Source organism: Acinetobacter pittii, assembly GCF_034064985.1.
GTDB lineage: Bacteria > Pseudomonadota > Gammaproteobacteria > Pseudomonadales > Moraxellaceae > Acinetobacter > Acinetobacter pittii_H.
The window spans coordinates 3,739,252-3,796,922 of record NZ_CP139249.1 but is presented as its reverse complement, the minus strand read 5'-3'; the positions used below and the strand labels follow the sequence as shown (position 1 = coordinate 3,796,922).

The 57,671-nt window shown below is 38.2% G+C and carries 53 protein-coding genes and 2 pseudogenes (2 of these 55 only partly in view); 45 read left to right on the top strand and 10 right to left on the bottom strand.

The window, feature by feature from the left end:
- The 14 genes from SOI76_RS18210 to galE form a co-directional block, all read left to right on the top strand.
- On the top strand, window positions 1-447 hold the 3' portion of the coding sequence (locus SOI76_RS18210) for a nucleotidyltransferase family protein (RefSeq protein WP_002063376.1). 609 nt of this gene lie to the left of the window's left edge; only the last 447 of its 1,056 coding nucleotides appear in the window; its start codon lies off the left edge, out of view; its stop codon occupies window positions 445-447.
- A gap of 1 nt (window position 448) precedes the next feature.
- A complete protein-coding gene (locus SOI76_RS18205) occupies window positions 449-1,420 on the top strand; it encodes a Gfo/Idh/MocA family protein (RefSeq protein ID WP_104080413.1) in 972 nt (323 codons plus the stop codon).
- Window positions 1,421-1,430: 10 nt separating this feature from the next.
- A complete protein-coding gene (locus SOI76_RS18200) occupies window positions 1,431-2,117 on the top strand; it encodes a cytidylyltransferase domain-containing protein (RefSeq protein WP_033850890.1) in 687 nt (228 codons plus the stop codon).
- Window positions 2,118-2,120: 3 nt separating this feature from the next.
- Complete coding sequence (locus tag SOI76_RS18195; RefSeq protein ID WP_104080414.1) at window positions 2,121-2,891, top strand: oxidoreductase; 771 nt, start codon at window positions 2,121-2,123, stop codon at window positions 2,889-2,891.
- A 20-nt stretch (window positions 2,892-2,911) separates the two neighbouring features.
- Window positions 2,912-4,111, top strand: a complete 1,200-nt coding sequence (locus SOI76_RS18190; protein WP_104080415.1) for an oligosaccharide flippase family protein — start codon at window positions 2,912-2,914, stop codon at window positions 4,109-4,111.
- Window positions 4,101-5,042, top strand: a complete 942-nt coding sequence (locus SOI76_RS18185) for a glycosyltransferase family 52 (protein ID WP_104080416.1) — start codon at window positions 4,101-4,103, stop codon at window positions 5,040-5,042. The genes SOI76_RS18190 and SOI76_RS18185 overlap by 11 nt, the downstream gene beginning before the upstream one ends.
- Window positions 5,043-5,061: 19 nt before the next feature.
- Window positions 5,062-6,123: an EpsG family protein gene (locus tag SOI76_RS18180; RefSeq protein ID WP_104080417.1), complete on the top strand. Its 1,062-nt coding sequence runs from the start codon at window positions 5,062-5,064 to the stop codon at window positions 6,121-6,123.
- A 22-nt stretch (window positions 6,124-6,145) separates the two neighbouring features.
- Entirely contained in the window at window positions 6,146-7,222 is a 1,077-nt protein-coding gene (locus tag SOI76_RS18175; RefSeq protein WP_104080418.1) for a glycosyltransferase, read from the top strand.
- Entirely contained in the window at window positions 7,222-8,280 is a 1,059-nt protein-coding gene (locus SOI76_RS18170; protein ID WP_104080419.1) for a glycosyltransferase, read from the top strand. The genes SOI76_RS18175 and SOI76_RS18170 overlap by 1 nt, the downstream gene beginning before the upstream one ends.
- A gap of 378 nt (window positions 8,281-8,658) precedes the next feature.
- On the top strand, window positions 8,659-9,279 hold the full coding sequence (locus SOI76_RS18165) for a sugar transferase (protein ID WP_087090605.1): 621 nt from the start codon (window positions 8,659-8,661) through the stop codon (window positions 9,277-9,279).
- A gap of 24 nt (window positions 9,280-9,303) precedes the next feature.
- Window positions 9,304-10,179 (top strand): UTP--glucose-1-phosphate uridylyltransferase GalU, encoded by an 876-nt coding sequence (gene galU / locus SOI76_RS18160; RefSeq protein WP_104080420.1) that lies wholly within the window; start codon window positions 9,304-9,306, stop codon window positions 10,177-10,179.
- 117 nt (window positions 10,180-10,296) lie between these two features.
- A complete protein-coding gene (gene udg, locus SOI76_RS18155) occupies window positions 10,297-11,559 on the top strand; it encodes a nucleotide sugar dehydrogenase (RefSeq protein ID WP_104080421.1) in 1,263 nt (420 codons plus the stop codon).
- The gene (gene pgi / locus SOI76_RS18150; RefSeq protein WP_104080422.1) at window positions 11,556-13,226 is read left to right on the top strand and encodes a glucose-6-phosphate isomerase; all 1,671 of its coding nucleotides are present in this window, start codon (window positions 11,556-11,558) and stop codon (window positions 13,224-13,226) included. The genes udg and pgi overlap by 4 nt, the downstream gene beginning before the upstream one ends.
- The gene (gene galE, locus SOI76_RS18145; RefSeq protein ID WP_104080423.1) at window positions 13,219-14,238 is read left to right on the top strand and encodes a UDP-glucose 4-epimerase GalE; all 1,020 of its coding nucleotides are present in this window, start codon (window positions 13,219-13,221) and stop codon (window positions 14,236-14,238) included. The genes pgi and galE overlap by 8 nt, the downstream gene beginning before the upstream one ends.
- Before the next feature lie 80 nt (window positions 14,239-14,318).
- Here galE and SOI76_RS18140 read toward each other — a convergent pair whose 3' ends face one another.
- Both SOI76_RS18140 and manB read right to left on the bottom strand, forming a co-directional pair.
- Window positions 14,319-15,338: an acyltransferase family protein gene (locus SOI76_RS18140; RefSeq protein WP_104080424.1), complete on the bottom strand. Its 1,020-nt coding sequence runs from the start codon at window positions 15,336-15,338 to the stop codon at window positions 14,319-14,321.
- An 86-nt stretch (window positions 15,339-15,424) separates the two neighbouring features.
- A complete protein-coding gene (gene manB, locus SOI76_RS18135) occupies window positions 15,425-16,795 on the bottom strand; it encodes a phosphomannomutase CpsG (RefSeq protein ID WP_104080425.1) in 1,371 nt (456 codons plus the stop codon).
- Between the two features lie 374 nt (window positions 16,796-17,169).
- Between manB and lldP the strand changes: the two genes are divergently transcribed.
- The 4 genes from lldP to dld all read left to right on the top strand — a co-directional run bounded on the left by lldP (window position 17,170) and on the right by dld (window position 22,915).
- Window positions 17,170-18,837, top strand: a complete 1,668-nt coding sequence (gene lldP, locus SOI76_RS18130) for an L-lactate permease (RefSeq protein WP_011857993.1) — start codon at window positions 17,170-17,172, stop codon at window positions 18,835-18,837.
- Window positions 18,838-18,874: 37 nt separating this feature from the next.
- A complete protein-coding gene (gene lldR / locus SOI76_RS18125; protein WP_014208064.1) occupies window positions 18,875-19,609 on the top strand; it encodes a transcriptional regulator LldR in 735 nt (244 codons plus the stop codon).
- Window positions 19,606-20,751, top strand: coding sequence for an FMN-dependent L-lactate dehydrogenase LldD (lldD, locus tag SOI76_RS18120; RefSeq protein ID WP_104080426.1), 1,146 nt, complete (start codon window positions 19,606-19,608; stop codon window positions 20,749-20,751). Before lldR ends, lldD begins: the two co-directional genes overlap by 4 nt.
- Window positions 20,752-21,208: 457 nt before the next feature.
- Window positions 21,209-22,915 (top strand): D-lactate dehydrogenase, encoded by a 1,707-nt coding sequence (gene dld, locus SOI76_RS18115; protein WP_205668466.1) that lies wholly within the window; start codon window positions 21,209-21,211, stop codon window positions 22,913-22,915.
- A 48-nt stretch (window positions 22,916-22,963) separates the two neighbouring features.
- Here the strand turns inward: dld and tyrB are convergent, their stop codons facing one another.
- Complete coding sequence (gene tyrB, locus SOI76_RS18110; protein ID WP_104080428.1) at window positions 22,964-24,178, bottom strand: aromatic amino acid transaminase; 1,215 nt, start codon at window positions 24,176-24,178, stop codon at window positions 22,964-22,966.
- Between the two features lie 335 nt (window positions 24,179-24,513).
- A pseudogene (locus tag SOI76_RS18105) lies at window positions 24,514-24,648 on the bottom strand (hypothetical protein).
- Window positions 24,649-24,693: 45 nt separating this feature from the next.
- On the opposite strand from SOI76_RS18105, the gene ydhC reads away from it, so the two are divergent.
- The 8 genes from ydhC (at window position 24,694) to SOI76_RS18065 (ending at window position 33,877) form a co-directional block, all read left to right on the top strand.
- Complete coding sequence (ydhC, locus tag SOI76_RS18100; protein ID WP_001153627.1) at window positions 24,694-25,404, top strand: GntR family transcriptional regulator; 711 nt, start codon at window positions 24,694-24,696, stop codon at window positions 25,402-25,404.
- Window positions 25,397-26,281 carry a methylisocitrate lyase gene (gene prpB, locus SOI76_RS18095; protein ID WP_005071840.1) on the top strand — a complete coding sequence of 295 codons (885 nt, stop codon included), beginning with the start codon at window positions 25,397-25,399 and terminating at the stop codon, window positions 26,279-26,281. Before ydhC ends, prpB begins: the two co-directional genes overlap by 8 nt.
- Window positions 26,282-26,540: 259 nt before the next feature.
- Window positions 26,541-27,698, top strand: a complete 1,158-nt coding sequence (gene prpC, locus SOI76_RS18090) for a 2-methylcitrate synthase (RefSeq protein WP_032041215.1) — start codon at window positions 26,541-26,543, stop codon at window positions 27,696-27,698.
- On the top strand, window positions 27,698-30,304 hold the full coding sequence (gene acnD / locus SOI76_RS18085; protein WP_014208069.1) for a Fe/S-dependent 2-methylisocitrate dehydratase AcnD: 2,607 nt from the start codon (window positions 27,698-27,700) through the stop codon (window positions 30,302-30,304). Before prpC ends, acnD begins: the two co-directional genes overlap by 1 nt.
- Window positions 30,305-30,388: 84 nt before the next feature.
- Window positions 30,389-31,948 (top strand): DUF4365 domain-containing protein, encoded by a 1,560-nt coding sequence (locus SOI76_RS18080; RefSeq protein ID WP_104080429.1) that lies wholly within the window; start codon window positions 30,389-30,391, stop codon window positions 31,946-31,948.
- 327 nt (window positions 31,949-32,275) lie between these two features.
- The gene (locus tag SOI76_RS18075) at window positions 32,276-32,410 is read left to right on the top strand and encodes a zinc ribbon-containing protein (protein WP_001983336.1); all 135 of its coding nucleotides are present in this window, start codon (window positions 32,276-32,278) and stop codon (window positions 32,408-32,410) included.
- 123 nt (window positions 32,411-32,533) lie between these two features.
- On the top strand, window positions 32,534-33,109 hold the full coding sequence (locus tag SOI76_RS18070; protein WP_104080430.1) for a DUF4126 domain-containing protein: 576 nt from the start codon (window positions 32,534-32,536) through the stop codon (window positions 33,107-33,109).
- A gap of 267 nt (window positions 33,110-33,376) precedes the next feature.
- Window positions 33,377-33,877, top strand: a complete 501-nt coding sequence (locus tag SOI76_RS18065; RefSeq protein WP_104080431.1) for an NUDIX hydrolase — start codon at window positions 33,377-33,379, stop codon at window positions 33,875-33,877.
- 244 nt (window positions 33,878-34,121) lie between these two features.
- On the opposite strand, the gene SOI76_RS18060 is transcribed toward SOI76_RS18065, so the two are convergent.
- From SOI76_RS18060 to SOI76_RS18050, 3 genes are all read right to left on the bottom strand, one after another.
- Window positions 34,122-34,463, bottom strand: coding sequence for a hypothetical protein (locus tag SOI76_RS18060; RefSeq protein WP_104080432.1), 342 nt, complete (start codon window positions 34,461-34,463; stop codon window positions 34,122-34,124).
- A gap of 221 nt (window positions 34,464-34,684) precedes the next feature.
- On the bottom strand, window positions 34,685-34,969 hold the full coding sequence (locus tag SOI76_RS18055) for a hypothetical protein (RefSeq protein ID WP_104080433.1): 285 nt from the start codon (window positions 34,967-34,969) through the stop codon (window positions 34,685-34,687).
- Window positions 34,970-35,657: 688 nt separating this feature from the next.
- On the bottom strand, window positions 35,658-36,350 hold the full coding sequence (locus SOI76_RS18050) for a tetratricopeptide repeat protein (protein WP_104080434.1): 693 nt from the start codon (window positions 36,348-36,350) through the stop codon (window positions 35,658-35,660).
- 261 nt (window positions 36,351-36,611) lie between these two features.
- Here SOI76_RS18050 and SOI76_RS18045 point away from each other — a divergent pair, with 261 nt between their 5' ends.
- From SOI76_RS18045 to SOI76_RS18015, 7 genes and pseudogenes are all read left to right on the top strand, one after another.
- A complete protein-coding gene (locus SOI76_RS18045) occupies window positions 36,612-39,458 on the top strand; it encodes a type VI secretion system Vgr family protein (RefSeq protein WP_104080435.1) in 2,847 nt (948 codons plus the stop codon).
- Between the two features lie 2 nt (window positions 39,459-39,460).
- Window positions 39,461-40,459 (top strand): hypothetical protein, encoded by a 999-nt coding sequence (locus tag SOI76_RS18040; RefSeq protein WP_104080436.1) that lies wholly within the window; start codon window positions 39,461-39,463, stop codon window positions 40,457-40,459.
- Window positions 40,460-40,469: 10 nt separating this feature from the next.
- Window positions 40,470-41,759, top strand: a complete 1,290-nt coding sequence (locus SOI76_RS18035) for a type VI immunity family protein (RefSeq protein ID WP_104080437.1) — start codon at window positions 40,470-40,472, stop codon at window positions 41,757-41,759.
- Window positions 41,760-41,803: 44 nt separating this feature from the next.
- Window positions 41,804-41,947: a hypothetical protein gene (locus SOI76_RS18030; RefSeq protein ID WP_171293235.1), complete on the top strand. Its 144-nt coding sequence runs from the start codon at window positions 41,804-41,806 to the stop codon at window positions 41,945-41,947.
- 14 nt (window positions 41,948-41,961) lie between these two features.
- Entirely contained in the window at window positions 41,962-42,477 is a 516-nt protein-coding gene (locus SOI76_RS18025) for a hypothetical protein (protein ID WP_104080438.1), read from the top strand.
- A 52-nt stretch (window positions 42,478-42,529) separates the two neighbouring features.
- A pseudogene (locus SOI76_RS18020) lies at window positions 42,530-42,886 on the top strand (hypothetical protein).
- Between the two features lie 25 nt (window positions 42,887-42,911).
- Window positions 42,912-43,370 (top strand): hypothetical protein, encoded by a 459-nt coding sequence (locus tag SOI76_RS18015; protein ID WP_104080439.1) that lies wholly within the window; start codon window positions 42,912-42,914, stop codon window positions 43,368-43,370.
- A gap of 86 nt (window positions 43,371-43,456) precedes the next feature.
- Here SOI76_RS18015 and SOI76_RS18010 read toward each other — a convergent pair whose 3' ends face one another.
- The gene (locus tag SOI76_RS18010; protein WP_104080440.1) at window positions 43,457-44,158 is read right to left on the bottom strand and encodes an SDR family NAD(P)-dependent oxidoreductase; all 702 of its coding nucleotides are present in this window, start codon (window positions 44,156-44,158) and stop codon (window positions 43,457-43,459) included.
- Between the two features lie 249 nt (window positions 44,159-44,407).
- Here SOI76_RS18010 and SOI76_RS18005 point away from each other — a divergent pair, with 249 nt between their 5' ends.
- From SOI76_RS18005 to SOI76_RS17975, 7 genes are all read left to right on the top strand, one after another.
- Entirely contained in the window at window positions 44,408-44,992 is a 585-nt protein-coding gene (locus SOI76_RS18005; RefSeq protein WP_104080441.1) for a TetR/AcrR family transcriptional regulator, read from the top strand.
- Window positions 44,993-45,189: 197 nt separating this feature from the next.
- Window positions 45,190-46,389 (top strand): MFS transporter, encoded by a 1,200-nt coding sequence (locus SOI76_RS18000; protein WP_104080442.1) that lies wholly within the window; start codon window positions 45,190-45,192, stop codon window positions 46,387-46,389.
- A gap of 482 nt (window positions 46,390-46,871) precedes the next feature.
- On the top strand, window positions 46,872-47,375 hold the full coding sequence (locus tag SOI76_RS17995) for a DUF2867 domain-containing protein (protein ID WP_104080443.1): 504 nt from the start codon (window positions 46,872-46,874) through the stop codon (window positions 47,373-47,375).
- 80 nt (window positions 47,376-47,455) lie between these two features.
- The gene (locus SOI76_RS17990) at window positions 47,456-48,157 is read left to right on the top strand and encodes a DUF1003 domain-containing protein (protein ID WP_032005675.1); all 702 of its coding nucleotides are present in this window, start codon (window positions 47,456-47,458) and stop codon (window positions 48,155-48,157) included.
- A gap of 111 nt (window positions 48,158-48,268) precedes the next feature.
- A complete protein-coding gene (locus SOI76_RS17985; RefSeq protein ID WP_104080444.1) occupies window positions 48,269-48,934 on the top strand; it encodes an RluA family pseudouridine synthase in 666 nt (221 codons plus the stop codon).
- Between the two features lie 128 nt (window positions 48,935-49,062).
- On the top strand, window positions 49,063-49,440 hold the full coding sequence (locus SOI76_RS17980; RefSeq protein ID WP_032055699.1) for a ribonuclease E inhibitor RraB: 378 nt from the start codon (window positions 49,063-49,065) through the stop codon (window positions 49,438-49,440).
- Between the two features lie 28 nt (window positions 49,441-49,468).
- Window positions 49,469-49,846, top strand: coding sequence for a nuclear transport factor 2 family protein (locus SOI76_RS17975; protein ID WP_104080445.1), 378 nt, complete (start codon window positions 49,469-49,471; stop codon window positions 49,844-49,846).
- A gap of 43 nt (window positions 49,847-49,889) precedes the next feature.
- Here SOI76_RS17975 and SOI76_RS17970 read toward each other — a convergent pair whose 3' ends face one another.
- On the bottom strand, window positions 49,890-51,980 hold the full coding sequence (locus SOI76_RS17970; RefSeq protein ID WP_205668467.1) for a TonB-dependent receptor: 2,091 nt from the start codon (window positions 51,978-51,980) through the stop codon (window positions 49,890-49,892).
- Between the two features lie 75 nt (window positions 51,981-52,055).
- Between SOI76_RS17970 and SOI76_RS17965 the strand changes: the two genes are divergently transcribed.
- Window positions 52,056-53,201 (top strand): DUF1624 domain-containing protein, encoded by a 1,146-nt coding sequence (locus tag SOI76_RS17965; protein ID WP_104080446.1) that lies wholly within the window; start codon window positions 52,056-52,058, stop codon window positions 53,199-53,201.
- Window positions 53,202-53,241: 40 nt separating this feature from the next.
- Here the strand turns inward: SOI76_RS17965 and SOI76_RS17960 are convergent, their stop codons facing one another.
- Window positions 53,242-53,709: an Lrp/AsnC ligand binding domain-containing protein gene (locus SOI76_RS17960; protein ID WP_005804788.1), complete on the bottom strand. Its 468-nt coding sequence runs from the start codon at window positions 53,707-53,709 to the stop codon at window positions 53,242-53,244.
- Window positions 53,710-53,845: 136 nt separating this feature from the next.
- Here SOI76_RS17960 and dadA point away from each other — a divergent pair, with 136 nt between their 5' ends.
- The 4 genes from dadA to SOI76_RS17940 form a co-directional block, all read left to right on the top strand.
- On the top strand, window positions 53,846-55,111 hold the full coding sequence (gene dadA, locus SOI76_RS17955) for a D-amino acid dehydrogenase (RefSeq protein ID WP_032055707.1): 1,266 nt from the start codon (window positions 53,846-53,848) through the stop codon (window positions 55,109-55,111).
- 20 nt (window positions 55,112-55,131) lie between these two features.
- A complete protein-coding gene (gene alr / locus SOI76_RS17950) occupies window positions 55,132-56,235 on the top strand; it encodes an alanine racemase (protein WP_104080447.1) in 1,104 nt (367 codons plus the stop codon).
- 10 nt (window positions 56,236-56,245) lie between these two features.
- Window positions 56,246-56,605 (top strand): RidA family protein, encoded by a 360-nt coding sequence (locus tag SOI76_RS17945; RefSeq protein WP_000071347.1) that lies wholly within the window; start codon window positions 56,246-56,248, stop codon window positions 56,603-56,605.
- A 161-nt stretch (window positions 56,606-56,766) separates the two neighbouring features.
- Window positions 56,767-57,671, top strand: partial view of an amino acid permease gene (locus SOI76_RS17940; RefSeq protein ID WP_002118023.1) — the 5' portion only. Its footprint extends 535 nt past the window's final position; the window shows 905 of its 1,440 coding nt (coding positions 1-905); the start codon lies at window positions 56,767-56,769; its stop codon lies beyond the right edge, outside the window.

The window sequence follows — 57,671 nt, the reverse complement described above, 5'->3', positions numbered from 1 at the left end:
GGAACTGGCGGTGCATTGAGTTTATTGCCAGCATCAGATATTAAATTGCCATTCATTGTCATTAATGGTGATGTATTAACAAATATGAATTTTGAAAAATTATTGGATTTTCATGAGAAGCGTGAAGCTATTGCAACGATGTGTGTGCGAGAGTTCCAATATCAAATTCCTTATGGCGTAGTAAACTCCGAAGATAACGTAATACAAAGCATGACTGAAAAACCAAGTTATTTCTTTGATATTAATACAGGTATTTATGTCATTTCACCTGAATTGTTGGCTCAAGTTAATGCACAGTTTATTGGTATGCCAACTATCTTAGAACAGCAAATGGAAAAGAAAAATAAAGTCTTAAGTTATCCTTTACATGAATATTGGCTCGACATCGGTCATATGGAAGACTATAACCGTGCGCAAAAAGATATCCATATGTTGGGTTTAGAATAATATGAAAAATATTGCTGTTATTGGTTTAGGTAATATTGCTACCCGACATCGTCGTAATCTTAAAATGCTTTTTCCTGAAGCAAAATTAATCGTGATGTCTGCTAGTGGTCGTATTCCTAAAGAGCCGGTGTCTGATAGCGATCATATAGCAGAAAGTATTGATGAAATTATTCAGTTGCAAGTTCAGTTTGCAATAATTGCCTCACCAGCTCCTTTTCATGCCCAACATGCAATACCACTTATTAAAGCAGGTATCCCTGTATTAATAGAAAAACCAGTTTCAGTTACCCAGACAGATGCTCAAGCTTTAATTGATGCAGAAGCCCAGTATAAGACACCTGTAGCAGTAGGTTACTGTTTGCGCTATTTACCTTCAGCGCAGCAAGTACGACAAATGATACAAGAGGGTGTCATTGGAAACTTATATAATGCATTTATTGAAATTGGTCAGTATTTACCAGATTGGCGACCTACCAAGGATTATCGCGAAACAGTATCTGCTAAAACTGAATTGGGGGGAGGAGTCCTATTAGAGCTGAGTCACGAGTTAGATTATGCTCAATGGATTTTAGGTTCGCTTACTCCTAAATATGTCGTTTTACGTGCTTCAGAAGAGCTCGGTTTAGAAGTCGAGGATAATGCCGATCTTTTAATGAAAACAGCGAAAGGAGCTGTTGTAAATATCCACTTAGATTTTTTGCAGCGTAAAGCACATCGTAAATGTCGTTTTATTGGCAGTGAAGGATGTATTGAGTGGGATTTAATTCGAAATGAAGTTGTGCTTATTAAGGCTAAAGAGCAACAAGAAATTTATAGCGCCCCTGAGTGGGATAAAAATCAAATGTATTTAGAAATGGTTACCGATTTTATTAAAAAAATAAACGGACAGCCAAACCAATCTATAAGTCTGCAAGAAGCTGAAACAACAGTAGGCCTGATTGTAGAGATGAAAGAATTTGTGACGAAAGAATGAGACTGCTTATATGAGAAATTTTGCATTTATTTTTGCTAGAGGCGGCTCTAAAGGTTTACCTGGAAAAAATATTAAACCATTGGCAGGAAAACCGTTATTACAATATTCAATCGATACTGCTTTAGCATCGGATTTGATTGAACAAGTTTTTGTTTCAACAGATGATCAGGCTATTGCACAAGTCGCTATAGAAGGGGGAGCAATTCTTATAGAGCGACCTGTTGAACTAGCAACTGATCAAAGTCCAGAATGGTTGTCTTGGCGTCATGCAGTTGAGTGGGCAACTGAGCACTATGGCTCATTTGATGGGTTTGTTAGTTTACCTGCAACTAGTCCATTACGTAGCCAAGAGGATGTAGAGGCTGCGATTTTAAAAAGACAAGCAGAGACAGCTGATATTTGTATTGCAGTTACACCTGCAAGTCGCAGTCCATATTTCAATATGGTTAAGTACAATGAGGCTGGTTTTGTTGAGCTTGTCAATCAGCCTGAAGGTGAGGTATCACGCCGTCAAGATGCTCCCAAAGTTTTTGATATTACAACAGTAGTCTACGCCACAACACCTGAGTTTGTATTAAATAACTATGGTTTATTTTCAGGAAAAGTTGCGAGTATTGAAGTGCCAAAAGCAAGAGCTGTGGATATCGATGATATTTATGATTTTCGTTTAGCTGAAGCTATTATTAAAGGTGAATAACTGATGCAAAATTTATTAGAGAATAAAACCTTTTTAGTAGCTGGTGCTGGTGGACTACTAGGCACACGTTTGGTGGCGGCTATATTAGAGCAAGGCGCAAAAGTTATTGCTGCTGATATAAACCTTGAATCTATGGCAACTCGATTAAATAGTTTGGGGGTTGATCCTACAAACGAAAAGTTATCGTTGGTTTCTTTAGATGTAACAAATGAATCAAGTGTAAAGTCATTTTTTTCAACAGATCTTAAAATTGATGGAGCTGTTAATACAACATATCCACGTAATAAGACATATGGTTCACATTTTTTTGATGTGAACCTTGAAAGCTTTAATGAGAACTTATCACTACATTTAGGTAGTATGTTTTTGTTCACTCAGCAATGTGCAAAATATTTTACACAATCCCAGACTCCTTTTTCGCTTGTGAATATCTCATCTATTTATGGAGTAGTTGCTCCAAAATTTGATATCTATAACAACACGAAAATGACAATGCCTGTTGAGTATGCTGCAATTAAATCAGCAACACTTCATTTAAACAAATACACAGTTGCTTATGTCAACGATAGTCGATTCCGCATTAATTGTGTAAGTCCAGGTGGTATCTTTGATCATCAACCGGAACCATTTTTAGAAGCATATAAGAGCCATACCCATGGAGCTGGTATGTTAGATGTTACAGAAATCATAGGTTCAGTTTTATTCTTACTTTCTGAACAGTCAAGATATGTAACAGGTCAAAATATTATTGTAGATGACGGTTTTAGTTTATAAATGAAATATAGGGCTATTGAATGAAAGTCTTAAGAGATAGCTTTATATATTTGATTGGAGAGCTTTTTGCGAAAAGTCTCCCCTTTCTGATGTTGCCCTACTTAACGCGAAAACTTGGACCTGATGGTTTTGGTGAGTTATCTTATTATTTAACTATGCTATCTCTATTCGGGATTTTCGTTGGCTTAAGTCAAGATGGTGCAGTTACCCGTTATTTTTATTTTTATGGTAAGAAAGCTTTAAATACTATAGTTAAAGCAGGGTATTTATTTAATCTTGCTATTTCTTTTATATTGCTAATTGGGTGCTGGTGGTTTAAAGCAGAAATTATGGCATATGTTGTGCTAGCAACAATGTTTCAGTCTTTTGTTAATGTGCAACTTGCTTTACGTCAGTGCCAAAAACAGCCTCTCAAATATATCGCAATTCAAATTATATTATCTTTAACGAATGTTTTATTCACTGTGGCCGCTCTTGAATACTTCAGTCAAGATTTAGTAGCTTATCGAATACTAGCAATTGTTATTGCTAATTTTACTACATTTGTAATTGCAAGTTTAATTTTGGGTGATCTGTTTAAAGATAATTATCACTTTACATGGCAAAGACTACGTCTCGGGCTATTTTATATTTTTTCGTTTGGGCTACCGCTCATTCTGCATCAGTCTAGCTTCTTTGTTAAAGGGCAACTAGATCGTATTTTTATTTATCAACAATACTCAAAAGCCGAGCTAGGAGTTTACTCAGCTGGTGTACAAATAGCAGCTGTATTGCCAATTATCCTCATGGCTCTTAATAAAGCGATTGTACCTTATTACTATCAAGGACTTAAGGATAGCTCTTTAACTATAACAAAAATAAAAAAATATACATTGATTAGTCTACCTTTAAGTGTACTACCCGCAGTAGTCGGCTGGCTGCTGCCTGAACAAGTATATCTTTGGTTCTTAGGGCCAAGTTATATCGGTTCAAAGTACTACGTTGTTATGTATTTGCTAGGTTTCGGGTGTAATTTACCTTATCTAATTTTAGTAAATTATTTTTTCTTTTATGCCAAAAATAAGACAATTTCAACTATTAGTCTTATTTCTTCCCTCGTATATCTATTAGGATTATGGTTATTATGCTCAGTAGATATATCTTTAATACCGTATTCTTTAATTTTGAGTAATCTTGTGCTGCTTTGTAGTTTATGGTGGAGTATTAAATATGTCAGATAAAAAAAAGAGTTTAGTGATTTGTTTTACCCCATTACAAATGCTTATAGCTGAGAAAATTGTTGCTCAGCAGCCTTCAGTTGATCTTATAGTTATAGCATTAAACAATAATGATAAATATAAATATTACTATAATAGTTTTCAACATCCTAATATTACTAAGCAATATTATTTGTTCAATAATAGTAAGAGTAGGTTTTTTAAATTTAAAAATATTATTAAGTTTAACGAAAATTTTAAACTTGAAAGTTTCTATGAAAATATATATGTGTCAAGTATAGATAATAAATATACTCATAATATTTTAAGTAAAGTAAATTTCAATAATTTATATACTTATGATGATGGAACGGCAAATATAGTTAAAAATAGCATTTATTTTAAGCAAACATTTGAGTCAAAGCTCAAAGATATTGTTTTAAAATTAATGGGTATAGGATTTAATTTAAATAAGATTAAAAAAATATCAAGAAAACATTATACTATTTATAAAGGAATACAAAATATTGTAGAGCAAACGGAATATGTTTCTATAATCGAAAAAAAAGAAGAGGATAGAAAAATTTTTATTGATCAAGAGATAAAAATATTTTTAGGACAACCATTAAAAGATATTGATAAAAATTTTGATGTTCTTGCTTTAAAGAAACTTCTTATAATGGAGGGGGTTGATTATCATTTTAGACATCCTCGAGAAACAGACGAGGCATTTTTCGAAGAAATAAAAACTTCCTATATATTTGAAGATTTTTTTGCTAAGGAGTTAAGTAAGTATAGAAAAGTAATTATCTATACTTTAAGTAGTACAGCAGCTTTGAATATTATTTCTTTAGATAATGTTGAGGTTAGATTGATAAATAATGAAGCTATTAATATGAGATATCCAGATTTGGTGAAGTTATTTGTTAATAGCGGCGCAGTGCTATTAAATTAACAATAAGTGGTTTTTAAATATGAATATATATATCGTAATTTGGTTTTTTATAGTTGCTATTAATTTTATTAGTAATTATAAAGCATATATAAATAAAATATTTTTCTTATTGTTTTTTTTATTCTTATTTATTTTTATTGGGTTGAGATTTAAGGTTGGTGGAGACTGGGACAACTACTTAGTTTTATATGAAAATTTTAAATATCTAAATTTTAAAGAAGCTTTATTCTTTTTTGAGCCAGGATACTCTCTACTCAATATATTAGGTAATTTTTTACAAATTAATGATATCTGGTTTGTTAATCTATGCTCTTCTGCCCTAGTATGTTTTTTCTTATTTATAACTTTTATAAGACTAAAAAAATATTGGTTATGTTTATTAATTTACTATCCTTATCATATCTTAGCTGTATCATTGGGCTATACAAGACAGTCAATAGCAGTAGCAATTTTATTATATGCTTTTCTAAAACTTATACAAAACGATAGGAGTAAATTTTTAATTTTTTTATTATTAGCTGCTTGTTTTCATAAAACAGCTATAATTTTTATTTTATTTTATCCTTTGCTTTTTATAAAAAGTAAAAAAATACTGATTTTTTTATATGAGTTTTTTTCACTTATATTAATTACTATAGTGCTTTATATTTCTACTTTGAGTGAAAGTACTGTTTATACTAGTGAAGAGTTGAACTCAAGTGGAGTATTTTTAAGATTATCATTACATATTATTCCTGTGATAAGTTATTTTTTACTGCGTAATAAAGTTTTTAAAATAGATAAATCATATTTAATTTTAGATTATTTTGTTTTGCTGATTTTTTATTGTGTTGGTTTGTCATTTGTTTTTTCGACTTTAGCCGATAGATTTAATTTGTATCTAATATTTTTTGACCTCTATGTTGTTTGTATGCTATATCACAATTTGAAATTGATTAATAGAAAAATATTTATATTTATTTTAACATTATTTCTTACTTCTTTTATTTATATTTGGATGCTAAATAGTGTTCTTGTTTCTAAAGCATGGTTGCCCTATCAAAACTATTTAACAGATTATCTTTTAAACTATGTTTTTTAAAAGTGTGGAGTATTAAACATATATGTATATTTTGCATGTAGCACCAGAATATAAGTGGTCTAAAATCTTTATTTTACCTATTGCTAATTATCAAATACAGCAAGGAAATAAAGTTTGGATATCTGCTCCTAATGTACTAGAAAATACTTCCGAGCTTGACAAAGCTAAATTTGTTTCTTGGAACAGTAAATATAAAAATATTTTTAAGCATATTGGTAGGCTTTTTCTTATTTTGAAAATGGTGCATAAGTACAAAATAAATAAAATATATTTTCATACTACAGTAGATTCAACTTTAAATATTTTTATTCTTAGATTGTTCAGTTCGGCTCAGTTGGTATATGTGAATCATGGCGTGCCCTATTTGGGTTATAGCTCAATAATGCAATATATATTAAAATTATGTGAGATTGTTAATATTAATTTTTCTCACCGGTCTATTACAATTACTCAATCTATGAAGCAATTACTTGGACCTTTAAATTATAAAAAAAAGGAAATTACTGCTTTAATTCCTGGTACATTGGTAGGTGTGAAAATCCCTTATTCGAGTTATACTGACTTACAATCTGCCCGTGCGCTATTGAAAACAAACTCTGATAACTCAATATTAAAAATATTATATGTTGGGCGACTAGAGCACCGAAAAGGTATTTATGATTTAATTGAAGCAATAAATCATACAAATCTGAACTGTGAATTAACTGTTTTGGGTGGCACAGCTAATGAGTTGGAAACAGAATTAGATTTATCAAAAGTAAAATTTGAAGGCTTTCAATCTGACTTGCGTTCTTATTATTTAAATGCTGATTTACTTTGTGTACCTTCTCACCATGAAGGTTTTGGACAAGTTTATTTAGAAGCAGCCGCTCATGGTGTGATTCCAGTGTGTTGTAATATTCCAGGGCCAACCGATTTTATAAAACACAACTCAAATGGTTTTATTGTTGAAGCAAAATCTCCCGATTCAATTCTAGAATTATTTGAAGAGATAAATTTAAAAAAATTTGATTTAGATGCAATTCAAAAGCGAGCTTTTGAATCGGTTCAAGCATATGAATCATCTCAAGTAATTAGTAACAATATGGATCATTTCTAATGACTATTTATTTTGTAACGAATGGCATTAACCGTATGGCTGGTACAGAGCGCGTTATTGTTCAACTTGCACAAGCTCTTGAAGATGTCATTATTCTCGTTCCAGGAAGTAAGCAATGTGCTTTTTCTGGATGTGAAAACTTAAATATACAATCATTAGAAGTTGGCGAATTTCCAACCCATAATAAGTTAGCTAAAATCATCCATAGATTAAACTATTTCCGTAAGCTGAAATCGATTCTCAAAAGAAACGATACGGTTGTAAGTTTTTCTTTTGATTTAAATTTAGTAAATATTAAACTTTCAAAAATATTAAATTATACCCCTATAGTCTGTGAGCACATCGAATATAACTATCATAAAGGGTTTAGGAATCTCATTAGAAAAAAATTTTATAGTCAAGATACAGTTACCTTAGTCTGTTTAACAGAGACGGATAAGAGAAAGTTCTTAAATGATGGCATCCGTACACTGGTAATTCCTAATTTTATTCATCCTCTAGATAGTAAATATAACAGCGAATCAAAAAAGATTTTATCAATAGGGCGATTGGAGTTTCAGAAAAATTTTGCTTTTCTTATTGAAGCATTCCATTTATCTAAAATTTATGAGAATGGATGGGTTCTCGATATCGTAGGCGAGGGCTCGGAACAGAAAGAGCTTGAAGAAAAAATTAAATTATTAAATATGAATGAGTTCATTAGAATTCATCCATTTACTAAAAATATATCAAAATATTATCAAGATTCAGCACTTATGTGCATGACAAGTAGATTTGAAGCTTTTCCTATGGTTCTATTGGAAGCTATGAATAATTCTTTACCTGTCCTTGTGAGCGACTTCCCTACAGGAGCTAGAGAAATTTTAGGTGAAGGAAATACACAAATTGTATCGGACTATACACCCGAGGCATTTGCTAAATTATTAGCCTCTTTTTGTTTAGATGAAGATTTGCGGAAAACTTTATCAAAGCAAAATTCAGAGTTAATACGTAAATATTATCCTGAACAGATTATACAATTATGGAAAGAACTGTTAGAGCATAAGTCCAAAGAATAATTTTTGTAGAGGTAAAAAGTAATGGATGAGATAAATAGAGAAGTTATAAATTAAATCAATAACTTTTGCATATTTTGTAAGAGATCCAAAAAAATTATTGGGTCTTTTCAAATTATTCTCGAAAACAGATGGTTAAATGCTGTCTGAGTAGGTTTAATCGTTTTTAATATAATATCTATTATGAATATTTGTTTTTTGAGTTAAGTAAAGTTACAAGATTTGAAAGGGAAGATGTAATACAATACTTTATAATACTGTGAACTCACGATAGAGTCAGCTTCCCTTACGACTAAGGAGAAGTTAATAATATATGGTTTAACATGACTTTCTTATTTATATGTTTTCCTAGGAAAGATTCAGAAAAGAGTGAATGAAAATATGAAGCGTCTAGTAGACATAGTCATTTCTTTAATAGCTTTAACTGTACTGTCGCCAATATTTCTGATAGTTGCTTATAAAGTCCGTAAAAATTTAGGTTCACCCATATTCTTTTACCAAGAAAGACCTGGTAAGGACGGAAAATTATTTAAAATGATTAAGTTTCGTTCAATGAAAGATGCTTTTGATGCTCAAGGAAATCCATTGCCAGATGAAGCTCGTATTACTCCATTTGGTCAGAAATTACGTTCTACAAGCTTAGATGAAATGCCCCAGCTCATTAATGTGCTTAAAGGTGACATGAGCGTAGTTGGACCTCGTCCAATGCTTAAAGACTTTGTTGCATTATATTCACCAGAGCAGGCGCGCCGTTTAGAAGTGCGTCCAGGAATGACAGGCCTTGCTCAGGTAAGTGGCCGTAATGAACTCGATTATGAAGAACGATTTAAATGTGATGTATGGTATGTCGACAATCACAATGTTTGGGTTGACTTTAAAATTATGTTTAAAACAGTCAAGGTAATGACAAAACGTGAAGGCATTAATGCGCCAGGACATGTTGGACCATCTTTATTTAAGGGTAATGATGCTCCAGAAAATGTTGATTCTTCTGTAAAGTAAATTTTATATCTTGAAATCTTTGTTATGATCAAAAAAGCAGTTTTACCAGTAGCCGGATTAGGTACGCGTTTTTTACCAGCGAGCAAGTCAATTCCGAAAGAAATGGTAACAGTTGTTGACCGTCCGGCCATTGAGTATGTGGTACGTGAGGCAGTTGAAGCGGGAATTGAGCAAATTATTTTGGTGACTCACTCTTCAAAAGCGTCGATTGAAAATTATTTTGATCGAAACTTTGAACTAGAAACCACACTAGAGCAGAAAAAGAAGTTTGATTTGCTTGCAGAAATTACCCAAATTGTTCCACCCCATGTGAGTGTTGTAAGTGTCAGACAACCTCAGCCTTTAGGTTTAGGGCATGCGGTTTTATGTGCAAAGAGTATTGTTGGTCAAGATGATTTTGCCGTGTTATTACCAGATGTGTTGGTAAAAGACGACTCGGGCCGAAATGATTTATCTCGTATGATTGCACGTTATGATGAAGTGCAAGCCGCACAAATTATGGTAGAAGCTGTACCTGATAACCTTGTTGATCAATATGGGATTGTAGATGTAGACCATAGTCCTAATGAAGGTGAAAGTGTTGCCATGCAAGGCATTGTTGAAAAACCTGCTGTTGGTTCTGCACCTTCAAATCTTTCTGTAGTTGGTCGCTATATATTACCTGCAAAAATTATGCAACTTTTGGAAAACACGCCAAAAGGCGCAGGTAATGAAATTCAGTTAACAGATGCGATTGCGATGTTACAAGAAACAGATATTGTTGAAGCCTATCGTATGCAAGGCCAAACTTTTGACTGCGGTAGTAAGGTTGGTTATTTAAAAGCTGTGTTACATTATGGAATTCAACATCCTAAATTAGGGTCAGAATTTAAACAGTTAATTCAGGAGCTTAAGTTATAATATTGTGTAGTTCTACTTAAGTATTTGTAAAAACTGCTGAATATAATAAACAATCAATATATTCTCTTCCCTTAACGGGAAGAGAAGTCTATAGAATATTAAAAAATCAGGTGTGCAATGAAAATCGCAGTGTTTGGAACCACCTTACACGCTGGTGTAATGGCAGCATTACTAGCTGAATATGGCAATCAGATTTATTGGTGCACAAGTGTCACCTGCGAAGAAAATATTTCTGTACTTTCCTATCAAGATCAAGAAGTTAATAACTATTTAAATAAACAAAGAAAATCGGGTTTTCTACAAGAAAGTCCTTTTTCTGCTATTCCTCTTGATGTTGAAGTTTATTTATTTTGTTTTAGTCCCACACAAATTCAGCTTGCTTTAAATACGGTTGAGAAGTTAAGTCAACGTCCTATTGTTCATCCTAGATTAATGGTAAATGGTTCTACATTTGGCTTACATGGAACTGATCAGTTAAAACAATATTTACCAAAAGACGAGTGGGTCTATTTTCCTGATGTAATTCAAGAAGGAAATGCCATTAACAGCGTATTGAATGTAAAACATGTCATTGTTGGTGTTGAGTCCAATCATGCACGGGATACAATGCAGGAGCTGTTACGCCCATTTTTCCGTTTTAGTTATCAATACTTATTTATGCCGATCTTGGATGCTGAGTTTACGAAACTTAGTATTTCTGGCATGTTAGCGACCCGCATTAGTTATATGAATGACTTAGCTATGGTGGCAGAGAAACTCGGTATTGATATCGCTAATGTGAAGCATGGTATTGCGGCCGATACACGTATTGGTGCGGCTTATTTGTCCGCTGGAGTTGGTTTTGGCGGTGAAAATTTTTCGCATGATATTTTAACCCTTTCGAGTACTGTTTCTGGAACTGGGGCGAAAAGTCGTCTTTTAGAGCAGGTATGGGCAATTAACGAACAACAAAAAGAAATTTTATTCCGTAAGCTGTGGAATTATTATCATTGTAATTTGAATGGTAAAACCGTGGCTATTTGGGGTGCATCCTTCAAAGAAAATACCTCAAGCATACATAACTCCCCAATTCATATTTTATTAGCTGCATTATGGGCGCAAGGTGTAACAGTACGTTTGCATGATCCTCAAGCATTAGATGAAATTGCCGCTACATATGGTGACCGTAAGGATTTAGTACTGTGTACTGATCAATATGAGGCTGCTCGAGACGCACACGCCTTATGTTTAGTTACCGCATGGAAACAATACTGGAGTCCAGACTTTAAGCAATTACAACAGATGATGCAGCATCCTTTAATTTTGGATGGGCGTAATATTTATGACCCAGCATATGTAAAGGCTAAGGGCTTTGCTTATGAAGGAGTAGGTCGTTTATGAGTAAATCTATCGAGAAATTTCCTAAAGAGTTGGTTTCACCTTTACTAAAATTACAGGCGATGGGTGAGAAAAATTCAAAACTACATATAAAAGAATTGTTCGCTTCAGAACCGGATCGCTTTCAACAATATTCTATAAAATTTGATCCATTAGTTTTTGATTTTAGTAAGCATCGTGTTACTAAAGACATTTTGGAACAATTGACTGCTCTTGCGAAAACCAAACAATTAAATCAATGGATTGAACGTCTTTTTTCACAAGACAAAGTAAATTGTACAGAGCAACGTGCAGCAATGCATTGGGCACTACGCTTGCCAGTTGACTATTCGAAGTTTCCAGAGTTAACGGCTCAAGTCCATAGCCAGTTACAACGTATGTATGCCTTAGTGGAAAAGATACATGCTGGTCAATATCGCGGGGCAACCGGTGAAGTGATTCAAGATGTTGTGAACATTGGTGTGGGTGGTTCTGATTTAGGGCCACAAATGGTCACCCATGCGTTGTCAGATTTTAAAGTGAAAACGGCTAAACCTTTAAATGTTCACTTTGTATCGACTATGGATGGTAGTCAGTTGTCGGAGTTGCTCCACCAACTTCGTCCAGAAACAACACTATTTATTATTTCTTCAAAATCTTTTGGAACGATTGATACTTTATCAAATGCCCAAACCGTACGTCAGTGGCTTGAAAAAACTTTGGGAACACATGCCCGAGTTTTAAAAAGTCATTTTGTTGGAGTATCAACAAAAGCAGATAAAATGACTGAATGGGGGATTGCTCCAGAAAATCAATTACTGCTTTGGGACTGGGTAGGTGGCCGTTACTCATTGTGGTCATGCATTGGTTTACCTATTGCGTTGAGTATCGGGGTTGAAGGTTTTCAGCAACTCTTAGCTGGTGCTCATGCAGTAGATGAACATTTTCAAAATACAAGTTATGAGCAAAATATTCCTGTTTTAATGGGCTTATTAGGCGTTTGGAACAATAATTTTTTAAATATTCAAACTCATGCAGTATTACCTTATGATGGTCGATTAAAGTATTTTGCTGCTTATTTGCAGCAACTTGAAATGGAATCTAATGGTAAATCGGTACAACGTGACGGTCAAAAAGTCGAACTCGATACATGCCCAATTGTATGGGGAGAAGTTGGACCAAATGCTCAACATGCCTTCTATCAGTTATTACACCAGGGAACTCAAGCAGTAAGCTGTGACTTTATTGCGCCAGTCCAACGCTATAACGCTGACCATTTTACCTATGTTGAAAATGCAGAGGCTTTAGTCGAGCAGCATCATCTTGCATTATCGAATTGTTTGGCCCAATCAAGATTATTGGCCTTTGGTAATGAAGCTTTAGACTCAACTGAATTAGAAAAACTGCCGATTTACAAACAATATGAAGGTAACCAACCGAGTTCAACCCTATTATTGAAAGAGTTGAATCCATATAGTTTGGGAATGTTAATTGCTTTATATGAGCATAAAGTTTTTGTGCAGTCTGTCATTTGGAATATTAACCCGTTTGATCAATGGGGCGTCGAAAAAGGCAAACAGATTGCTGATCAACTATTACCTATTTTAAATGGGGGTCAAAATGATTTTTCATCATTAGATGCCTCAACACGTGGATTAATTAAAATATTATTAGGAAAAGTAGATGGCTAAAATCCTAGTTACTGGTGGTGCTGGTTATATTGGTTCACATACCTGTGTAGAGCTTTTAAACGCTGGTCATGAAGTTATTGTTTTTGACAATCTATCAAACAGTTCTGAAGAATCATTAAAGAGAGTTCAGGATATCACACAAAAGAGTTTAGCTTTTGTTAAAGGTGATATTCGTAATGCAAATGAACTTGATCGCGTGTTTCAAGATCATTCAATTGATGCTGTAATTCACTTCGCAGGCTTAAAGGCAGTAGGGGAAAGTCAGGAAAAACCGCTGATTTATTTTGATAATAATATTGCTGGTAGTATTCAGCTTGTTAAGTCGATGGAAAAGGCAGGTGTTTATACGCTTGTGTTTAGTTCTTCTGCGACAGTATATGACGAGGCCAATATCTCTCCATTAAATGAAGATATGCCAACAGGTATGCCAAGTAATAACTATGGTTATACTAAACTGATAGTTGAGCAATTATTGCAAAAGCTATCAGATTCAAATTCTAAATGGTCAATAGCTTTACTGCGCTATTTTAATCCAGTTGGTGCACATAAGAGTGGCCGTATTGGTGAAGACCCACAAGGTATTCCAAATAATTTAATGCCTTATGTGACTCAAGTTGCTGTGGGACGCCGTGAGAAGCTATCTATTTATGGTAACGACTACAATACTGTAGATGGGACTGGGGTACGTGACTATATCCATGTCGTCGATTTAGCGAATGCACATTTATGTGCTCTAAATAATCGATTAGAAGTGACAGGTTGCCGTGCATGGAATATTGGTACAGGTAATGGTTCATCGGTTTTGCAAGTAAAAAATACATTTGAGCAAGTTAACGGTGTGCCTGTTGCTTTTGAATTTGCGCCACGTCGAGCAGGCGATGTAGCAACATCTTTTGCCGATAACGCTCGCGCAGTTGCTGAGCTAGGTTGGCAACCACAATATGGTTTAGAAGATATGCTCAAAGATAGTTGGAACTGGCAGAAGCAGAATCCAACAGGGTATAAGGTTTAAGCTCTTATTAATAACCAATTAGAAAGTGGATACTAGCTATATTATATCCACTTTCTAATATAGAAAATTTGAATAAAATATTAGGTTACTCTCTTTCCAATCTTAATTAATGGTTTTTCGTAAAAAATATAAGCTAGCTTGGCTACGATAAGTGTGAGAATAATAGTAGAAGTTATAATAAATAGAGGGTTGGAGGTTATTTTTGCTAACATGATGTAATAGTATACGAGAGGGTGAAGAAGATAAATTCCATAAGTAGTTTCTCCTAAGTTTGCAAAAAGAAATGTAAATATATTAGTTTTTTTATAATTTAATTTATAAAATCCTAGTGTTAATAAAATTGATGCGGTGGAAAAAACTATTCTATTTACTCCTGTAACAATCGTTATTTGGTCCCCATAGACTGGATAGTAAATAAAAATTATTAAAGATATAATAATAAAAACATAGTTATAATTTTTTAGATCTATATCTTTAAAATTGTAATATAGGGCTATCCCACAAAAATATAAAAATAGATTATTAAAAGGATTAATATATTCCTCCCATTGTTTAGATAGGTTAACATCTGAATGTAATAAATAGAAAGAAAAATATACCCCTATGATGATAGAGAGGAAAACAATAGCATTCCCTAAAATTTTCTTATAATTATAAAGAACTATTAAGAGTGGAGTTAATGAATAGTAGACAATTTCATTACCAATAGACCACGCACCAATATTAATATATTCAGTTGGGGAAATAAATCCAAATAGTGTGGTTAAATTAAGAAATATTTTCCAAGAGTCTAATTCTGCATATAGTCTAAAATTCTCTATACTTATTAAAATAATGGCTAGCCATAATAAAGGCCATATTCTAAAGATCCTGCGTATAAAGAAATAGATATAACTTTTAATATCTTTTATGAAATGATGATAAGCAAGGGCCATACTTAAGCCCGATAAAACAAAAAATATCGAAACCCCATAGATACCAAAGTTACCGAGTACATTGCCTGCTTTAGGGTGAAATAGCTGCCAACTTACTAAATGATAGGTCATAATTGTAAGGGCCATTAGGCCCCTTAACCAATCTAATGATTCATATCTTGCCATGAAGCTATTTCAACCTAAGAAAATAAAAAATAAGGGTAAGATTTTGTTAAACCGAACCCTTAAGTAATTAAAATATAATGAATATCTTAACTTTGAATCAGCCCAGTTAACTCATCTACATAATATTGCATTGGCTGAGCTCGACGATCTGCACGGCTTTCAATATTAAGTCGTAACAAAGGCTCAGTATTTGAAGCGCGGACATTAAAACGCCATGCGCCAAAGTCCAGGCTTACACCATCGGTACGGTCAATTTGTGGATTTTGATCGGCATAGAAGTCGAAAATCTTTTGAATCGTAGCTTGTGTATCGACTACTTTAAAGTTGATTTCACCACTACAAGGGAACTTGGCAATCATATTTTCAACGAGTGTTGAGAGAGATTGTCCTGTTTCAGAGAGTAGAGCAATGGTGAGTAACCAAGGAATCATACCACTGTCACAGTAAGCAAAATCACGGAAATAGTGGTGGGCACTCATTTCACCGCCGTATACGGCATTGTATTCACGCATAACATCTTTAATAAATGCATGCCCCGATTTTGACTGTACAGCAACACCTTTATATTCGTCGACGATATCAAATGTGTTCCACACTAAACGTGGGTCATGCACAATTTTTTCGCCTGACTGTTTGATTAAGAAAGCTTGAGCCAATAAACCAACAATATAATAGCCTTCAATAAACTGACCTTTTTCATCGAATAAGAAACAGCGGTCAAAGTCGCCGTCCCATGCAATACCCATATCTGCTTTATGCTCAAGAACAGCATTTCGGGTACTGTCACGGTTTTCAATTAAAATTGGGTTAGGGATGCCATTTGGGAAAGTGCCATCTGCTTCATGATGAATTTTAATAAATTCAACCGGTACATTAAGCGCTTTAAATTTTTCTTCAATGGCATCAATCACATGACCAGCTGCACCATTACCCGCGTTTACCACTAACTTTAATGGACGGATTTTTGCAGGTTCAATATAAGTCAGTAGATGGTCAACGAACTCAGGCAAAATGTTATAGCTTTGCGTTGTACCTTTTTGACCAACTTCTTCAAAGTTATTGGTCTCTGCTAAAGCCTGAATTTCTTTTAAACCAGTATCGGCACTAATTGGACGAGCATTTTCTCGAACCAATTTCATACCGTTATAGTCCATTGGGTTATGACTCGCAGTTACTTCTATACCACCTTGTACGTCTAAATGAAAAGCTGCAAAGTACACTTCTTCAGTACCCGTCATGCCTAAATCAAACACATTCACACCTGCATCATTTAAACCGCGGATGGCCGCTTGTTTTAAAGCCTCACTGCTTAGACGAATATCACAACCTACAACCACAGTTTTTGGTTTATAGATTTGTCCGTAAGCGCGGCCAATTTTATAGGCGATTTCTTCATTCAATTCGGTGCCGAGTTTGCCTCGGATATCATAAGCTTTAAAACACGTTAAAGTAGTCATTATTCAATTCAATACATGTGGTTTGAGTTGTGTGCACATTATACATAGATCATCAAATTGGTACGTTTATAGTTTTTATATTCAAATTTTGCACTTCATTTCTGTAGGTCATATTTAAGTTTATAAGAAAGTATTTTTAAGACTTTAGTCTAATATGAAAATTTCTAAATTAGAAAGAGCTTGATTTTACTTAGCACTATTGGTAATACCAATTTCGGTAATTATTTAATCATTGATCTTGCCAATAACTGTGTTTATGATGCGCATTGTGGTTTAAGGAAAAACATTTGCACTTAATTTTTAATTGGTCATACCAATTTGTGTTAAATGTTGAAATTTTAAGGTACAAAAATTCGCCCCGGCATTTCAAGGAGATGACAATGCTCAATATGTGGCAACAACTTTATGACCCTTTAAATAATATTTGGCTGTCTAGTGCGGTTGCATTAATCCCGATTATTTTCTTCTTTTTGGCCTTAGCTGTTTTTCGTTTAAAAGGCAGTATCGCGGGTACGGGCACAGTTATTATTGCATTACTGATTGCGCTATTTTTCTATCAAATGCCGGGTCAAATGGCCTTTGCGTCAATCATTTATGGTTTCTTCTACGGTCTATGGCCAATTTCATGGATCATTATCGGGGCAGTTTTTCTATACAAGATTTCGGTAAAAACAGGCCAGTTTGAAGTTATCCGCTCAAGCATTCTATCTATTACCGAAGACCAACGTTTGCAAATGTTACTCGTTGGTTTTGCATTTGGTACTTTCCTTGAAGGAGCTGCGGGCTTTGGTGCTCCTGTCGCAATTACCGCAGCACTACTTGTCGGCTTAGGGTTTAAGCCACTTTACGCTGCTGGTTTATGTTTGATCGTAAATACAGCACCAGTTGCATTCGGTGCAATGGGTATTCCAATTATTGTGGCGGGGCAGGTTTCCGGTGTAGACACTATGGAAATTAGCCAGATGGTGGGTCGTCAGTTGCCATTTTTAACCATTATTGTGCTGTTCTGGATTATGGCGATTATGGATGGCTGGCGTGGTGTTAAGGAAACTTGGCCTGCGGTATTGGTCGGTGGTGGTGCTTTTGCGATTGCTCAGTATCTCACCTCTAACTTTATTGGCCCTGAGTTACCAGACATTACCGCAGCAATTGCTTCATTGGTCAGCCTGACGTTGTTATTCCGTGTTTGGAAACCAAAACATATTTTCCGTTTTGAACCTGAAGCGGGTCAGACTTTGACTCAGCAACCTACAACAGTTCAACGTTATAGCATTGGGAAAATTGCAAAGGCATGGTCTCCATTTGCTATTTTAACGGTAATGGTCACGATCTGGAGCGTTAAGCCATTTAAAGCATTATTTGCAAAAGATGGTGCTCTTGAACACTGGATTTTTAAACTTGAAGTACCGTATTTACACAAATTGGTCGAAAAAATGCCACCGATTGTGTCCGAGATGAAACCATACGAAGCGATTTATAAGTTTGATTGGTTCTCTGCAACAGGTACTGCAATTTTTATTGCTGCGATCATCACAGTTATTTTCTTAAAAATGAAAGCAAGTGAGGCAGTGACAACCTTCGGTGAAACACTCAATGAGTTGAAAACACCGATTTACTCAATTGGTATGGTGTTGGCGTTTGCTTTTATTGCGAACTATTCAGGTTTATCTGCTACTTTGGCTCTGGCTCTATCGCATACGGGTCATGCGTTTACTTTCTTCTCGCCATTTTTGGGTTGGCTTGGTGTGTTTCTTACAGGTTCAGACACGTCTTCAAATGCTTTGTTCTCGGCACTACAGGCAACCACAGCTCAGCAAATTGGTATTCCAGAAGTGTTATTGGTCGCTGCTAATACCAGCGGTGGTGTGACAGGTAAAATGATTTCGCCACAGTCGATTGCGATTGCGTGTGCCGCAGTAGGCTTAGTTGGAAAAGAGTCTGACTTGTTCCGTTTCACGGTAAAACATAGCATCATATTCACTGTCTTTGTTGGCATCATTATTACGGTTCAGGCTTATCTTGTTCCGTGGATGATTCCATAACTCCAGTGAAGGAAACGCGATGAGAATCTCCGATCAAGTGGTCATGAAATTGCAGGCATTAATTGAAGAGCGTCACATGAAAAAAGGTGATCGTTTGCCTGCCGAACGCCAGCTTGCAACTAGCTTAGGGGTTTCTCGTCCGTCTTTGCGTGAAGCGATTCAACAGCTCAATAGTCAAGGGGTGCTCAGTAGCCGCCGCGGTGATGGGACCTATATTCAGCAGTTACCTGAACAGTGGCCACAGCAACTGATTGTGAACCCGATTAGCAACCTGATTGAAGAAGATCCACTCTACCGTTTTGATGTGCAAGAGGCGCGGTTATTACTTGAAGGTGGCACTGCTTGGTATGCCGCATTACGCTCAACGCCTGAAGATCGCGCCAAAATTCATCATTATTTTAATGAAATTAGCCGCCATCAAAATGCGGGTGACTCGGCGCAGGCTGCGGTGGCGGATGCTGAATTCCATTTAGCGATTGCTGAAGCATCTCATAATGTGGTGCTGATCCAAATGATGCGTAGCTTGTTTGATTTGCTGCAATACAACGTCTTGTTAGGGCGTAAAAAAGTTTATAACGACCCCGTAAATGGTGACTTGCTCAGCGAGCAGCATTTTCAGGTGATGGATGCTATTGATCGTAAAGATCCCGAGGCCGCACGCCAAGCTGTCTGCGGTCATATTGAATTTGTGATTAATCATGTGCGTTCTCTGGATGAAGACGAAGCTCGCCAGAAACGCGCAAACCGTTTAAATAGAGTTGATTCAAAATGATTATTTCTTCTGGCAATGATTATCGTGCTGCGGCACAACGTCGCTTACCCCCATTTTTATTTCACTATATTGATGGTGGAGCGTATGCGGAATATACCTTAAAGCGTAACGTACAAGATTTGTCAGAAATTGCATTGCGTCAGCGTGTGCTGAATGACATGTCCACGTTGAGTTTAGAGACAAAACTGTTTAATGAAACGCTGTCGATGCCAGTTGCCTTGGCTCCTGTGGGTTTAACAGGTATGTACGCACGCCGTGGTGAAGTACAAGCCGCAATGGCAGCCGATAAAAAAGGTATTCCATTTACGCTTTCAACGGTTTCTGTTTGCCCGATTGAGGAAGTTGCACCTGCAATTAACCGTCCGATGTGGTTCCAGCTTTATGTGTTACGTGACCGCGGTTTTATGCGTAATGCTTTGGAACGTGCAAAAGCAGCAGGCTGTTCAACACTTGTGTTTACCGTAGATATGCCTGTGCCAGGGGCGCGTTATCGGGATGCCCATTCGGGTATGAGTGGACCAAATGCTGCGATGCGCCGATATATGCAGTCAGTGTTTCATCCGCACTGGTCATGGAATGTCGGTTTAATGGGTCGTCCGCACGATTTGGGAAATATCTCTAAATATTTAGGTAAGCCGACTGGGCTTGAAGATTATATTGGCTGGTTAGGCTCGAACTTTGATCCATCCATTTCATGGAAAGACCTTGAGTGGATTCGTGAGTTTTGGGATGGCCCAATGGTAATTAAGGGTATTTTAGACCCTGAAGATGCCAAAGATGCGGTGCGGTTTGGTGCAGATGGGATTGTGGTATCGAATCACGGCGGTCGTCAGTTAGATGGTGTGATGTCTTCTGCTCGTGCATTGCCTGCAATTGCTGATGCGGTCAAAGGGGACTTAGCAATTTTGGCTGACTCAGGCATTCGTAATGGTTTAGATGTAGTGCGTATGTTGGCACTTGGGGCTGATACAGTTTTACTTGGCCGTGCGTTTGTGTATGCCTTGGCAGCAGCAGGTGGACAAGGGGTATCGAACTTGCTTGATTTAATTGATAAGGAAATGCGTGTTGCGATGACCTTAACGGGTGCTAAGTCGATTTCGGATATTAATGCGGATTGTTTAGTACAGGCGATGAAGCTCTAATATTTCCGTATTAACTTTGATGATATTGGCACGATGGAGTCTTATCGGGAAAGGTTCAATGTAAGTAGCTAATTGACGTTACTTTTTTAAAAAAGTAATCAAAAACTTTAGTTTCGATGACGGTACGTCCTTGCTATCGCATCGACACGGCGGCATCCATGCCGCCAACGCGTCGCCAATTGGATTAAGAAATTAGCTACTGGTGCTAAGCGTCACTTACAGCCTGCGTGGTATGAGCAAGGATTTGTTTTTGCAATGTAAATTGAAAAATGGCTATAGCGAACAGGTTCTGTAAGCGACAGTGCCTTTGGTCTTGCGTAGCTTTAGTCGCTACTCATGCCAAAACAAAAGTAATGGAATTAGCTACTTTAAATATTAGTTCTAAACGGAAAAACTCCGTCGAGCTTTTCTGATTTTTAAAAAACTATGTGGTATGGATGACCAAAAGGAAACCATCATGCAAACATTTTCTCCTAAAGCAGTGATCGAACGTTTACAGAATATTGTAGGGCGTTCTTATGTTTTGACCGATGATCAAAGTACGCGTCAGTACCGCCAAGGTCGTCGTTTTGGTGAGGGGAAAGTGCTTGCTGTGGTGGTGCCGGGGACCTTGCTAGAGCAATGGCAAGTGTTGCAGGCTGCGATTGAGGCAGACTGTATTGTGATTATGCAGGCGGCCAATACGGGATTGACCGGTGGTTCAACGCCTTATGGCGATGATTATGACCGTCCTGTGTTGGTCATGAGTACACGCCGATTAAAGGGCATACAAGTTATTCATGATGGTAAGCAAGTGATTTGTTTACCGGGTGCGACCTTAGATAATTTAGAGCAAATTTTAAAGGGCTACGACCGTGAACCTCATTCGGTGATTGGTTCATCTTGTATTGGGGCATCAGTACTAGGCGGTGTTTGTAATAACTCGGGCGGTGCATTGGTACGCCGTGGACCGGCGTATACTGAACTGGCGTTATATGCTCAGGTCAATGCTGCTGGTCAATTAAAACTGGTGAACCATTTAGGGGTGAATTTAGGTTCGACACCCGAAGAAATTTTGACTCGTTTAGAGAAGCAGCAATATCAAGCCGTAGATATTTTAGATGACAGCGAAAAACAGGCGTCTGACCATCGCTATGCCCACGATGTGACCCAAGTTGATGAAGATACACCTGCTCGTTTTAATGCAGACCCGTCACGTTTGTTTGAGGCTTCGGGGTCGGCAGGTAAAGTCTGTGTGTTTGCTGTACGCCTTGATACCTATGAAAAAGTAGAGAGCAATGTCTTTTATATAGGTACTAATGATGCCGATGATTTAACAGCCATTCGTCGTTATTTGCTCACTTCACTACCAAGCTTGCCGATTGCGGGCGAATATATTCACCGAGATGCTTATTTAATTGGTGAAAAGTACGGAAAAGACACGTTCTTATTTATTGAAAAGTTCGGCACAGCCAATGTTCCCAAAGCTTTTGCGATGAAAGATAAAGTCGATGGCTTTTTAGAACGATTTAAAATTAAAGGCCTAACGGATCATATTTTACAGGCGATTACCTTCTTTTTACCGAGTCATTTGCCTAAGCGTATGACCGAATATCGAGATCGTTATGAGCACCATTTAGTTTTACGTGTCGAAAATAATTCAAAAGCACAGACCGAGCAGTTTTTAAAAGAATATTTTGCAGTGCATCCGTCAGGTAGCTATTTCGTGTGTAGCGAAGAAGAAGGCCGAAAGGCGTTCTTGCACCGCTTTGCGATTGCGGGGGCGGCAATTCGTTATCGTGATACGCACCGTAGTGAAGTTGAAGATATTCTGGCGCTTGATATTGCGTTACGTCGTAATGACCGTGAGTGGGTAGAGCAACTACCAGCCGAGATGGAAAATAAAATCCTCCATAAACTCTATTATGGGCATTTCTTTTGTCATGTTTTTCATCAGGACTATATTCTTAAAAAGGGCCATGACCCATTAGAAATGGAACATCAAATGTGGAAATTACTCGATGCGCGCCGTGCTGAATATCCGGCAGAGCATAATGTCGGGCATCTCTACATTGCTAAACCTGCCTTAGCCAATTTCTACCAAAAACTCGACCCAACCAACAGCTTTAATGTGGGTATTGGACATACCTCAAAACTAAAATATTGGGGCAAGGCTAAATCGTAATATCGAGACATAAAAAAAGGCGCCAAAGCGCCTTTTTTAATAGATGTCTTATGCTGCTTCTACTGATTTAGCAAGTACTTCTGCAACTGCTTTAGCAACAGTGTAAACATTGTTCATGTTTAAACCTGCTACACAAATACGGCCACTACGTACTAAGTAGATTGCATATTCTTCACGCAAGATATCAACCTGCTCAGCAGTTAAACCTGTGTAACTGAACATACCTTTTTGGTTTACAAGGTAGCTAAAGTCACGGTCTGGTAACGCTTTAGTGAGTTCATCTTTCAAGATGCTACGCATTTTGATAATACGCTCACGCATCTCTTTCACTTCGCCTTGCCATTGTTGGTTAAGTTCAGCGTCATTTAACACTTCATCAACTAACCAAGCACCTGTTGTAGGAGGGCTAGAGTAAATACGGCGTACAGTCGCTTTTAACTGACCGAATGTGCACTGAGCAGCTTCTGCATCGTCACATACGAAAGTTAAGCCGCCAACGCGTTCGCCATATAGAGAGAAGATTTTAGAGAACGAGTTGCTCACAATGAAGTTTAGACCCGCTTGGTCTAAAGCACGGATTGCATACGCATCTTCTTCCATACCGTCACCAAAACCTTGGTAAGCGATGTCTAGGAATGGAATAAGGTTACGGTCTTTTAATACTGCAATTACTTGGTCCCATTGCGCTGGGTTTAAATCAGCACCCGTTGGGTTATGGCAGCATGGGTGCAACAACACAATGCTTTGCTCAGGCAAAGTTTTAAGTGTAGAAAGCATACCGTCAAAATCTACACCACGCGTTTCTGCATCGAAATATGGGTAGAAATGAGTCTTAATGCCAGCGCCATTGAAAATCGCAACGTGGTTATCCCAAGTTGGTTGGCTTACCCAAACGTCTGAATTTGGGAAATAAGTTTTTAAGAAATCTGCACCAACTTTCAATGCACCTGAACCACCAAGTGTTTGGATGGTTACAGCACGGCCAGCTTTAACTGCTGGGCTGTTTGCACCAAATAAAAGTGCTTGAATTGCTTCACGGTAAGGTTTGAAGCCTTCCATTGGCAAATAAAGTTTGGTTTTACCGTTTTTAGGCTCGATACGCTTTTGCGCTTCAATAATGGTCTCTAACTGAGGAACAATACTGTCTTCGTTATAGTAAAGACCAATACTCAAGTTTACTTTTCCAGAACGAGTATCAGCATTGAACTGTTCCATTAAAGAGAGAATTGGATCGCCTGCGTATGGGGGGATATGTTGAAACATCAAAAAAGTCCTTTCATTCAACAATATGCATAGTGCTGGGTTTTTTCTGTCTCGAAAAATACGCCACAACTATGTCGATGCTCAATAATGTATCAATAAAGCTACCGTGAAGCACCTGATAATTTCACTAATATCGATATTTTCTGGATGAAAATGATAAAAAGATTTAAAAGAAATTACGGTAAATAGAAACTAATTTCTAACTCGTGCTTTCATTCAAGCAGATTGTCTACAATCTTGCTGTAATACATTGGTTGTAGACTAAAGTTTGAAACAAAAGATTAGAGGTCGAAAAGTAGCTAAAAAAGTGCCATAAATCTATAGGTAAAATAATATTAAATAACTGTTTTATAAATATTAATTGGAAAGTGGTTTAATGGTTTAAATATAAGGTGAAGTAACAGGTCTAACGATAAAAATTGACCTGATGCGTTCTATAAAGTGTCAACAATCACCTTGATTTTTTTCATTCATACCGCTATAAAACTCATAATTGATTAAAAATTGTCGACAATATGCAAGATTTGACCTTCGCACCAGAGCCACTACAAAGTCAGGGAAGAACACTGACTGAGAATGTATTTAAACAAATACAGACGGCGATTGTTTTGGGTCAAATTCCGGCAGGTAGCAAAATTTCTGAGCCTGAACTGGCGCGCACTTATGGCATTAGTCGTGGGCCATTGCGTGAAGCGATTCATCGCCTTGAAGGGCAACGTTTGGTTGAGCGCACTGCACATGTAGGCGCGCGCGTGGTTTCGCTTTCACTGCAACAGTTTAAAGAGCTTTACCAAATTCGTGCGTCTTTAGAAGGTTTGGCCTGCAAACTTGCTGCACAGCATATTGATAAAAAGCAAATTTTGGCGCTACGTGATGTTTTGCGTATGCATGCTGAAGATGAAAACTTTAAAGCAGGTAAAGGATATTACTTGCAAGAAGGGCAGGACGATTTTCACTACTGCATTATCAAAAGTAGTGGCAATAAAACCCTAGAAAAAATGCTATGCGATGAGCTTTATCACCTTATCCGTATGTACCGAATTCAGTTTTCAAATACACCCGATCGTCCGAGCAAAGCTTGGGACGAACACATCCGTATTTTAGATGCAATTGCAGAAGGCGATGGTGAACTTGCCGAGCTGCTCATGCATCGACATATCAATGCTTCTTACAAAATTATTGAGCAAACACTGCTACAAGCACAAGGAGAACATAACAATGGCTAAACAATCCGCAGGTCAGCTATTTCGCGATGCAGTAGCCCAAGAAAAGCCATTACAAGTGGTTGGAACCATCAACGCCAATCATGCACTTTTGGCAAAACGTGCAGGTTATAAAGCGATTTACTTATCAGGTGGTGGTGTAGCCGCTGGTTCTTTAGGCTTACCTGATTTGGGAATTAGTAACCTTGATGATGTGTTGACAGACGTACGCCGTATTACCGATGTATGTGATCTTCCATTATTGGTCGATGCGGACACAGGTTTTGGTGCTTCTGCATTTAACATTGCTCGTACTACAAAAGCACTGATCAAGTTTGGTGCAGCGGCAATGCACATTGAAGACCAAGTGGGCGCAAAACGTTGTGGTCACCGTCCGAACAAAGCCATTGTGACTCAAGAAGAAATGGTTGACCGTATTAAAGCAGCGGTTGATGCGCGTGGTGATGACAGCTTCGTGATTATGGCGCGTACCGATGCATTGGCTGTAGATGGCTTACAAGCTGCCATTGACCGTGCAGGTGCCTACATCGAAGCGGGTGCAGACATGTTGTTCCCTGAAGCAATTACTGAGCTTGATATGTACAAGCAATTTGCTCAGAAGACAGGCGCACCGATTTTGGCAAACATTACCGAGTTTGGTTCTACACCACTGTTTACCACAGAAGAGTTAGCATCTGCCGATGTAAGCCTTGCGCTTTATCCGCTTTCTGCTTTCCGTGCCATGAACAAAGCAGCCGAAACTGTGTATGAAACCTTACGTAAAGAAGGCACGCAAAAGAACGTGATTGATATTATGCAAACGCGTAAAGAGTTATATGAACGCATTAACTACTATGCGTTTGAAGACTACTTAGACAACGCATTTGCTAAAAAGAAATAAATAAGCCCTCTTTTAAAAGAAGGGGAAGCGATGGTCTTGGCTATCGTGAGGGCGGCATGGATGCCGCTATGTTGGACTGCGATATAGGGATATATCGTCAGACCAACAAGGATTTTTGCTTACTTTTCATCCGTGAAAAGTAAGGCGAACGGCAGGTTAAACTAAAAATTGGATGAGAACTCGGCAAGACGCTGTCGCGTTTTCACCCAAGTAAAAATTGAACAAACAACAAATTCTGGTTGATATAAAGGATGATTCTATGAGCTCAAATGAAACAACAACAGGCTTCAAACCAAAAAAATCAGTTGCACTTAGCGGACAAGTTGCAGGAAACACAGCACTGTGTACCGTAGGACGTAGCGGTAATGACTTGCACTATCGTGGCTATGACATTCTTGACCTTGCAGCGGGTAGCCAGTTTGAAGAAGTTGCTCACTTGCTCGTACATGGCAAACTACCAAACAAAGCTGAACTCAAAGCGTATAAAGCAAAATTAAAAGCACTTCGTGGCTTACCAGCAGCTCTTAAAACTGCACTTGAACAATTACCACCATCTGCACACCCAATGGATGTGATGCGTACAGGTGTTTCAGTTTTAGGTTGTTTAACGCCAGAACACGAAGACCACAACGAAGCGGGCGCAAAAGACATTGCTGACAAATTAATGGCAAGCCTAGGCTCAATGCTGCTTTATTGGTACCACTTCAGCAACAACGGACGTCGTATTGAAACTGAAACTGATGACGACTCAATTGCAGCGCATTTCTTACATTTACTTCATGGCGAAAAACCATCTGAAGAATGGATTCAAGCAATGCATACATCTCTGATTTTGTACGCTGAGCATGAGTTCAACGCATCAACATTTACATCACGTGTGGTTGCAGGTACAGGCTCTGACATGTACTCGGCAATTACTGGCGGTATTGGCGCACTTCGTGGACCTAAACATGGTGGTGCGAACGAAGTTGCATTCGTGATTCAACAACGTTATGACAACGCAGACGAAGCTGAAGCTGATATCCGTAAGCGTGTTGAAAATAAAGAAGTTGTGATCGGTTTTGGTCACCCTGTATATACAGTTTCTGACCCACGTAACGAAGTGATCAAGAAAGTTGCGCACGACTTGGCTGAAGCACAAGAGAACACCAAAATGTACCTCATCGCTGAGCGTTTAGAAGCAGTGATGAAAGAAGTGAAAAACATGTTCCCGAACCTCGACTGGTTCAGTGCGGTGAGCTACCACTTAATGGGTGTTCCAACTGCAATGTTCACACCATTGTTCGTGATTGCACGTACAGCAGGTTGGTCAGCGCACGTGATTGAACAACGTCAAGACGGCAAAATCATTCGTCCAAGCGCGAACTATACAGGCCCTGAAAACCTTGAATTTAAACCATTGGCGGAGCGTGGTTAATGAACACAAAATACCGTAAACCGCTGGCAGGTACCCAGCTTGAATATTACGACGTGCGTCAAGCCGTTGAAGATATTCAGCCAGGCGCATACGAAAAACTGCCTTACACCTCTAAAGTACTCGCAGAGCAATTGGTACGTCGTGCCGATGCCGAGAACTTAACTGCTTATTTAACGCAGTTAATTGAACGCCGTCAGGACTTGGACTTTCCTTGGTATCCTGCGCGCGTGGTGTGTCATGACATCCTAGGCCAAACTGCATTGGTTGACCTTGCAGGCTTACGTGATGCGATTGCTGACAAAGGTGGTGACCCATCTAAAGTCAACCCTGTTGTGCCGACTCAGCTTATTGTTGACCACTCTTTAGCAGTGGAATACGGTGGTGCTGACCCAGACGCTTTTGCAAAAAACCGTGCTGTTGAAGACCGTCGTAACGAAGACCGTTTCCACTTTATTGAGTGGACCAAAACTGCATTTAAAAATGTCGATGTGATCCCTGCGGGGAACGGCATTATGCACCAGATTAACCTAGAGAAAATGTCTCCGGTGATTCAGGCGCGTGATGGCGTAGCATTCCCAGACACTTGCGTTGGTACAGACTCACACACGCCACATACAGACGCTTTGGGCGTAATTTCTGTGGGTGTTGGTGGCTTAGAAGCTGAAAACGTAATGTTGGGCCGTGCATCTTGGATGCGTCTGCCAGACATTATTGGTGTTGAGTTTGTAGGTCAGCGTCAAGCAGGCATTACTGCAACAGATATCGTACTTGCCTTAACTGAGTTCTTGCGTAAAGAGCGCGTAGTCGGTGCATACCTTGAGTTCTTTGGTGAAGGCGCTGACAGCATGTCTGTGGGCGACCGTGCAACCATTTCGAACATGACACCAGAATATGGCGCTACGGCTGCAATGTTCTACATCGACCAAAACACAATCGACTACTTACGCTTAACAGGGCGTGAAGATGCTCAAGTGGCATTGGTTGAACAGTACGCAAAAGAAATTGGCCTTTGGGCTTCTGACATGACCAAAGCAGAGTACCCACGCGTACTTCGTTTTGATCTATCGACAGTCACACGTAACATTGCTGGTCCATCAAATCCACATGCACGTGTTTCAACTGCCGACCTAAAAGAAAAAGGCATTGCGGGCGTTGTTGAAAACCGCTCTGATGGCTTAATGCCAGATGGTGCAATCATTATTGCTGCCATTACTTCATGTACCAATACTTCTAACCCACGTAACACCGTGGCGGCAGGTTTGTTGGCACGTAAGGCAAATGAGCTAGGTTTAGTCCGTAAGCCTTGGGTGAAATCATCATTTGCACCGGGTTCAAAAGCGGCTGCACTTTACCTTGAAGAAGCGGGTGTTCTAAAAGATTTAGAGCAACTTGGTTTTGGTATTGTGGCTTATGCTTGTACCACTTGTAACGGTATGTCTGGTGCGTTAGATCCGGTCATTCAACAAGAAATTATTGACCGTGACTTGTACGCAACTGCAGTACTCTCTGGTAACCGTAACTTCGATGGCCGTATCCATCCATATGCAAAACAAGCGTTCTTAGCATCTCCACCGCTTGTTGTGGCATATGCAATTGCAGGTACGATTCGTTTTGACATCGAAAAAGATGCGTTAGGTCATGACAAAGAAGGTAACCCGATTTACCTCAAAGACATTTGGCCATCTGACGCTGAAATTGATGCCTTAGTTAAAGAAGCCGTGAAGCCTGAACAGTTCCGTAAAGTCTACATTCCAATGTTTGACTTAGGCGAAGTTGAGCAAGCGAAAAGCCCACTTTACGACTGGCGTCCGCAAAGTACTTACATCCGCCGTCCACCATATTGGGAAGGGGCGTTGGCTGCACCACGCACTTTGGCGAACATGCGTCCGCTTGCGATTTTGGGTGACAACATCACCACCGACCACTTGTCGCCTTCAAACGCGATTTTGATGGACTCGGCTGCGGGTGAATACCTTCACAAAATGGGCGTACCAGAAGAAGACTTCAACTCATACGCAACCCATCGTGGTGACCATTTGACTGCACAACGTGCAACATTTGCCAACCCGAAACTCTATAACGAAATGGTGGTTCGTTCAGACGGCACCATTAAGCAAGGTTCAAAAGCGCGTGTAGAGCCAGAAGGTGAAGTGATGCGTATGTGGGAAGCGATTGAAACCTACATGAACCGTAAACAGCCGTTAATTATTATCGCGGGTGCCGACTACGGTCAGGGTTCAAGCCGTGACTGGGCTGCAAAAGGTGTACGCCTTGCAGGTGTTGAAGCGATTGTGGCAGAAGGTTTTGAGCGTATTCACCGTACTAACTTGGTGGGTATGGGCGTGTTACCACTCGAGTTTAAACCGGGTGTAAACCGCAAAACTTTGAAGCTAGATGGTACAGAGCTTTATAGCGTGATTGGTAATATCGCACCGCGTTCGACTTTAACTTTAGTGATTGAACGCGCCACAGCGGATGGTAAAGAAGAGATTCTTGAAGTGCCTGTGACTTGCCGTTTAGATACAGAAGAAGAAGTTTCTGTATATGAAGCGGGTGGTGTATTACAGCGTTTTGCGCAAGACTTTTTAGAAGGCCAAGTGGCTTGATACTTTAGTTAAACATTGTTGATATTGTTCAAAAAAAGCCCTATCTTGATGATGGGGTTTTTTATAGCTTATATTTGAGTGTATATGCGAGATTTAGGACAATTAGGTGAAAGCACCTTTGCAATGTGGTGTGCTCAAGTTGGATTAATTGCTAATGGTTCAGCAATTGATAAAACAGGATGGGACTACTATGTAGAATTCCCAATATCTTCAAATATAACTACTCATGAATTACATAAATCAGCTTTTGAATGTAAAGTTCAAGTTAAAGCAACAGATAAAAAGGATAGAAAACTCGCTATTACAGTATCAAATCTTAGACGGATGGCAACTGTGCAAATGCCAGCATTTTACGTTTTTCTAGAATTTGATGGGAAGAATGAAGCACAAAATGCATTTGTTTTACATATAGATAATGAGTTGGTTTATAAAATTCTTAAAAGAGTTCATCAAATAGAACAAAGTGAAAAAAATAAGGATTTAAATAAAAAGACAATTACTCTTACTTATAGTGAACAGCACAGGCTTGAAAAATTAGATGGGGAAAATCTAAAACAAAATTTGTTGAAATATATCGGTGAAAACTATTCTGATTACATAGCTAGTAAAAATAAATATTTACAAGAGTGTGGTTTTGAAGATGGGTATGGAACAGTTCAATTTTCTCTTGAAGGTGAAGAGGGCATTCAGAGAATCATTGATGTTTCTTTAGGATTAGAAGAGGATTTAGATGTCCAAAATTTAGTTAATATTGAAAAGCGATTTGGTATCCCATCTAAAAAGTCGAATTTTGAAATACCTAAAGCAAAGCTAAGTTTGGGTGTGCAACCACCAAAAAAAGGAAAAATTAGATTTAAAGAAGATAGTCTCTCTACTGGCTTAGTTTTTGATATAGATTTTTATAACTCACCTTTTAGTTTTAATGAATTTAGGAAATTTTCAAAATTTCGAGTTGTTGGCGATTTCTTTGATATGACTTTTGAGCCATATAAAGAACAATCTAATTATAAGTTTAACTTAGGTGAAGATAGGAGATTTGAGTTAAAGAAACTAAAAGATGCTATTGGCTTAATTGAATTGATGAGCAGAGATAACCAAGAATTCATTATTGAACTAATTATAGAAAATTTTGAAACTGTAGTTTCTTCATCTAAAAGTAAATTTATAAAAAGAGAGTTAAGTATATTTGATGATCTATTGAATAAGGCATTAGAAATATGTTTTCAAAGCAAAATTTATGATGAAATATTTATTTCTATTCAGGAGTTATATAATTATAGAGAAGAAATTGAACAGTTCCATACTATACTTACTAAAACAAATAAGTGTGATTTTAGAGTCGAGTGTGAGGTAGACAGTAATCACATATTCGAATTTGAGAAAACAACCTCGACTTCGGCTATATTTTGCAGATTAGGTAGTCATGCCATAGGAGCAATTCTAACAATTATTGGTAAACCTGAGAAAATATCAAAAAATAAATTTAGGATTGATAAAGGTGAACTAATGATAGAAAGAACTCTTATATTTACTCGAAGTAATGAAAATATTAATGAAGAAATTAGTAGAGTAATACAAAATACGATAAGTAAATATGCAGATGAATACGACGTTTTCTATAACTGGGATACAGATGTTGTATAAAATAAAAACATAAAAAAAGCCCGACATCCTGTCGGGCTTTTTCGTATTTGGTTGCTAGATATGACTCCTGTCGTATCTCACGATCCTGATGCATGAACCTATTATTGTTGTTTTATGTTCCGGAACATCCTGTTCCTGTATGAGTTCATATTAGAAAAAAAGCAGGGGACAGCCAATCCGCTAAATCCCTAAATCTGTGTAAGATAAATCGTACAAATAACATTTTTTGCATTTATGCCATCATCATTGGGCGAAATGGACAATTGACATTCACCTTAACTGGGTTATATTCCTGTTTAATATATATACGATTATAGGAATGTAATCATGGTAACAGCTGGCGAAAAACCCGGAACAGGCTTCTATTTCTGTGCTCAGTGCGGACATCGAGTGTTTTTAGAAATTAACACTGACCCTTTACCACCTTGCACGAAATGCTACTGCACACAATTTAAACGTTAAGAATGAAATAATATTTGCGTTCGCATTTAACAAAAAGCCCTGTCACCCGATGGGGCTTTTTGTTAATTTAAAAATAAGACTTACATAACAAGACCCGCGATGGGCATGAAAAAGGAAACCGTTATGGAAACAATATTGGGTTTATGTATTGGCGTGGGGCTGAGCGCTGCCTGCGGTTTTCGCGTGTTCGTGCCGCTACTGGTGATGAGCGTTGCAACCATGATGGGATGGTTTGAGCCATCAAAAGGTTTTGAATGGTTAGCTCTGCCATCGGTGTGTTTGGCTTTAGGTGTGGCAACGGTGTGTGAAGTTGCAGCCTATTATATTCCATGGGTCGATAATGCCTTAGACACAGTCGCAACCCCTGCGGCGATGATTGCGGGTACGTTAGCGACCATGGCGGTGAGTAGTGGAGAAATGTCTCAGTTTGCTAGTTGGGCGGCAGCGATTATTGTGGGCGGTGGTACGGCTGGTGTGGTGCAAATGAGTACCGTTGCTGCACGTGGTGTTTCAACTGCAACCACAGGTGGATTAGGGAACTTTGTCGTTGCGACAGGTGAATGGATTGGAGCAATCTTACTTTCGGTTTCGGCCATGTTAGTGCCTGCACTTGTTGCGGTAGTGGTGCTGATTGCAGTTATCTGGGTAGTGCGTTGGATCCGTCATAAAAAGCAACAACAGGCGCATAGTCCTCTATAGGTTTAGCCTAAACATCATTTTTAAAGAGCAATAAAAAAAGCCCAACATCCTGTTGGGCTTTTTCGTATTTGGGTACTAGATATGACTCCTGTCGTATCTCACGCTCCTGGTGCTTGAACCTATTATTGTTGTTTTGTGTTCCGGAACATCCTGTTCCTGTATGAGTTCATATTAGGAAAAAAGAGAGGGGTCGCCAATCCGCAAAATCCTTAAAAGTTTGTAGGATAAAACGTACATTGAGAAATGATTTAACTTTTTAAAATGAATATGAATAATAGCCACCTTATTACTTTAAGAAAAAATCAAATGCGTATTAGAAAATCTTCAAGACTATTAGTTCTTAATGAAAATCATCAAATTTTGTTATTTCAGTTTACTCATACAAATGATGCTTTGGCTGGACAATCATATTGGGCAACCGTAGGTGGCGGGCTTGAAGAAGGGGAAACCTTCGAGCAAGCAGCTTGCCGAGAGCTTTATGAAGAGTTAGGTCTAGTCAGGCAAAACGTAGGTACTCATGTTGCAACACGCAATTTTGAAATGATGTTACCGAGTGCGGAAGTTGTGATTTCTGATGAAAGGCTTTTTATTGTTTTTATTAAAAATGAAGAAGTGAATACAGCAAACTGGACTGAACAAGAAAAGCTTGTGATTAGTAAAAGCCGTTGGTGGACGTTTGATGAGTTAAGCCAAACAGATGAGATTGTTTATCCAAACAACATTCCTAAAATTCTTGCAGAGAGTCTACCTGAGATTTTTAACCCCTAAAATCTCCTAATATTCAGACATAAAAAAAGCCCGACATCCTGTCGAGCTTTTTCGTATTTGGTTGCTAGATATGACTCCTGTCGTATCTCACGTTCCTGGTGCTTGAACCTATTATTGTTGTTTTGTGTTCCGGAACATCCTGTTCCTGTATGAACTCATCATAGGAAAAAAGTAGGGTGTCGCCAATCCGCAAAATCCCTAAAAGTTTGTAAGTTAAAGCGTACAAAAATGGGTAGGGTTATCCTTATATAAAAGGGTTTTCAGTTTCCCAAGGCTTGCTGCTAAAAATAATCTGGCCATTTTCAACACAGAGGATCCACGTATAGAAATACTCTTCTCCTAACCCTCGACATTCAAAATTTGCATTTGGAAATAGAGCGGTAATTTTTTCTATGAGTTGTAAGCAATAAACGGGATCGACATTAAGGCCTGCCTGACCATCAGAAAAGGCATCTACTAAATTACCATAAACATCTTCGTGGATTGAATCCTCCTTTAATATTTCTAGGATCTCTTGCTTTTCAGTAGATAAATCAATCGTGTCAAAATCTGTATAACGGACTTGTAGTTCTGTATAAAAGCTCATTTTTATTAGCTCTATGATATTAATGATAAAAAATACTATTTATTAAACATGACGTTATCGTTAAAAACGAGCTGAGTATAGAAATATCTAAGCTATAAGAGTTCAAATTTCTTAAAAATATTTTTCTTTAGGCCTCTGTGCCACAACAGACTTTAATTTTTTGCGCTGATTTAAAGTAATAAACTATTGCAGCACAGAGATAAAGGAGCTAAGCCAAACGCTTAGCCCTGACTACTTTTGTCACACCGCTGCATGACGCTGAAAAAAGTAGGGGCAAAGTCCCGTGGGAGAACAGGACTTTGCAAACTGATATGTTCTAGGCGCTGCATCAGCTTAGGAGAGTAGGTTTGTTCAAGTCGCTGATAAATACATTCACAACTGGGTTTGCTGTGCCCACTCGTCAGGCAAATTTTTTCAAACTCCTGCTGAGTGTGTAAGTAACAACCCGAAATACCCAAACTACCTAGAACCAAACTTAAAGCCAAAAGAGGTTTATAAATTGTCATATTATTCTCATAATGATTTATATCTATGAGTAGAATAAAAATATAATTAGTTTTAAGTTTTAAATAAATTTTAGGTAATAATTAATCCTCCAGTAAATTTAGGAAAATAAAATAATTAAAATTTTAAAATTTTAAAATAAAAATAATTTATAAATTTAAAAATAGGGTGTAGAAAAACCAAATTTTAAATAAATAAAATGATTAAGCAGGAGAGGGAATAAGTTTGAAAAATGTCATGGTCAACTCCTTATAATTTATGGAGTCCTACCACCAGATTACCGCGAATTAATTTATGGTGGTAGAACGAAAGAGGGTTGACAGACTGGAAACAAAGGAACCAGCACACACAAAGGTGTCCCCCTTCCGCCCTACCATAGAGAAAAAGGGGGCGAACGAGTTCCCGACACACAAAATAAGAATTTTGCATATCGTCTTTGTTATTCGCGGTCTGTCAAAACCGACTGGCAATGTGGCCAGCAACGAAATAATAATCGGTGATTTTAATTACGTCAATTTAATATTTAAAATATTTTTGATTTAATAATAAAACTAAATGTATTTTTAAAATAATAGAATTAATATTTAAATTTATTTAGAAAAAATAAATAATAAAATAAGTTGTAAGTGTAATATTGTTAATAATAGAGATTCATCATCTTATAAATAAAATATTATAGAGATGGCTACTTTATTCTAAACTTTTAAGCATTTCTTTAGCATCTACATCGCCTGCATCGGCAGCTTGCTGAAACCAATTCTTTGCCAGTTGTAGGTTTTTCGGCGTGCCTTCACCATTTAAATACATCTGGGCTAAGTTGTACTGAGCATCGCTTTCATTATGCTCAGCCGCTTTGGTGTACCACTTAAGGGCTTGCTCATCGCTTTGTGAAACGCCGTGACCTTTTTTATATAGATGAGCTAAATTATATTCTGCGGGTGGGTAGCCTTGCTTGGCAGCACGACTGAACCATTCAAACGCCTTTCTATAATCTTGCGCAGTTCCTTCACCTCTGTCATATAGCACCCCTAAGTTATATTGCGCTTTCGCATGGTCCTTGGCCGCAGCCTTAGTAAAATAATCAAAAGCGCGCTTGGCATCTTTTTCGACGCCCGTGCCTGTGTAATACATCATCCCTAAACTATATTTTGCACCTACACTTCCATTTTGGTCAGCCGCAGTTAGCCATTTAAACGCTTGTTCATAATTTTTAACAATGCCTTGTTCGCCGCTTAAAAGCATCATGCCAAGATGATATTGAGCAACGGATTGCCCTTGCTCTGCACGATATTGAATATCGGCCACACTCGGTTCAGCAAATGCTGAAGAATGAAGAGAGAAAATCACCGTAAATATATAAAAAGCAGACTTTTGTATTTTCATATCTCATCCTGAATTTTATTAATTTGAGTAGTTGTTTTATTTGATATCTATTTGAATGTGAAAGAAAAATATTAAATACATTTGGCTGATTTATAGCACTTTAAAATGATCTGATTTTACGGTTTAAATACCTATTTAATAAGAAATTAACCTAAAACTGCATATTTAGACTAGTTACATTTTGAAAATGAGTATAGATAGACAGATTAGTCTTTTTTTAATTAAAATGCGGCCTAAATATAAGTTTGATTGATAATAAAAATGCAGATGAGTGTGTCGAGTATATTGGAGCGTTTAGGCCTTGTTTCACAAAATCGCGCTGTTCATATCCAATTCTCAAATCAGTCTTTAAATCAGCAAGTTTTCTTGCAACGCATCGAGGGCGAACATACCCTCAACCAAGGTAGCGTTGCTGAATTACTGTGTCTATCGACCAACGCACATATTGCATTAAAACAATTTATTGGCTGTCAGGTTGCTGTCGATCAGGTCACTGACACAGGCCAGTTTTTTAGAACTACGGGCATTATTACCGAAGCGAGCCAAGGGCAAAGCGACGGTTCACTCACCATTTATACCTTAACCTTAAAAGACCCAACTGCACTTTGGCATAAACGCCGTAATAGCCGTGTGTTTATGAACAAAAGCGTGCGCGATATTAGCGAAATTCTGTTTAAAGAATGGCAAGGCAAAAGCCTGTTATTTGCCGCAAGCTTAACGCTTGATACATCTGGCTTAACCAAAGACTACGATGTACGTCCATTTGTGATGCAGTCAAACGAAAGTGATTATGACTTTTTAACCCGTTTATGGCGTAGTGAAGGCATTAACTGGCTGGTCGATGAATCGCAACTTTTTGTCGCTGACCCGAATGCTTCCATTCAGCCACAAGTCTTACGTTTAATTGATGATAACCAAAACTATCAAGCGCTTGAACGTCGTAGCCTCCGCTACCAGCGCAGCAGTGCTACAGAACAGTTTGATACCATTACCCAAGTCAAGGCAGAGCGCCGCTTACAGCCGACTTCGGTTCATGTGCAACGCTGGCAAGCCGATGCCCTACAACAAGAAGAAGGTAGCGGCAGCGTACAAGGCACGCAAAAGCACAGCGAAAACTATGATAATGCTAGCCTAAACCTTGAAGATGCATGGCATGTTAGCCCTGCTTGGATGCAGGACCTAAAAGGCGAAGACCAAGCTACAGCTTCAGGCAATAGCCAGATTGAACAGCTTAACCAGCATATGAATGCTTACCATCACCTAACTTCTAAACAATTTACCGTTTCAGGTAACGTCCGTGATGCACAGGTCGGTTACTGGTTTGAACTCAATGAGCATCCTGAACTCGACCAGCATGACAGTGCTGATAAAGAATTCTTAATCTTAAGCAAGCATTACTACAACCAAAATAATTTACCCAAAGAATTACAACAGCAACTTGAGCGACTATTACCAAAAGACAAGCTCAAGGCAGCCCAACTCGATAGCCAAAACCCTGAGCAGCGCCACTATGCTGAGTTGAACGTGGTTCGACGCAACATTAAAGCTGTGCCTGAATATAACCCGCTAGAACATCGACCAGCTGCTTACCCGCAGCGCGCTAGAGTGGTTGGATTAGAGGGCGAAAACATTCATGTCGACCAGTGGGGGCGCATAAAAGTCCGTTTCCTGTTTACCCGAGCTGATGATCATAGCCATGACGGTGGAGCAGGAAGTAACGACAATGACACTGACTCCGCTTGGGTCGATGTACTCACCCCTTGGGCAGGCGCAGGCTATGGCGCACGCTTCTTACCACGTGTCGGTGAGATTGTTGCCATCGATTTCTTTGACGGCAATATTGACCGCCCATTTGTGGTGGGGCGTATTCATGAAGCTGAACGGTATCCAACCCAGTTCGATCAGAAAGGTCAGCTACCCGACACTAAAAAACTCAGTGGTATTCGCTCCGAAGAAGTGGATGGTAAAGGTTTTAACCAACTCCGTTTTGATGACACTACAGGCCAAATCAGTGCCCAGCTACAAAGCAGCCATGCCGCAAGCCAATTAAACCTCGGTAACTTAAGCCATCCAAAAGACAAGGCGGAAAGTGAAGGTCGTGGTGAAGGCTTTGAACTCAGAACTGACCAGTGGGGTGCAGTCAGAGCGGGTAGTGGCTTACTCGTTAGTACCCATAAACAGGACCAAGCTCAAGGTGTACATCTTGATGCAAATGAGGCCAAACAACAAATCGAAGGTGGCCTCAACAATGCCAAGGCACTCAGTGAAGTCGCTAAAAATCAGCAAACTGACCCGTTAGAAAATTTAGAAAACCTAAAGTCGTTTATTGAAAAACTTGAGCAGCAAGACAACGCAAAAGCCAAAACCTTTAAAGAGGCGATTATGTTGTTGGCAAGTCCGAATAGTGTCGCGCTGAGTAGTAACGAAGACATTCATTTAAGCGCAGATGGCCAGATAAACCAAACTGCTGGTGATAGCATTAATCTGTCTACCCAAAAGAATTTAATCGCGCATGCCCAAAATAAAATTAGCCTTTTTGCGGCTCAAGAAGGTGCAAGACTCTATGCAGGCAAAGGCAAAGTTGAGATACAAGCACAAGGCGATGGTGCAGATTTAATTGCCCGTAAAGCTGTTCAGATTATTTCAGCAGAAGACAAAATTGAGGCGACAGCAGCCAAAGAAATTGTACTCACCGCAGGCGGCTCTCAAGTCAAAATTACTGGTTCAGGTATTTTTATGACCACCAGCGGTAAATTTGAAGTGAAGGCTGGGCAGCATTTGTTTATGGGAGGCGGGAGTGCGAATGCTAATGTTCCTGCATTGCCTAAATTGGAGTTTGCTCAATCTCCGTATTCTGCTCAATATCAATTATTTAAAGCAGATGGTAGAAATTTCCAAGGATATAAATATTTTATCCATGATTCAAAAAATAATTTAATAAAGCAAGGTATTACTGATAATCAAGGTTTTACTGAACAAGTAGTGACAGAGAGTAAAGAAAGAATCATAGGTTATAAATCTGTAATGAGAGAAAGTGAGCGTATTACTGAGAATTGGGAAGCAAAGTTAGAACAGGTAGCTAATAAAATGAGTTCGGTAGGAAAATAATTATGCTTCCTGTAGTGATTGGAATAATTGAACTAGCTGGATATGCAATAACGGCATATGAATTATATCGTACAGCAGCAAATGCTTATGATGAGGTCAAAAACTATCAAGATAATATTAAAAAGGCAAAAGAAGAAATCAAGAAAATAATGAAAAATCTTGATAAGGAGATCACTGACAAAATTGATCGGCAACGTGAGAAAGTATTATTAACGACCTTGACCACAGGTGATAAACAAACTAACAGTACAAAGTCTGCTTCTGGAAGACCACAAGTAAAAAGTAATGTAATTACTGCTGCCATAAAGCAGAAAATTCCCTTTAGGCCTATTATTAGTCAAATATGTGAAAAAGCAGATCATTTGCCGATGATCCAGTTAAGAAAACAAAAAGGTAAAAAATTAAAAGATGTTATACCGAAGAGTAAGGTGGATATCGTCGCGAAGCTATTGAAGATGACTGCTCAAGAATTAGCAGGTGCAAGTGTTGATGAATATATTATTATTAGATTAAAGCAGCTTGCCGTAAACTTCATGTTTGAGTTTATGGACGAGCTTTTAAAATGGCGTAGTCCTTTAAAATCAGAAGTATGTTTCGGTTATGATATAAAAACTAGGAAATATTTAGCGCCTCAATTAGATGGTCAGACACGTATTAAAAGAGTAGGTTCAGAATTAAATCCATTTTGGCCAATGCCTTATAAAGGTAAAGGTGTAATTGGTGCAGATATTATTATTCCTGAATATCGTGGCGAGTCTTTAACTTTGACTAATATTTTTGCATTGGTTGAAATTAAATTTCAGAATGATCGGATTGATGAAGAACAGTTTCGTAATTATGAGAGATTAAAAAGCCAATGTGCTCAGCAAAAGAAAGCCAGTAAAATAACAGCAAGTGAGGGCTTTAAATTATCATTGTTCCGCTATCCCGAAGATGCATTAACTACAGAAGCTAAAGACTCTAAGCCTACAACACCAAATAAAAAGCGTAAAACCAATTAAGGAATATTACATGAGTACATCTGAAACTTTTTTAAATGATGAAGAGATTTTTGAGTTAGTACGGGATATTCCACTTGATACTTCAATTATTTATGGTGAGGAAGATCAAGAATTTGGTATTTGTCCATACATTACCTTTTATATTTATCATCAAGATAATGAAGTGGATGAGGTAGCTAATAAAATTATCGATCTTTATGAAGAATTTGAAAATGAAATAATTGATAAGCCCTTTAAGTTACGTTATCGAAAATCAAAAAGTGGCGCTAGTACATGGAAAAAATCAGAGAGATGGAAGCAGACCCGACAAGAAATGATAGAACAAATGTACGAGAGTTATAAAAAATATTTTGTTTATTATATTGCAGCAACAACAGGAGACTCTCCTGTTCAAAGTGCACGTTGGGCATTTTGTGCTCAAATATTTGAAGGTGATTCGAGCTATAGTACGGTAAAGTTATCATTTGGTGATAAGTGGTTTCGAGAAAATAAAAACAAATGGTATGCATTTATTAAAAAATGGCTCATAAAACTTAATCCTATACAGGCTTATAGTGGTTATGAAATTGGTATAACAACGAACTTTAATTATGTTTCACCAGAGTTTGAAACAGTAGAACGGATTTTTAGTGATTATTTTTATGGTCTAGATATTGACCATCCTAATATGAATCATTCACATGATGATCCAGATGGCTTTATCTATACCCCTTCTTTAGCTGCAGGAATAAGAACCCCAACATGGTGTTTTTTGCTTTCACCTTATTGGATAGAAAAGCTAGGGTTAATTGAAGAACAAATTCGTTTAAAACTCAATGATCCACGAATCGAGATTACCAAATTACCAGATCCAGCAGACCCTGAAAAATACAGTCTATGGATTCGACTTGGAGAATTATCACTTTATCCAGTTGAAGAGGGTGTTCCAGATTTATTGGTAATGGCAAATGAGCTTATTAAGCCAATTCGTTGTAATGATTTAAAATTAACGACTTTAGATGCATGGGATGATGATCCGAACCCAAGATTTGATATAGAGAACTCTCCACAATGGATTGCCCGTTTTGATGAAGATAGCCATTGGCCAGAGGGTAAACGAGTCAATAAGATTCATGTAGCACTGTTAGAGAAAAATAAAATTAAGGTACTCGGTGGTGAAATATGTCCGAAAGCAGGTGAATGGTATAGTCCTGCAAATAATATGGAAAAGCGCTACTTTACAGAAGGTGAAATCATGCCTGAGATTGAAGATAATGCTTGGGGTGAAACTATTTGGTATTTAGATATAGAAAATGAATAATATTTTTATCTATTTAATTTATTAATATTATGGAGCCTATCTAGATGATGGGCTTTTTAATGTATACAAGGAAGTGTTCTGGTATTGGTATCCTCATTGGTGGTGCAATTGGGGGGATTGCTGCATATCAACTGGTAGATGCATTCGATAAAGAATTAGAAGCATTTACTGCTTGGACTGTATTTTAAAAAGAGGTAAAACAATGCTATTTAATTTTTTTAAACAAGAAAGTAATCATAAAGAAGAAAAATCTTCTCCATATTTAACGAAAGAATTATCTTGGGATGAAGAAAAAATAATAGCAATTCAATTTAATGGTACGCAGCGGACTATGTATTATAAAAATATTATACGGATAGAAATCATTATTACTAATCTGTATTTACCCGTACCTAAATGGGTTATACAAGATGATAATTTAGAAGATCATACGACAATAGATTTTTATAATGACATAAAGCCAAATATTAATGATTTGGTTGTTGATATGTTTAATAAAAAAATAAAAAATTATGATAATCAGAAAGTTCATGAAAAAATTATAGAAGCAATGGGTGAAAGCAGTGGCTTATTTCATTTATGGAGCAGAGAAGATCTTGAGCAGGTACTAAATAAGATATGGGATAATAATAAAGATAAAATAGAAGCTGATATTAATAAGGCTATAAAAGATGCGGAAGAGCAGAGAAAAAACAAGCAATGGTGGAAAATTTTTTAAAAGATTTAGAATGGGTTGGCTATAATTATGCCCGAAATCTAGAGAAATAAAGATGAACTTTAAAAACTTAATAATATTGTTTTTAATGACAAGTTTTTTAGGGTGTAGTAGAGATTACAAGATTGAACCACATGAGCTCCCAGTAGCTTATGTAGGAAAGTCATATAGTCAATTTATTAAAATTACAGGTGATAAAGTCTCAGAACAACATTTTGGATTAACTTCTAATATTCCAGAAAATCAGGGTTTCCAAATTACTCCAGTAGATGATATAGATTGATACAATCATATAAAAATAGAAGGTATTCCTAAATATAAAGGAAAATACAAAATTATAATTAATCCATATTTTTATGGGCGAGGCGATAATAAGCTAACTAAAACCTATGAATTTGTAGTTAAAGAATAAAAGATATTTTTAATAAGAAGTAGATATGAAAAAGAATTTATTAATTACCATACTAATTTTACTTTTCATCGTTCAGTCCTTAATAAACTATTCCTTCTGGAAAAGTACAAAAACACCCGAAATTCATGTTCTAGAAAAACCTTTGCGGATAGCATCGAATTTCGATAACTATGCACAATATACAATCCTTCCTGCAGGAACTGTTTTATATGATGATAGTGACTCTTTGAACAGAAGGGTTATGGTTTATTTCAATTTACAAGGTGTAGATTTTAAATTCGAAGAACAAGACCCAGATATCTTAAAACAACCTAGTGAAGTCAGTGCTATAAGGTCGAAGGACTTGCCTGATTTACTAAAAGAAATTCCTCTGACTAAAAAAGATATTTATTTAATTATTAAACATGATGAACGTATAAAAGACTCTGTGAGTTCAATTTTATTCAAAGAATACAAAATTGATCCTTCAGAGTATGAAAAATAATTAAATATTTCTGAGACATAGAACTATAAATTAAAAAATTTCAGAGAAGCGTAATTTATTACGCTTCTTCTGCCATAAGAAATAGTTTAAGCAGCTTGAATAGCTTCACCACAAAAGGAGACAGTTTCTTGTTTATGCTGGTGTAAGTACCAGAACTGCTCCGCAATGGTTTCTGGATGTACCGTGTAGGTCTTATCTTGTGCTCCAGATGTCCCATCAACGAAACCATTCACAATCACTTGGCTCACATAAACATTTGAGTCCGCTAGACTATGAGCAAGTAAATTGGTGGTTTTGTATTGAGCGGCAGCGGTGGTTGCTAAGGATGAATATTCTTTAGCCACCAAGTCGATACCAACTGCATCGAAAGCAAAAATTCCGTTTGTCGATAAAATGCTACCGTGGTTCTTCTCTAAATCGCCTAAGCAAGCTTGAACCTTCGCAATATAGCTCGAAACACGAATATGAAAGCTTTTAGTAAGCTCTAGTGGAGGGGTTTCTAAGATATTTCCTTCAATATCATGGAAAGCATTCCAATGAATATTTTTAATCTCTCCTAATCGGTCTTTAATACGATTAATAAGATTTGGTATATCTTCAAGAACCGCTAAATCACATGTAAAAGCGTAAGCTTCAATACCTTGAGTTTTAAGTTCTAAAATGGCTTTTTCGAGTTTTTGAGCGTTTCGTGCCACTAAACCGATTTTATAGCCTTCTTTACCAAATTTATGTGCTATAGCTTTGGAGATACCCGTTCCATAACCAAAAATTATAATATTGTTGTTCATTATAAAGTTCCAAAAAACCAATTATTTGGTTAGAAATAATTTATAATATGTTTTTATAATATATTCAAGCGCAAAAGTTATCTCTGAGAATAGTACGCAAAGAATAAAAACACTTAATAGCAGTAATGAGTAAGTCTATTTTGTATGAGCTAGACGACTAAACATATGCTGATAAAATAATTATTAGTTTGACTTCTCTATTTTCCTAACATAAATTAACTGGAACGATCGTTCCCGTTAAGTCTAATTATGCGAACAAAAGAATTTGAAACTGATGAAATTGCTGATGCTGCGATGCAGGTTTTTTGGCGCCGCGGTTATGCTGCAACTTCAGTTCAAGACTTGGTTGACGGTACGGGATTATCTAGAAGTAGCCTTTACAGCACCTTTCAAAACAAGCAAGGGCTCTATCAAAAAGCGTTACAGCGTTATGAGCTTTTAACCACGCTTAACAATGTGAAGCTATTGTCTGGTTCAGGTTCTTCGAAAGCACTTATTCGACAATTACTTCTTAATATTGTTGAAGATGAGCTAAGTGATCCAGAACACAAAGGATGTCTTGTTGCAAATGCATGTTTAGAACTGGCTGGCCATGATGAAGATGTCGCTCAATTTGTTGTGAGTAATCTACAGAAACTTCAACATGCTTTAGAGATTTTGTTAATTAAAGCTCAACAATCTGGTGAAATTCCTTCTACCCAAAATCCACGCGCGTTAGCGAGTTTTTTTGTAAATACGATTCAAGGCTTACGTGTTCTGGGAAAAGGCAGCCCGCTTGAACAAAGAAAGCAATGTTTAATGGATGTGGCCGGAATTGCTTTAAACGTTTTATAAAACTCAATTGAACCTTAACTATTGTTGAGCTGAATAGTTAAGGTTTTTATTTAACTTAAACTGGAACGATCATTCCAAAATAATGATTTTAGTTCACATGGAGAACAAATGCCTTTCCATCCTAGCCTTATAAAACAAGCATATAGCGATGCAGAGCAGAGTAAGTACCTTGCAAGGAAATTTGAGAGTAAAGCTTTATGAATACTAAGAGTAATGAAACATCTCATCAGTTAACTGATGAATTCTCTATTCAATTACCAATTTGGAAACTATTGGCTTTTACAGTTGCAGGCTTTCTGACCATCATGACAGAAACCATGCCAGCAGGGCTTTTGCCCCAAATCAGTCAAGGCTTACATATTTCAGAAGCTTATGCAGGGCAGCTTATAGCAGTGTATGCCTTAGGTTCTGTTTTAGCAGCAATACCGCTGATTAGCCTTACCCGTAGTTGGAATCGGAGACCCTTATTACTCAGTGCTATTGCAGGGTTACTTTTATTTAACGCGATTACTGCCTTATCAAATGACTATACTCTGACTTTAATTGCTCGTTTTATTGCAGGGATGGCAGCGGGTGTTATTTGGGGGCTTTTAGCGGGTTATGTAAGACGCATGGTCTCTGCATCGTATCAAGGACGAGCTTTAGCAATCGCTGGGGTTGGGCAACCGATAGCTTTATCAATAGGAGTTCCTTTGGGTGCGTGGTTGGGAACATTGTTTGAATGGCGTGGTGTGTTTTGGATCATGTCTTTATTGGCATTGATTTTATTTGTCTGGATTCGTTTTAGCATTCCTGATTTTGTAGGGCAGTCAGCGCAAAAAAGGTTACCCATTTTAAAAGTTCTTTTAATGCCGGGCATTAGAGCTGTTTTAGCAGTCGTCTTTCTTTGGATATTGGCACATAGCATTCTCTATACTTATATTTCACCCTTTTTGGTCTCGACAGGGCAGACATACAACGTTGAGACTATCCTGTTTATATTCGGCATTTCTTCAATTGTAGGCATTCTCATTACAGGCATGTTTATCGATCGTTCATTAAGAAAAATAACGCTTTTAAGCTTATTTATCTTTGCTATCGCAACAGCGCTCTTGGGTGTTTATAGTTCCTCAAGTTTTGTTGTCTTGGTGGGTGTTGTGTTATGGGGAGCCACTTTTGGTGGGGCTCCAACACTATTACAAACAGCCTTGGCAAATACTGCAGAACATGAAGCAGATGTGGCACAGTCGATGTTGGTCACGGTATTTAACCTTGCTATCGCATTCGGTGGAATGATTGGCGGAGGACTGCTTGAAAGTTTTGGGGCGGCTTCTTTTCCGTGGTTTATGCTAGTTTTTGCCCTGATTGCGTTATGTACTGTTTACTATGCCCGTAAACATGGTTTTATTTCTTCATAAAAGATTTTTGCCCTTCATGGTTAAAAAGTGAAGGGTGACTTAATTTTCTTGATGTACTGTCACTCAAAATAATTAATGACTTGGTAAAATAAACCTAAAAACACAAATAAAATGGAATTTAAATTTAACTAATTATGGTTAAATGGGAATAAATTCTTTTAAATTGGCTTAATGTTGTAAAAATTTCCAAAAATATTAAAAATTCGCTTTTCTTAGAAAAACAATCCCGCGGGGTGCTGGCTAAACTATATCTCAAGGGTGTGATAGGGATCGAAAAGAGTAGCATGCACCAAAACGTATAACGTTAGTGTGTACTCACCCAAAAGGTCTCGATTCGGCTTAGGACGCTATAGATCAAAAGTTTATAGGCACAAGGTTATAACTTACAAAGTTATGATTGTTGAAGTAAACCATAGATGTTTTCCCTTGACACCCTAAAAAATTCTCTATAATAAAAACGATACTTTACAAGAATATAATTCATGAATAAGCCTTATCTTTCTGCTTTACCTACCGACAGTCAAATCTCATCTCAATTGAATAATGCTTACTTCCACGATTCGTGGAGTATTGTGCTTGGTCAGCCCGACCTAAATGTATTTCAGCAACTTATTAAGCTATTCCAGCACACTCCGCAATGGGTAGAGTGGAGCATGAATATGCGTAATAAAATTACTTCAAAGATTGGGCTTAAAGATTTAGGAAGTTTTCAGCAAATTGATTCAAATAAAAAAGAAAGTGAATATGTGGCAGGCGACCAAATTGGAATTTTTACTTTTTTGCAGCGTACCGAAAATGAGTTAGTGATTGGAGATGATGACAAGCATTTAAATGTGACTTTATCCATATACAAGAATGAAAAGACTCAAGTACTCACCATAACTACAGTGGTGCATATTAAAAATTGGCTTGGAAGACTCTATATGGCGCCTGTAATTCCTGCCCATCGAAAAATCGTACCAGCGACTTTACAGATTTTAGGTTAGATTACTATTTTTATTTACGATGTGATCAGCCAAAATTGTTTATATAATAATCTTATTATCATAATAAAGAGCTGAATAATATGGAAAATAAAAATCAGTGTCGGCAGTGCGCCGTTTGTGGGAAAAATTTTCCGTTAAAAGATCTAGTATCTGGTGAAGTCATTCGTAATGTGATTAGTGATGAAATTTTAAAAGACTATCCAGATTGGAATTACTCAAGCTTTATTTGTCGGGCAGATCTGGCAGATTATCGAGTTAAATATGTACAGTCCCTATTACGCTCGGAAAAGGGTGAGTTATCTAATTTAGAAAACGAAGTGATTGGCAGTATGCAACGCCATGAGCTGATTAGCCGAAATACAGAGTCGGATTTTGATCAGAATTGGACATTTGGAGAAAAGTTAGCAGATAAGATTGCGACATTTGGTGGTAGCTGGGCTTTTCTCATTTGTTTTGCTCTATTTTTGACAGGTTGGATTATTCTAAATACGGTGGTGATGGTTGTACGTCCCGTCGACCCTTATCCCTTTATTTTGCTGAATTTAGTATTGTCATGTTTAGCTGCAATTCAAGCGCCTATTATTATGATGAGCCAAAATCGCCAAGAAGCAAAAGACCGCTTACGTTCTCAACATGACTATCAGATTAATTTAAAAGCCGAGCTTGAGATTCGCCATTTGCATGAAAAAATGGACCATCTTTTGTCGCATCAATGGGAAAGACTTGCGCATATTCAAGAAATTCAGCTCGATCTTTTGGCTGAAATGAATAAAAAACGATAAAGATTTTCTGAGTTTCACGTGGAACATGAGTAGAGCGTTATAGATTACTTTGCGGTAGGTTCGAAATTTCTTTATGATTTGCCGCCATGCTCCATTGCTGTTTCTACGACCATGCCTTTAAATGACAACTTTGTTTACGCTCCGCCACAAGATCCGCTTTCAATTTTATTTGAAGACGATGATTTGGTTGTGGTTGATAAACCTGCAGGTTTGTTGTCGGTTATGGGACGTTTACCTGAACATCATGACAGTGCTTATTTACGGGTGCTGGAAAAGTTCCCTTTAGCGAAGGTCACACATCGTTTAGATATGGCAACATCAGGCTTACTTATGTTTGCCAAGCACCGTGATGCAGAAGTTGCGGTAAGTAAAATGTTTCAGGCCAGAACAGTCAAAAAGCATTATATTGCTTTGGTGCAAGGCCAAGTCGCAGAAGAGGGAAGCGTTGAAGTTCCGCTCATTACCGACTGGGAAAATCGCCCAAGACAAATTGTACATTTTGAATTAGGTAAACACGCTAAAACCTTGTTTCAGCCTTTGGTTTATGATGGAAAAACCGATCAAAGTCGAGTATTGCTTGAACCTGTAACAGGACGTTCACATCAGTTACGCGTCCACATGATGCATATAGGACATCCGATTATGGGTGATAAGTTATATCATCCTGAACCTAAACGTTTTCACTTAAACCGCATGGCCTTACATGCTGCATATTTGGCTTTCCAGCATCCATTAAATGGAACGGATGTGATCATTGAATCACAAGTGCCTTTTTAAAATTTATATACAATTAAAAATTCAATTTGGTGCAATTGGGAACGGAATATATACCCAAATTGCAATAAAAGTCGGGTATTCTTGATGTCGAATAATATTAATACTGCGACAACAACAAGGATCACTTTATGAATCGTGACTACGAACAATTTCCAGATGACGATAACGGCAACGTACTTTGGCAAATGGCTGAAGATGGGGATGATTTAACCGAGCTGCATGAAATTGAATTTTCTATCGCTTTTCAAGATCAGAAAAATGCAGAGCAATGCGCACTCTATTTGCTTTACCAAGAACAAAAAGTTTCACTTTTCCAAGATGATTCTGTTGAGCCAAACGAGTGGGTGATTACCATCTTCGTTAACATGGAACCTGAGTATTCAGATATTGTTGACTTGGAACAATGGTTTGCCAGTATCGCTGAGAAATTTCAGGGCGAATATGATGGATGGGGCTGTATGGCCTATGTCTTCGAGGAAGACGAAGAAGATGACCTGTTGCAGTAAGGTCTAAAATAAAGAGTAGGAGATAAATATGAACTTATCTCAAAAACAAATTGCAGTACAGTTTTTAGAGCTTGCCGCAGCTGGCGAAGTCGATGAAGCCTATAGCAATTACACTGCGCCGAACTTCAAGCATCATAACCCTTATTTTGCAGGTGATGCGACTTCTTTGAAGGAAGGAATGCGTGAAAGTGCAATTGAAACTCCTAACAAAGTCTTTGATGTTCAACATGTCATTGAAGAGGGCGATTTGGTTGCTGTGCATTCAAAACTTGAAATGCAAATGAACGGCTTAACCACCTTGGCCGTGGTTCATATTTGTCGTTTTGAAAAGGGCAAAATTGCTGAGTTTTGGGATATCGGTCAAGTACAGCCCGACCCCCTCATCAATGAAAATGGTATGTTCTAATCAAAAGCCCGAAACTATTCGGGCTTTTCTATTTATGGATGAATTAAAATTTCCACTGTGCCGAAATTGAGGCGTTCAGTGGTTCACCGGGTTGAACCCATAAATCGCTATAGCTTGAAACATAGTAGGTTTTATCAAACAGATTGTTTACGTTCAGCTGATAACGTAAACGATCAGATGGGGCATAGTAGCCATTTAAATTGACCAGCGTATAACTCGGTAAATTAAAGCCATTATCAAGATTATGTCCACTGCGCTCTCCCACATAGGTAAGGTTAGCTCCTACACCTGCCTTTCGTGGGCCTTCTTGTAGAAACTCATAATTGGTGCTTACGGAGCCTTGATGTTTTGGAACATTGCTCAGACGAGCGCCTTTTGCCAAGTCTTGGTCTTTTTCAATTTGAGCATCGGTATAACTATAGTTGGCATTGACGAACCAGCGGTCATTGATTTGGCTATTTAAATCAAACTCAATCCCTTTACTATTCACTTCACCTGCTGCGGTTTGAAAATTACTGTCGATTGGATCGGTTGTCAGTACATTCTGTTTTTTCATTTTAAACAAAGCGAGACTCAGCACACTTTGGTCGTTTATTTTATATTTGGTGCCGACTTCATAGCTTTCTCCTTTTTCAGGAGCAAAAGTCTGACCATTTCGATTCATGCCACTATTCATGGCAAATGAGTGGCCATAATTGCTATAAAAAGCCCATTGCTCAGAGGCTTTAAAGTTTACTCCGAAACGTGGACTATTTTGATGAAGTGTCTCGTTGCTTTCAGTCTGAGGCAAATGATTTTTAAAGTTTTGTTCGACCTGATCAAAACGGTTGCCAAATAGCACACTCCATTGATCATTGAAAAAGATCTGGTCTTGTACATTAAGCGCAAAGTAACGTTGGCGCTCTTTAATGTTGGTAAATGGAGCTAAGCTAGGTAAATATTTACCATATTCAGGTTGGTAAATATCAATTGTGTTTGTTGAACTTGTGCTGTGATTACGACGAAGCTGGTTTTGTTTATAGTCGAGTTGACCAAGCTCGGTTGAAAGTAAAATTTCATGGCGAGCCCAAGACGTATCAACCTTGCCAAGTAACTCTGTCTGAGCTAGGACATCTTCACTTGTATAGTCACGATAACGACGTTGACGTTCTAAAGTACGTCCATCGGCTTGCATACGACGAGGTTCGGTTGCAAAGCCGACCATTTTGGCGTCTTTATAACTAACCGCACTATTTAGCTTCCAGTCAGGGTTAAATTCGTGACTCAGACGTAATTGGTAAAAGTAATCTTTTATTTTCAAATCGCCATCGTCAGGTTCACCTGTAAAGGTTTTCGGGTCCATCACAAACTGATGATTGACTGTGCTGACACCGCGGTCAAAGGTTCCTTTATGCTCTGTAAATTCACTGTCAAAGTCGAGTTGTGTTTGGTCTGAAATTTTCCATGTGAGCTGTGGTGAAAAGAACCAGCGTTCACTGCTGACATGATCACGGAAGCTTTGATTATCTTCATGAGCCACGGCTACGCGATAGGCTAGTTCATCGTTAATAGGCGCGGTATGTTCCAGACTAATTCGATATTGTTCTTGGGTATTGGCACGTAGGTTAAGTTCGCTTTCACTTTCCCATTGTGGTTTTTTACTGTTGAGGTTAAGCAAGCCTCCTGTTTCGCCTCGGCCATATAAAGCTGCCATTGGCCCTTTTAAAAACTCTAAAGATTCAATATTTACGACATCTTTTGGAGCACTAATCCCTCGGTTGACACTCAAGCCGTTGCGGATCACTGAGGCACCTAAATTGGGATCGGTACTAAAACCGCGGAAAGAGTAATTGTCCCAAAAGCCACCACCAAAACTGTTTTGATGAAAAACTCCACTCACTAAGCTTAATGCGTCATCAATCCGTTGAACGTCTTGTTGTTCCATCATTTGTTTTGAAACATAAGCACGGTTAAAAGGGACATCTAAAACATCGTGAGTAAATTTAGTTGTCGAGCTATTTTGGCTCACATCTTCTCGGGTGCTTTCGGCCTGAACACGTATGGTTTCTAGTACCGTTGATGTTTCCTCTCCCCAAGTGAGGGTCGATATAAATGATAGACCTAACGAAGACAACAATCCTAATTTGTGTCGCATAAATAATCAGCCATAAAAAGACAAAAGGAATTAAATGTAATAGTATAACGTTACATTATTTTATTGATTACCGCTATGTCTATAGAAAAAAATATTGAACGTTTACAGTCGATTGATGCATTGCGTGGTTTGGTTATCCTTATTATGTTGCTCGACCATGTAAGAGAAACTTTCTATTTACATAAACAGGTTACCGATCCAATGGATGTGACCGCGACTGAACCCGCCTTATTTGGTAGTCGGTTATTGGCACATATCTGTGCTCCGGTTTTTGTACTTTTAACCGGTATTTCTGCATTTTTATTTCAATCAAAAAAACAGGACTTACAACAAACGCGTGCATTTCTATTAAAACGCGGCTTATTTTTAATTATGTTAGAGCTTACCCTTGTGAACTTTGCATGGACAGCAACTTTTCCGCCTGAAGTCATTTATTTACAAGTGATCTGGGCGATTGGTATTAGCATGGTAGTGCTAGCGTGCTGTATGAGTTTACCGTTACCAGTCATTGCGGGCGCAGGTTTGGTTATTGTTTTTGGGCACAACTTGTTAGATTCGGTGCACTTCTCACAAGGCATCCTACAGAATATATGGTTCGTTTTACATGAACGTGGCTGGATTGAATTTGCGGGTATTAAGCTTCGCACAAGCTATCCAGTTTTACCTTGGATTGGGGTGATTTTATTGGGCTATGCTTTAGGTCAGTTCTTTAGTTCAAAATATTCAGCAAAGCAAAGAAGCCGCGCTTTACTCAGCCTTGGTTTAGCAAGTATTGGGTTGTTTGTTTTACTGCGTTTGATCAACGTCTATGGCGACCAGCCGTGGCAACATTTTGAGTCATTACAACTGAGTCTTATGAGCTTTTTTAACCTCACCAAGTATCCGCCGTCTTTACTATTTATTTTGCTAAATGTTGGAATTGGCTTGCTTGTGCTCGTTGCTTTTGAACGTATGCAGCAATACTCATTTTTAAAACCATTGGTCGTGTTTGGTTCAGTGCCGATGTTCTTTTATTTATTGCACTTATATGTATTGAAACTCCTGTATGTGTTCGTACTCAGCGTGTGGGGAGCTAATTACGGAAACTATTTGTCGGTCAACCATGTGTGGATGCTATGGCTAATTATAATTGTACTGTCTTTTGTACTTTATCCAGCGGTTAAGTGGTTCTCGAAATTCAAACATCAAAACAAACATATTTCGATTTTAAAATATTTCTAATTTTCAAAACGTGAGTAAAGCGAGTTCAATAATGCTCGCTTTACTTGCTTACATCTAAATATAAAGTTTCTTTCACTTCTTCCATGACCACATAACTATGTGAAGATGCCGAAGCGGGGAGCTTTTTTAATAGATCTCCTAATAAGCGGCGGTATGCACTCATTTCTTTTAAGCGAGCTTTTACAAGGTAGTCAAATTCGCCAGAAATAAGGTGACATTCGAGCACTTCAGGAATCTCGACTAAATCTCTAGCTACCTGATCAAACACATCGCCAGATTTGGCAGATAACTTAATTTCTAAAAAGACAAGCAAGTTACGGTCCACAAAGGCTGGGTTTAGCCGTGCGTAATAACCCATGATAATGCCATCGCGCTCAAGGCGCTTTACACGCTCTGAACAGGGGGTGGTAGACAGGTTGACTCTCGATGCCAATTCACTAATCGCAATTCGTCCTTCGCGCTGCAAAATGTCCAGAATCATGCGATCTATACGATCTAAGGGGCGCATAGATATTTCCTCTTTTTTTAAAATTCTCGCGAGAAAAACATAAATTTACCTAGATTATACCCTGAAAAACAGTGAAATAAACTATTGAAGCAGAAATATACTAGTTAAATAAACTGGTGTGCGTGAGGGAATGGAAATGCGCGTAATTATTTTAGGTAGCGGCGTTATTGGAGTGGCAAGTGCCTATTATCTAGCTCAACAAGGAGCTGAGGTTACTGTTCTCGATCGCCAGTCAGGTCCTGCTGAAGAAACAAGTTTTGGTAATGCAGGTCAAATTTCGCCTGGGTATTCGACTCCTTGGGCAGCACCAGGAATTCCTTTTAAAGCTGTGAAATGGATGTTTCAACATCATGCACCGCTTGCGATTAATTTAGATGGCAGCATGTGGCAGTTACAGTGGATGGCTCAAATGCTAAAAAACTGTAATCCGCAAAGTTATGCTGTAAACAAAGAACGTATGATGCGCGTGGCTGAATACAGCCGTGACTGCTTACGTGAACTTAGAAAAGATACAGGCATTAATTACGAAAACCGTGCAAAAGGCACGTTGCAGTTATTCCGTAAAGAAGCACAAATGGAAGCGGTTCAACGTGACATTAGCGTGCTACAAGAATGCGGCGTAAGCTACGAATTATTAAATGGCAATGAACTTGGTCGTGTAGAACCAGCGTTGGCAAATGCGCAAGATAAACTTGTTGGTGGTTTACACTTACCAAATGATGAAACAGGTGACTGTTATTTATTTACCAATGCTTTAGCTCAAATTGCTAAAGAGTTGGGTGTTAACTTCCAGTTCAACCAGAACGTAGAAAAATTGATTGTTGAAGGCGATGAAATTAAGGGCGTTCAGGTCAATGGTAAGGTCTTAACCGCAGATCGATATGTCTTAGCATTTGGTAGCTATTCACGTGATTTCTTGAAACCACTCGATCTACAGTTGCCTGTATATCCTGTGAAAGGTTATTCGTTGACGATTCCAATTGTTGACCCTGCTTTTGCTCCACAATCTACAGTGCTTGATGAAACCTACAAAATTGCGATTACTCGTTTTGACCAACGTATTCGCGTAGGTGGTATGGCTGAGTTAAGTGGCTTTAACTTAGGCCTAAATGAAGACCGCCGTGCAACATTGCAAATGGTGACTCAGGACTTGTTCCCGGGCGGCGATATGGCACAGGCGTCTTTCTGGACGGGTCTACGTCCAATGACACCAGACAGTACCCCAATTATTGGCGCAACTCGCTTTAAAAATCTGTTCTTGAATACAGGTCACGGTACTCTAGGCTGGACGATGGCGTGTGGTTCAGGAAAATTAATCAGTGACATCGTATTGAATCATAAGACTGATATCAGTACCGATGGCCTTTCAATTCAGCGTTATTCACACGCGCATGCTGCATAACGGACGTTAGGAAAGTAATCATGCCTCGTCCTATTACCGCAGTCATCCACCGTCAAGCCTTACAAAATAACTTGGCAGTGGTACGCAAGGCTATGCCAAACAGTAAGGTCTTTGCCGTTGTAAAAGCTAATGCTTATGGACACGGAATTGAACGTGTTTATGAAGCGTTTAAAGCAGCAGATGGCTTTGCCTTACTTGATCTTGATGAAGCAAAACGCATTCGTGCTTTAGGTTGGGCAGGTCCAATTTTATTGCTCGAAGGAATTTTCTCTCCTCAAGATTTATTTGATTGTGTGCAATATCAACTCAGTTTCACCATTCATAGTGAAGCGCAAATCGAGTGGGTAGAAAAGCATCCTTATCCTGCTCAATTTGATGTTTGCCTAAAAATGAACAGTGGTATGAACCGTCTTGGTTTTAAACCACAGCACTATGTTCAGGCTTGGGAACGTTTAAATAACTTGGCGAACGTGTCCAAGATTACGCACATGATGCATTTTTCAGATGCAGATGGCGAGCGTTTCGGACAGCAAGGTATTGATTATCAAATTACTGCCTTTGAAGAAATTGTGAAGGATTTACCGGGTGAAAGATCGGTAAGTAATAGTGCGGCAATTCTGCGCTATCAAGATCAGCTCAAATCAGATTATGCCCGTAGTGGCATCATGCTTTATGGCAGCTCGCCAGACTACCCAACGCATAGTATTGCGGATTGGGGCTTACAACCGACCATGAGCTTACGCAGTGAAATTATTTCCGTTCAGCATTTAGAGCCGAATGAAAGCGTGGGTTATGGCTCAAACTTTGTCGCAGAGCAGCCCATGACGATTGGAATTGTCGCTTGTGGCTATGCTGATGGTTATCAACGTATTTCACCAACAGGTACGCCTGTTTTAGTGGACTCAGTCCGCACTCGCACAATTGGTCGTGTCAGCATGGATATGTTGGCAGTCGATTTAACGGGCATTGACAGTGCCAAAGTTGGTAGCGAAGTGGTGCTCTGGGGCCAATCAAGTCCAGGCGTCGTTTTACCTATTGATGATGTCGCTGTTTCATCCGGTACGGTGGGCTATGAACTGATGTGTGCTGTCACCGCCCGTGTTCAATTTATTAATCAGGTATAAGGAAATCCGAATGTCTAATTCAGATATACAAAAGATTAACACTAACGAAGTCATGAGCGCCGTGACTGTTTTTAACAAAGTAGTTTATCTGTCAGGGCAGGTACCTAAAAATACCGAGCAAGACGTGGCAGGCCAAACTCGTGAAATTCTTGCAACGATTGATGAACTTTTGGCATTAGCCAATACCGACAAATCTCGTTTGCTCTCTGCACAGCTCTATTTGAAAAATCTTTCTGACTTTTCAACCGTAAATGCAATTTGGGTTGACTGGTTAAAAGGGTGTGTTGCTCCATCGCGTGCCACAATTCAAGCCGATTTGGTAAATCCGGATTGGTTAATTGAAATTGCCGTGACGGCAGCACAAAAGTAATTCGTTTTTACTCCAAAAATGATGATGTATCTAACAGAAGGAAGATAGATACGGTTTAACCAGTCTTTTTTGGTGAACAGATTCAGTGACCTATGGCATACGGTTCGATTTTCGCCATAGGTTGCTGATCTTAACAAAGGAATTCAAAAAGGAATTTTAATATGACAACGGCTCGTCATTCAGATACAGAAAATTCTCCTGATCATCTGCAACGAAAACTGTCTAACCGTCATTTACAACTTATTGCTATTGGCGGTGCAATTGGAACTGGCCTATTTATGGGTTCAGGTAAAACCATCTCCCTCGCAGGTCCTTCAATCCTTTTGATCTATATGATTATTGGAGGAATGTTCTTTTTCTTAATGCGTGCAATGGGCGAGTTGCTCCTTGCAAATCTGCATTATAAATCTTTTGTTGATATGGCTCATGACCTGATTGGTCCTTGGGCTGGTTATTATTTGGGCTGGACTTATTGGTTAGGTTGGGTGCTGGTGGGTATTGCGGACCTTTCAGCAGTCATTAACTATTTAGGTTTCTGGCTGCCTGACGGTGCAAGTTTCTCACCAATACAGCAAGCCATGATTAGCGCAGGTTGTGTGTTGTTTGTGATGGGTCTTAACCTCCTAACAGTACGCCTATTTGGTGAAATTGAATTCTGGTTTGCTCTTATTAAGATCTTGGCGATTATTGGTCTGATCGGAGTGGGCGGCTACATGATTTTCAGCCATTTCCAAGCTCCGCAAGGCGCTGTCGCAAGCATCAGTAATGTTTGGTCACATGGCGGTTTATTCCCGAAAGGTACAGAAGGCTTCTTGGCAGGATTCCAGATTGCTGTATTTGCTTTTGTCGGGGTGGAACTTGTAGGTACAACGGCTGCTGAAACCAAAGATCCACAGAAAAACTTACCGAAAGCGATTAATGCGATTCCAGTACGTATTATTTTGTTCTATGTGTTGGCACTGTTTATTGTGATGTCAGTAACACCGTGGGACCATATTCGTGCAGACAAAAGTCCGTTTGTTGAGTTGTTCTTAAATGCAGGTATTCCTGTTTCTGCAATCATCAT

Coding starts and splice junctions, on each gene's coding strand:
- SOI76_RS18165 (WP_087090605.1), top strand. CDS start 8,659: ATGAAGCGTCTAGTAGACATAGTCATTTCTTTAATAGCTTTAACTGTA.
- SOI76_RS18065 (WP_104080431.1), top strand. CDS start 33,377: ATGAATAATAGCCACCTTATTACTTTAAGAAAAAATCAAATGCGTATT.
- alr (WP_104080447.1), top strand. CDS start 55,132: ATGCCTCGTCCTATTACCGCAGTCATCCACCGTCAAGCCTTACAAAAT.
- SOI76_RS18035 (WP_104080437.1), top strand. CDS start 40,470: ATGAGTACATCTGAAACTTTTTTAAATGATGAAGAGATTTTTGAGTTA.
- SOI76_RS18175 (WP_104080418.1), top strand. CDS start 6,146: ATGTATATTTTGCATGTAGCACCAGAATATAAGTGGTCTAAAATCTTT.
- tyrB (WP_104080428.1), bottom strand. CDS start 24,178: ATGTTTCAACATATCCCCCCATACGCAGGCGATCCAATTCTCTCTTTA.
- prpB (WP_005071840.1), top strand. CDS start 25,397: ATGGCTAAACAATCCGCAGGTCAGCTATTTCGCGATGCAGTAGCCCAA.
- SOI76_RS17960 (WP_005804788.1), bottom strand. CDS start 53,709: ATGCGCCCCTTAGATCGTATAGATCGCATGATTCTGGACATTTTGCAG.
- SOI76_RS18190 (WP_104080415.1), top strand. CDS start 2,912: ATGAAAGTCTTAAGAGATAGCTTTATATATTTGATTGGAGAGCTTTTT.
- prpC (WP_032041215.1), top strand. CDS start 26,541: ATGAGCTCAAATGAAACAACAACAGGCTTCAAACCAAAAAAATCAGTT.
- lldD (WP_104080426.1), top strand. CDS start 19,606: ATGATTATTTCTTCTGGCAATGATTATCGTGCTGCGGCACAACGTCGC.
- SOI76_RS18080 (WP_104080429.1), top strand. CDS start 30,389: ATGCGAGATTTAGGACAATTAGGTGAAAGCACCTTTGCAATGTGGTGT.
- SOI76_RS17975 (WP_104080445.1), top strand. CDS start 49,469: ATGAACTTATCTCAAAAACAAATTGCAGTACAGTTTTTAGAGCTTGCC.
- SOI76_RS18045 (WP_104080435.1), top strand. CDS start 36,612: ATGCAGATGAGTGTGTCGAGTATATTGGAGCGTTTAGGCCTTGTTTCA.
- SOI76_RS18070 (WP_104080430.1), top strand. CDS start 32,534: ATGGAAACAATATTGGGTTTATGTATTGGCGTGGGGCTGAGCGCTGCC.
- galU (WP_104080420.1), top strand. CDS start 9,304: ATGATCAAAAAAGCAGTTTTACCAGTAGCCGGATTAGGTACGCGTTTT.
- SOI76_RS18170 (WP_104080419.1), top strand. CDS start 7,222: ATGACTATTTATTTTGTAACGAATGGCATTAACCGTATGGCTGGTACA.
- SOI76_RS18030 (WP_171293235.1), top strand. CDS start 41,804: ATGATGGGCTTTTTAATGTATACAAGGAAGTGTTCTGGTATTGGTATC.
- SOI76_RS18140 (WP_104080424.1), bottom strand. CDS start 15,338: ATGGCAAGATATGAATCATTAGATTGGTTAAGGGGCCTAATGGCCCTT.
- udg (WP_104080421.1), top strand. CDS start 10,297: ATGAAAATCGCAGTGTTTGGAACCACCTTACACGCTGGTGTAATGGCA.
- SOI76_RS17985 (WP_104080444.1), top strand. CDS start 48,269: ATGCCTTTAAATGACAACTTTGTTTACGCTCCGCCACAAGATCCGCTT.
- acnD (WP_014208069.1), top strand. CDS start 27,698: ATGAACACAAAATACCGTAAACCGCTGGCAGGTACCCAGCTTGAATAT.
- SOI76_RS18200 (WP_033850890.1), top strand. CDS start 1,431: ATGAGAAATTTTGCATTTATTTTTGCTAGAGGCGGCTCTAAAGGTTTA.
- SOI76_RS18010 (WP_104080440.1), bottom strand. CDS start 44,158: ATGAACAACAATATTATAATTTTTGGTTATGGAACGGGTATCTCCAAA.
- SOI76_RS18050 (WP_104080434.1), bottom strand. CDS start 36,350: ATGAAAATACAAAAGTCTGCTTTTTATATATTTACGGTGATTTTCTCT.
- SOI76_RS18025 (WP_104080438.1), top strand. CDS start 41,962: ATGCTATTTAATTTTTTTAAACAAGAAAGTAATCATAAAGAAGAAAAA.
- SOI76_RS18055 (WP_104080433.1), bottom strand. CDS start 34,969: ATGACAATTTATAAACCTCTTTTGGCTTTAAGTTTGGTTCTAGGTAGT.
- SOI76_RS17945 (WP_000071347.1), top strand. CDS start 56,246: ATGTCTAATTCAGATATACAAAAGATTAACACTAACGAAGTCATGAGC.
- SOI76_RS18060 (WP_104080432.1), bottom strand. CDS start 34,463: ATGAGCTTTTATACAGAACTACAAGTCCGTTATACAGATTTTGACACG.
- SOI76_RS18185 (WP_104080416.1), top strand. CDS start 4,101: ATGTCAGATAAAAAAAAGAGTTTAGTGATTTGTTTTACCCCATTACAA.
- SOI76_RS18000 (WP_104080442.1), top strand. CDS start 45,190: ATGAATACTAAGAGTAATGAAACATCTCATCAGTTAACTGATGAATTC.
- manB (WP_104080425.1), bottom strand. CDS start 16,795: ATGACTACTTTAACGTGTTTTAAAGCTTATGATATCCGAGGCAAACTC.
- SOI76_RS17980 (WP_032055699.1), top strand. CDS start 49,063: ATGAATCGTGACTACGAACAATTTCCAGATGACGATAACGGCAACGTA.
- SOI76_RS17965 (WP_104080446.1), top strand. CDS start 52,056: ATGTCTATAGAAAAAAATATTGAACGTTTACAGTCGATTGATGCATTG.
- SOI76_RS18015 (WP_104080439.1), top strand. CDS start 42,912: ATGAAAAAGAATTTATTAATTACCATACTAATTTTACTTTTCATCGTT.
- SOI76_RS17990 (WP_032005675.1), top strand. CDS start 47,456: ATGGAAAATAAAAATCAGTGTCGGCAGTGCGCCGTTTGTGGGAAAAAT.
- ydhC (WP_001153627.1), top strand. CDS start 24,694: ATGCAAGATTTGACCTTCGCACCAGAGCCACTACAAAGTCAGGGAAGA.
- lldP (WP_011857993.1), top strand. CDS start 17,170: ATGACAATGCTCAATATGTGGCAACAACTTTATGACCCTTTAAATAAT.
- SOI76_RS18040 (WP_104080436.1), top strand. CDS start 39,461: ATGCTTCCTGTAGTGATTGGAATAATTGAACTAGCTGGATATGCAATA.
- SOI76_RS17995 (WP_104080443.1), top strand. CDS start 46,872: ATGAATAAGCCTTATCTTTCTGCTTTACCTACCGACAGTCAAATCTCA.
- SOI76_RS17970 (WP_205668467.1), bottom strand. CDS start 51,980: ATGCGACACAAATTAGGATTGTTGTCTTCGTTAGGTCTATCATTTATA.
- SOI76_RS18180 (WP_104080417.1), top strand. CDS start 5,062: ATGAATATATATATCGTAATTTGGTTTTTTATAGTTGCTATTAATTTT.
- SOI76_RS18195 (WP_104080414.1), top strand. CDS start 2,121: ATGCAAAATTTATTAGAGAATAAAACCTTTTTAGTAGCTGGTGCTGGT.
- SOI76_RS18205 (WP_104080413.1), top strand. CDS start 449: ATGAAAAATATTGCTGTTATTGGTTTAGGTAATATTGCTACCCGACAT.
- dld (WP_205668466.1), top strand. CDS start 21,209: ATGCAAACATTTTCTCCTAAAGCAGTGATCGAACGTTTACAGAATATT.
- SOI76_RS18005 (WP_104080441.1), top strand. CDS start 44,408: ATGCGAACAAAAGAATTTGAAACTGATGAAATTGCTGATGCTGCGATG.
- SOI76_RS18075 (WP_001983336.1), top strand. CDS start 32,276: ATGGTAACAGCTGGCGAAAAACCCGGAACAGGCTTCTATTTCTGTGCT.
- dadA (WP_032055707.1), top strand. CDS start 53,846: ATGCGCGTAATTATTTTAGGTAGCGGCGTTATTGGAGTGGCAAGTGCC.
- pgi (WP_104080422.1), top strand. CDS start 11,556: ATGAGTAAATCTATCGAGAAATTTCCTAAAGAGTTGGTTTCACCTTTA.
- galE (WP_104080423.1), top strand. CDS start 13,219: ATGGCTAAAATCCTAGTTACTGGTGGTGCTGGTTATATTGGTTCACAT.